Source organism: Geomicrobium sp. JCM 19038 (assembly GCF_000698125.1).
Classification (GTDB): domain Bacteria; phylum Bacillota; class Bacilli; order Bacillales; family Marinococcaceae; genus Geomicrobium_A.
On record NZ_BAXA01000006.1, the window covers coordinates 169,495 to 210,912 of the forward strand.

Sequence of the window (41,418 nt, forward strand, 5' to 3'; positions counted from 1 at the left end):
TTAATCGTACCGTGTTCATCAGCGAGCGCATCGCTCGATGCAATGAATGTACGACCTCGGTCGTCCTTCGTTGAGATTGCTATGCGAAAGAACTTATTCGCTTCTCCTGTCTCGATCTGTAACGAGAAACTCTCTGTAACTAACGTACTCTCTTCATGAATTTCAATTCTTATCTTCTGTTCAATCATTGTAATGAAACTCCCCACTTTCAAATGAACCGTTTACCATACGAGCAGAAACAAACCAAATCCAGAAAAACTAACACCAATGAAAATCACAAAGGCACGAATGAGTGCTGTTGGGAGGTTCTGAATCCACCTCGTCAACCACTCCACTTCAAAATACGGGCTACTAATTTTCCCTTTAGACTTCAAATCCGCTTCACTTAGCTTTTTTAGACCGAGTAGAATGACAACAATTCCCCAAAGAAAGAACAACACTCCGAAAAAGATGTTCATAAGCTAATCATCTCCTAAAAACATTGTCTAAGACTCTTCGTCTAATCGATGCAAAAAGCGTTTCATTTCTTCTGCAATTTGTTCAGGTTCATACACGTGAATATAGTGACTACGATCAATTTCTATAAATTCATTGATTGTAATTTCATGTAAGTACTCATTCAATGTTTCTCGCCAATCATCGATTCCCGTCCCTTGACCGTTCGAAGCAAAAAACAACATCGGCGTCTCCTTTGGAATATGCTTACTCACAACGGCAGCATTCTCATGCACTCGCTCGATTTCCTCACGCATATTCTTCGTCATCGTTCCACGATGAATGAAGGATTTATAAGCTTCAGTATCCTCTGTAGATAAGTACTCCGTCGAGAAAATATCCGCTTCTTTCACAAACAAAGGCAAAATGCGCAATCCGCCAAAGTCACTTAAGGCACCAGATCCAGCGATTTTTAAAGAACTCGGAACCTGCAATTGCTCATAGCTTTTCGGTACGGCAGGATCAAGACCGACAATCGCTTGCACTTCTTCAGGATATACGGATGCAAAATAAAGTGCTTCAAGTCCAGACATGGAGTGGGGTGCCAACACATAGGGCGGTGTATGGCCGGAAAGTCGAAGTGCTTCTCTCATCTCCGCCACCATATTTTCCACAGTCCGAGGACTGTCTGATTCTTCACTCCAACCGTATCCTGGCTTTTCCACCACAGCAATACGATACTCATCTGTAAGAAGCGACCATAATGGCTTGAAATCAATCGTAGGTGCTTGCGTTCCGCCACCACTCATAAAGACAATTGTGTTCTCGCCTTTTCCTTCGCTATACACGTGCATGTTAGCATCATTGATATGCACAACGTCACCTGGAGCAGGGAAACGTTCTCTTTCATTGTCACTCGCTACGAGGTGTAACAATCGAATTCCAACGATGATGACAATGAAACCTACCGTAACAATCATCGCAAAGATCTTTATCTTTCTCATAATCTCCTCATTCATTGAAAATTAATGATAATTAGAACTTTAGACCCCCTTTATTCTATCATAAGTTATGCTGAGCGATGATCTTCTTGTTCAAAAAATAGGGGATCTTTTTGCTTGTTCAAGATTGCAATGGAGAAGCCAATTGCACCGATTGCCATGATACTCACGAAAACGATTAATGTGGCTCGTAATGAAAACAAATCCGCAAACAACCCGAGCATAAAAATGAGCAAAATCTGGCTAGCACTTTGAATCAAATCATAAATGCTCGTCACCCTCCCCATCATCTCGACGGGTACATTGTTTTGATAAAACGTTGTCATCCCAGCATATAGAAATGCATTAAAAAATCCGAGAATCATAAAGCCTACAGTGATCGACAAGAACGACCACGACAACGCGTAAATACCGTACCCGCTAATCGTCAACAGGAGTCCCATAACAATCATTACCCGAATGGAGAGGTGTTTTGAAATCATCGTTAATACTAGACCACCAGCAATTGCACCAATGCCTGTTAAGCTAATTAATAGACTGTATTCAAATTCACTCAACCCAATGACTTGTTGTGTGAACACGACTTCTTGTGCATCCATCGCAAACGTAACTGTCATTAACAAAATAAAACTCATGTAAATGAGCGCCACATAACGTTGTTGTTTCATAAACGACTGTACGACTCGAAAATCTTGAATGACTTGCGCAATGGTTAGTGTAGGAATCTTCTCTTTCTCTCGCTTCTCTTTGTCTGGCATTAGCCAGAGAAGAAATGCAGCCATGAGGAAAAAAGAGACATTTATCCAAAACGTAAGTTGTACCGTCGTAAGCATAATTAACGCTCCACCAATTGCCGGTCCAATAATGCCTGCGCTTGATGTGAACAGAGATCGTAACGAGTTGAACGTTTTGCGTTTCTCTATAGGTACTGTCATCGTGACAAATGTCATTGAAGCAGGGTGATAAAACGCACGTGCAACACTAAGTAAAACCAAGATCAAATAAACGACAAAAAGATTAGGCGCTAGCGGAATACACGCCACAAAAACCGCTCGGCATACGTATGTAACCATCATCACTTTCCGTTTACTACGATCGTCAATAAAACTGCCCGTCCAGAACTTCGCAACCATATTCGTTAAAGGTCCGATTAACCAAAGCGTTGCAACAGACGCTGCAGAACCCGTTAGTTGAAAGACGAATAGATTAATTGCCACAAGGTAAATAAAGTCACCAACACTTGAAATGCCTAACGTAGATAGCAACAAAAAACGTGGTTTCCAGTCATCTCTTTGCAAAAACATCCCACCTTACCGTTTCAGTTGATACTTCTTTCCGTTAATGAATCCGAATGTCCTTGTCCAATTCGATAATTTCAATAAATTGTCAAAAAAATAAGCCTCGCAATTGCGAAGCTCCAGGTCATTCATGATGTAACTCATGCTCTTCAGATTCGGATCTTTTCCATTTGATGTACGTGTAGATTAATTGACTCGTGTAAACAACGATTAATAAAGAAATAATTAAACTATTAAATGCTGTACTCCAGTTCGAAAGCCAAAAAATAATCGCTCCAGCTATGAATAAAGCCGGTAACATCCATAGTGTCCGTTTAAACTTCCTTCGATACGATAACCGATAATACAACATCGTAAATCCTTGATCAACTTTCTCTTTGTCTTTAAAGATTATCGACATGATCGTCGCCACAACTAAACTAACCCCTATAACGATTGCAACACTGATCAATGTGAACACTCCTATGGAATCTTCTATCAAACTAAACTCCTGGCGGTTGTTTCTTCAATTCATGCTGGGCATCTCTCACGCCATGTTTCACTGCAATACGAATGACAAAGTAAGTAACAACTACACCAGCGGCAAAAAAAGCGATGTTCAACACGATTACAAACAAACCGATCCACTCGAATCCCATGCTAATTTCTGCTTTTGTACCTATACCCGTCATCAGCTTAACTTTAACTTAAAAGGTATTATCTGGAACACTTTATGGTCAGCATGCTAATCATCTTTGATTTATCAGCTCATGTTCAGAACATACTTCGATCCCATGCTTTTTCAAAAGAGCTGCAGTGACACCATTGCCTTGAATTTTCTCGCCGTTAAATGATCCGCTATAGATCGACCGACTCCCGCACGACGGGCTGTCTTCTTTTAGAACAACAAGGCTTGCATCTAGTTCTTGAATTCTTCTTAACGTTTTGTAAGCACCTGCTATAAATTGATCACTCACATCATTTCCTTTTCTGTCGATGACTTGTGCACATCCCTCGAGCACGTCATCCCCAGTACCACCTACGATTTCCGCAGGTTCCCTTGGCGTCTGTAATCCCCCAAGTAATTCCGGGCAAACCGGGATCGCTTTCTTCTCACTAAGCCACCGTTGAATCAACTTATGACCTTTATGTTGGCCATCATAGCGAACCGGCATCCCAGCTAAACAAGCACTCACAACAATCATTTCATCACCCCTCGTTCGTCTACACGCACAACTGAACCTCTGCAACCGAACAGATCGCAGAGGTCGTTGTCCCAGATCTTGTCTGCTTAACTCACCACGAATCCTTCGAAATCGTTTTGAATGACGTGATCACAGATCTGTTTGAACATCGGAAAGCCACCGACAAAAATCGGAAAGCGGCTTTTGCGGTTTTCAATATTCGTACCCGTATACCAAGAATCCGTTTTTACGTATAACGTGTAGTCCGCAATCGTCTTGCATTCTTTACTCCAATTCGACACCGCTGCTTGAACGACTTCAACATTCGTACTCCCTTTTTTCCTCGCATTCATAATCAAGTCCGTAATAAAGTCGACATGTTGCTCAATAGCAACCGGCATGTTCATAAGAACCGAAGGGCTTTGAGGTCCCGTAATCATGAAGAAATTAGGAAAATCATCCGTTGCGACTCCTAAATACGTTTGCACGGCCTCACCGTTTTGCCAATGCTCTTGAAGTGATTGACCGTTACGCCCGTGAATATTCATCTTAAACAAAGACCCTGTGATCCCGTCGTACCCTGTGGCAAACACAATCTTATCAAAGTCATAAAGCGTCTTTGTCGTCTGGATCCCCGTTTTTGTGAGCACTTCAATTGGTTCTTGCTTCACATCCACGAGCGAAACGTGTGGTTCATTAAACGTTTCATAATATCCACTATCAAAAATCGGCCGCTTTGCAGCGTAATAATACTCCGGACATAACTGCTCTGCGACATCTTCATCTCGAACAGTCGAGCGAATTTTTTTCCGAATAAAACTCGCTGCCGTTGCGTTGGATTCTTCGCTTATTAGTAAATCATTATACGCGGTTGGAAAAACAAACCCACCTTTATTCCATGCATGTTCATAGATTATTTCACGCTGTTCTTTTGTTTCATCAAGCGCGGACACTTCGCGCCGATCCGTAGGCATGCCAAGACGAGTCGAATACATCAATTCACGGATTGAACTTCTATCGTTCTTTACGCCATCGATATAGTCATGCTCATACACGTAATTGTTCGCTGGCACTGCATACTGCGGCGTACGTTGGAACACCGTCAACGATTTGGCCTCTTTTGCAATCACCGGAATCGCTTGTACACCGCTCGACCCCGTCCCAATGACTGCTACGTTTTGATCTTGAAAATCCACCTCTTCGACTGGCCAATCGCCGGTGTGATACCATTCTCCCTCAAATTGTTCAAACCCTGGAATCGGTGGAACATTCGCTTTGGATAAACATCCTGTTGCCGCAATGAAATACTTCGCTGTTACAATTTCACCGTCACTAAAATGAACTTTCCACAACTCGTTCTCATCTTCATAAAATGCAGCCACTACTTCTCGTTGAAACTGGAAATGCTTTTTTACGTCTAGTTCTTCTGCAACAAAGTGTAAGTAACGTAATATTTCTTTTTGAGAAGCAAACCGTGATGACCATGTCCACTTCTGATAGAGTTCTTCTGAAAATGTAAAATTGTAGTAGATGCTTTCGGAATCACATTTTGCTCCTGGGTAACGATTCCAATGCCACACCCCACCAACATCATCCGCTCGCTCAAACCCTTGTACTGTGAACCCAGCCTCGTGAAAACGATATACCGCATACAATCCTGAAAACCCTGCTCCTACAACAAGAACGTCATAATCTGTCTGACACGTTTGTTCTGACATCTTCGTAATCCTCCCAACTAGATTTCTATTCTTTAACTTATTATCCATTTATCTGTAATTTTCCTGTTTTTTACGGCGAATGAGCTGAACAACGACAAAAAGCCATGTGGATTCTCAATGCCCGTCCACACGACTTTTTTTAGATGAACTTATAATTCTATATCTAACGCATTTGCGATTCGTTTAGGTAAATCGGTATTGTCCATTAATCCACCGAATTGTTCACTGCCTGGTCCGAAACTGTAGACCGGAACATCAACACCTGTATGGTTCGTTGTGCTCCACACCGGGTTGTCATTGCCATCAAGTGCTAAACCACCCGTATCATGGTCACTCGCCATCACAACAAGCGTTTCTTCATCTTCTATCGCAAATTCAATTGCCTCGATATACGCCGCTTCAAATGCTTCTGTATCAGTCATCGCCCAATCATAATCGTTTGCATGACCTGCCCAGTCAATTTGGCTTCCTTCTACCATGAGGAAGAAGCCCTCGTCGTTCTGATCAAGCGCACTTAGCGCAGCCCCAGTCATCTCTTGAAGAGAAGGTTCATCCGTTTCATGACGATCCTGTTCAGGAGCCATTGCGTTGTTTGCGAACAACCCGACAATTCGATCACTATTCGCAGAATGTAACTGCTCTGCATTTCGAGCAATCTCATAACCGTCCCGTTCAAAACGTTTCATGTAATTCATTAAGTATTGGTGACCACCTTCACTTTTCGGCAAGAAATAGCTTTCTCCTCCACCGAGTAACACATCAATATCTTGATTGTAAAACTGATTGGCAATTTCCATTTCATTGTTTCGGTTTGAAACATGGGAGGCAAACGCGGCTGGTGTCGCATGTGTAATTGTCGATGTCGCCACTAGCCAGTAGACCTTCCAGAGTCTTTCGCCGCTTCAAGAACCGTCTGCACACGCTCTCCTTCTGGGTTCAAACCAATGACACCGTTGTTCGTTTTCACTCCACTTGCCATCGCTGTACCCGCTGCTGCAGAATCTGTGACACGGTTGTTCGCAGAATGTGTCATCATGTGGCCAACTTGGTGTTCATCCCAGGCTGGCAACCCATCTTCTTTAAATGCTCGGTACACGCTCGCATAGCCAGATGAGTACCCATCAGGAATCATAAAAATTACATTTTTCGCTTCGCCTTGTGCTTCGGCTTGCTCACTCACATCACCAAACCCTGCTAAAACAGCTGTTGCCACAACGGAACGAACGATCCACTTTTTCATCCCAATTCCTCCAATGTTTGTGTTGTCACCGTTAGCGTAACAAGCGAACGTTAATCACATATTGGAGAAAGATAAATATTCGGTGGACCATTTAAAATGAGACTTTCCTGACACTGCTCTTCCTTAACGATCAGTCGATTGCTATACATTTAAACGAAGTCAACTAGTACAATGGTCATCTCGAATGTTAATTATGTTAATGGGCAGTAAACAAAACGATGAAAAAAGACGAACCGAAATGGCCCGTCTTACTTGCTTGTCTTGACTTGTTCAGCAGTCGCCTCACTAACCTTCTCCAATCCACACCATGAACTTAATAAATTTGCATAAACCTTCGTCACTTGCTTCACACTCTCTAAATCAACCCATTCATTGATTTCGTGGAAGTTCGCTCCTTCTGGACCATAGCAAATCGCATCACTGTCGTAATACAACTGGAAGAAACGGGCATCAGTCGTCGAAGGCAGTGTACGTCGCTTCGGCTGTCCTCCGATTACTTCTTCATGAGCATGATCTAGCGCTTGGAACAACAGCGACTGATCATCACTTTCTGTCGGCTCAGCGTGAAAACCATAAAATTCAATATGCGGTAGATGATCTCGAAACCATTCATCAGATTGCAACGCTTCGCGTAAATAGGCACGCATTTGCTCTTTACGCTCTTTGACTGTTTCTCCTGGAACGAGACCAATTCGCCCTTCAATCGTTCCAACGACAGGTTCATTCGATTCAAAGTCTCCAGAATGAAATTTGCCGATGTTCATTTCAATGGGTTCCTCTTGATCTTTAAAAGCTGGATGAGTGACTTGTTCGTTTAAGTGTCGAACATACTGCTTTAAGGCATCAATGATTACTTGCCCTTTTTCAATCGCATTGCATTGAATATGCCATCTTGTGTATGCCGAACCGTATCATAGCGAACTCTGAACCATATACTCCCAACCTGAGCATAAGCCGCTTTTAAGCCAAATGGTTCAGGTATGAGTGCTGCTTTTCCTGTAAAACCCGCCTCTAAAGCAGCTAGCGCTCCATTACCTGTTCGTTCTTCATCCGGAACAAATTGTAGCATCACATTCGACTTCGGCTGATAGCCGGCTTTTTGGATGGCACGATACGCGAAGACCATCGCCGCTAACCCAGCTTTCATATCTGCCGCGCCACGTCCGTATAAACGACCGTCTTTCTCCGTCGGTTCATAAGGGTCTGTATTCCAGAGTGAAACCGGTTCAGGACTCACCACATCGGTATGTCCTTGGAAAATTAAGGCATTTTTCTCGCCTTCTGATCCATAGTGACTCCCTACGACAACATCACTATTCTCATAATCCCATTCCACCGGGGAAAAACCAGGATGCTTTGCAATTGCTTCGATGTCTGGTTGAAAACGATCCACATGCATGTATAAATGATTTTGCAAGTAATGGGCAATATATTGTTGAATCGGTCGTTCTTCACCACTTATTGATTTATATCGAATTAACTCTTTTAGAAACTCTAGTTGATCATGCCAACTGTTTTCAATTTCTTCATGAATTGCAGTTATGTCTGAATCCTTAGCTGTTATCATGATCTCACTCCCTAATAACTTTACTCACCTACAACATTCCCGCTAGTTCTACTCTAAAACTCCTATTTTTAAAGTGGAAAAAGACTAGATGTTTCACTAGGCAAACTCTAGGGAATGTGACGTTATATCACGAACTCAAAGGAGCCAATCACATGCTTTGGACAATTATTGGTATCATTTTAATTTTATGGTTACTTGGTTTTATCGGCGGTGTCGGTGGTGGACTCGTTCACCTCTTACTAGTCGTAGCATTGGTTATCGTTATTATTCAATTATTAACTGGAAGAAGATAACAGCACTCATATTATTTATTAGAACGAGCTAGATTGGGCTCGTTTTTTGTATGCATTGTTTATTCCCTGTAACGCTAAATGCGTTAAAGGCTAGGTATGACGTTACGAACAAAGAATTCGTAGCCTCTTCACATTTACACTATACGAACACATACATCAGGACATCGTCCGCATAATCATTCGGACCACGCTTCCATTCGTTTCGTTTGCGACCCTCTTCAATAAATCCGAACCGTTCATACAAGTGAATCGCCTGCTCATTAGACGAGAGTACCCCTAAACTGATTTTTTCTAGGTAAGGATTTTCTTTTGCCCAAGAAAGCAACTGCAGAATTAACAATTCACCGTACCCTTTTCCTCGATTTTCTTTGCTGATCATCATTTCGAATGATGCAGTATGCTGCAATCGAATCGGCTTTGGTGAATGACACCAAATATACCCAACCACAGCTTCATTTTCTACAGCTACAAACAACACTTCACGATCATTCATGATCGTCTGATTCATCTCTTTTTCCACATCGTCTGCTTGTTTTGCCCACTCTGCCGGACTCGTAATCAGACCAATGTCTTCTTTAATAACTGAAGTTTGAATAGAATAAATGGACATCGCATCAGATGACGTTGCCATTCGAATACTCATGACTGTATTCCTCCAATTTTCAGAAGATATGAAATCAGATACACTATAGGTAAGAGGTGAGAATTGATGAACTCTCAAACTACAACTAAAACAAGAGAGGGCGTATTCGGCCCAAGAAGCCACGCGTTCTTGTCAGTCCTGATCTACGGCATGCTCTTTGTCACTTTAATGGTTGCAACCGGTGGTTCAATCACCTTGGATAACTTACTACTTCCAATTGTAGCAATTTATGCCTCCGTAAGAATCATAGAATTCATCGTAAAGAGGCGACAAGAGAAAACACCGCAATGGCTCGTCGTAGGCTCCTTTGGAATCGGCGCTATAATGGCCGTCATGATGACTATTTTATCTTTGTCTACGTAGAATAAAAAGTGCAGCGATTGATCTTCACGAAACTTAACAGGGACTTTTCATATGAAAGGCTCAAATCGCAACACTCTTTAATTCACATCACCTAAGTCTAGCCATCTCTTAATCGACCAAACCTTGCCGAACATCTAAAAAGCCCTCGTACCAACTGGTACGAAAGCTTTTACTACAGATTCTCCTGTTTTAACGTTTCAATAATGTTGTTTTTCTTCACTTTGGACATGGAGTAGGCCATTGCCATAGCGACGATGATAAACACACCAATGATAACGACGCTAATTTCAATCCAAGGCAGCTCAAATGCGTAGGAGTAGGCATTTTGATTGGTGTAATAGATGCCATACATGATGATCCCGCTTATTGGCAATCCATACGCTAAAGCTTTTATGCCGTAAAAGATACTTTCAAAGTAGATCATTTTGTTAAATGACCGAGGGGTCATTCCCATTGATTTAAGCATGGCGAATTCGCGTTTGCGAAGTGCGATACTCGTTGAAATGGTGTTTAAGATATTCGCAATAGAAATTAACGTAATGAGCGTGATAAATCCATACAAAAAGATGGAAATAATCATGACCATTTGTTGATCTCGTTGTTGCGCTTCATGCATATTCATCACGGCTGAATCAGAAACCTGATCCAATTGATCAATCTGTTCTTGAACGCGCTCTGGATCATCCGACTGCAAATAGAGTCTGTAATGAAACGGATCTGTTACTTGTTCTGTTAACGTATCAAACACATCTGCTGAGACGATGAGCGTCATTGAACCGGGCCATTGTTCAATGTACCCTATAGGGTGTTCCGAAGTTAGTGCTCCAATTTCGATAGAGCCGACTTCGTCAAACGCCCATTCATTCGTGCTCTCTTCATACACTTCAATATCAACGGCAAACTCATCACCAACATCTGCTTTGATACTTTCAGCTTCAACAAACTTTCCAGCATCACCATCTTCGTATTGTAGATGATTAATGAGAATCGCTTGAGGATTATCTGTATCCAAGAAAGGCGCTTGATCGACACCGATGTCTGAAACATACTCCGATAAGCTTGAGTCAGACAGACCGAACACTCGCACATAGTACGGATAGCCACCGTCTTCTTTAAACTCAGGACTCATGTCATCCAATAATGCTTCGGGTAACTTCTCTTCCTCAACGATTGTTCGAAACATTTGAGCGCGATTCATGCTAAAACGCTCAACCTCATCTAAGCTCGTCAATTCTTGTACGAGATGTTCCTCTTCATTTTCATCTGACTCTAGCTGAACACTAATATCAAAGTTCTGTTGAGCAGTTGATAATTCCAAGGATTTTGTAAACGCTGAACCAAAGTAAGATACAGACAAGAACAAGATGATGCTTACGACTAATGAGAATACAGTGACCATGGAACGTTTCTTATTTCGTTTTTGATTTTTTAGTGCAATCTCACCTTCTACGCCAAAAAGAGAACGTACGAGGCGATTCGTCTTTACTTTACTTTTCGTTAATTTCACATCGTGTGATTGTCGAATTGCATCGATCGCCGTAATCCGTGATGCGCGCTTAGCTGGAATATACGTTGAAATAAAAATCGTAAGCGCAGCAATTACTGCTGAAATAATGAGTGCTTCCGGAGACACCACCATCAATAACTCTGTTTCAACACCCATGTCTTCCATGATTGAACCGATAATCGAAAGCGTTACACCAATTCCTAGTATCCCTGCAACCATTCCTAATGGGATCGCAAGTAAGCCAATAATAATGCCTTCAAAATAAACCGAATTACGCTTTTGTCGTTTCGTCGCTCCCACGCTTGATAACATTCCCAAATAACGAGAACGTTCCGAAACGGAAATCGCAAAGGAATTAAAGATTAGTGCAACAGAGCCGACAACGATGATCGCCATAATAATAGAGATCAATCCGTAAAGAACCGATTGCATTGAATCACTCGCAGTAATCCCACTCGCTCGTAATAGATCATCGTTAAAGAATGGTCGGTCAAGTCCGATTTCTTCCCCGAAGGTTGTTAGGTCGTCATAAACGCCTCGGTCCACGTTTGGCACTGACATGAACGCAGCAACATCGTTATGTGCATCATGAGTGTTGTCAGTGAGGAGGCGAATCATTGAGTATCCAGGTGACCATGATGATTCCCATAATGGCTTCTTCGTGACTCCAACAATTGTGTAGGTCTCATCTTGTACGTTCGTTAACGATTCTTCACGCTCGCCGTCAATCATTTGCAGTGAGTACGAGCTCGTTCGTGTTTCTTCACTTGCGATGTATTCACTCGTTCGATCACCAATTGCGACAGTTACAGTATCACCAATTGCGTAATTAAACTGATTCAATGCCCGAAGATCTTCAGAGATGACGACTTCATCAGGGGCATGTGGCAAGCGCCCATCGAGAAGTTCGATTTGCATCGTTTCAAAGGCCACTGGGTTTAAGTCTCGCACATATAAGTACGGTTTTGCTGAGTCGGGGCTTTCTTCAAACTCTGCATACCCATGCTCCCGCATTAACGCCACATCACCTAGCCAGTCACTTTCTTCAAGTGCTCGCAAATGTTCATGTTGAACTTCTTCAAAACCGACATGCCAATCCCCTGAGCTCGTCACAGCTTCTCGTTTCATAAGATCTAAAAACGTGGAACCTAACGTAGCAACCGCCATAATCATCGCTACAGAAATAATCGTACCGATTAACGTAATCAGCGTACGCTTTTTGTTTTCCTTCAAGTGACGGATCGTCACTTTGTTCACGATATTCATGGACGAATCACCTCATCGCTCGCCACTTTCCCATCTTCAATTGAAATGACGCGATCCGCTTGTAAAGCAATGCGGTCATCATGAGTAATGACAATGAGCGTCTGGTTATACGTCTTATTGAACATCTTTAGTAGGTCAATGATTTCTTTACTGTTCTTACTATCCAAGTTCCCTGTCGGCTCATCGGCAACATGATCGCAGGATTACTAATGAGTGCACGACCGATCGAGACACGTTGCTGTTGACCGCCTGACAATTGATTTGGCAAATGCGTTAAACGTTCTTTTAAGCCCAACAATTCGACCGTTTCATTAAAGTGTTTGTCATTTACTTTATGACCGTCTAACAAGACAGGTAAAGTTATATTCTCTTCGACGGAGAGAATCGGTAATAAATTATAAAATTGATAAATAAGTCCAATTTGCCTTCTTCTAAAAATAGCTAAGTTCGTTTCATTTAACTCATAAATATCGGTATTATCAACGAGTACTTTCCCACTACTCGGCTGATCAACGCCACCTAACAAATGAAGAAGCGTTGACTTACCTGAACCTGAAGGTCCAATAATTGCGATAAATTCCCCTTTTTTCACTGAAAATGAAACGTCATCTAACGCTTTTACCGCCGTGTCACCTTTGCCATACACTTTCGTTAGCTTATCAATCGTTACTATATCCATCGTTTCTACCCCCACTAGTTTCTTGCTACATTTAGTGTAAGCATCTAACATGACGGTTTCGTGACTCGTAGAATGACAGTTTAGTCACTTGCAGTAACGAGTCGTATGAGCTAGCTTTAGTCGCAACAACTTATACGACTCGTTTATAGAACTTAAGCGAAAACGTTGTTCCGACCCTTCTTCACTTGTTACCTCAATATCACCATGTTGTTTCGTTACAATGTTTTGAGCCATTGCGAGTCCGATGCCGACGCTATTCTCCCCAGCATTACGCCCTTTATAGAACCGTTTGAAAATGTAAGGTATATCTTTAGCGGAGATTCCCTCACCTGAATCTCGAATACGAAGCTCATGATAAATGGCGTTCTCATTGTATTGAATTGATACAATTCCTCCATCACCTGTATGTTCCACTGCATTTTTTAAAAGATTAATAAGTGCTTCTTTCGTCCAATTGTAGTCGGCAATAAGAACACGCTCTTCTACCCTTCAACGTCTAGTGTAATGCCCTTCACTTCAATTGGAATAAGTAGCGGATTTAAAGCATCAGTAATGATGCTTTTGACGGGAACTTTTTCACGTTTAAATTCAATTGTACCTGCATCAATTTTGGACAGTTTTAGTAAGGATGTGACGAGCCAGTCCATTCGTTCCAGCTGGTGTTGAATCGTTTTCGTAAACGTCACTCTCCGCTCGGGCGTTAATTCACTTCCTTGCAATAAATCTGCCATCACCGTCATTGACGTGATTGGTGTTTTCAATTGATGAGAGATATCTGAAATGGCCTCCGTCAACTTCTTGCGATCTCCTTCAAGTTCCACATTGTATTCTGCTAAACGAGACGTTACTTTATAGATATCATTTTTTAGAATGCTAAGTTCGCCTTCTTCATTGTCACGAACGTCTAAACGGTAAGATCCAGCATTTATTTCTTTTAAGTATGTTGATAGCTGCTCGATCTTACGATACCGCTTTGTTGTAAAAACAATAAAAGAAACGAGCATTACGATTACAAGTGCAATCACAATAAATAACGAAAAATTAGGCACTAGAAGACTTGCCCCAATTGCTATACTACCGATTACAATTTGCCAACTTATAAATAAGCGAAATTCGCGATTGCGATACATGTTAATCACCTGCCGATAACCTAACCCTCTTACGGTCTGAATAATAGTAGGCTTTTGCGGATCTTCTTCTAGCTTTTCACGTAGACGCTTAATGTAAACCGTCAGTGTGTTGTCATTCACGAAATCTCCAGCAACATCCCAAATCTGTTCTAACAGCTGCGCACGTGTTAACACTTGACCTTGATGTTGAGAGAAAATTAAAAGGAGGCGATATTCTAGAGCCGTTAACGAAACCTCATGCCCGGATTTCCAAACTTTCGCTTCTGCTGTTGAAATTGTAACCGTGCTAAATTCAATTCGTTCACTCACTTGACCATGCTGTTGTTTTTCGTAGCGACGAAGGACCGATTTAATTCTAGACATCAATTCCCGGATTCGAAATGGCTTCGTAATATAATCATCAGCACCCATATCTAAGCCCATCACAACGTTCACTTCATCATCAACAACTGTTAAGAAGATAACAGGAATGTCTTCTTTCTGTTTTACGAGCTTGCACAGCTCATAACCTGATCCATCTGGTAAATTCAAATCAAATACGCATAATTGAATGTCTTCAAGTGATGATTCAATGTATTCTTGAGCGGACACAAAATCAGCTTTATGCGTTGTCTTGTACCTTCTTGTTGCAATGAATAGTTCAACCCTAGAGCAATTGTCTTGTCATCTTCTACGATTAAAATTTGCAAACCATTTGCCCCCTTGTCACTTTCTTACGATTTATTTTACCACCATTCTCTTTCAGCACGAAAAATCCCATGTCACATGTTGAGATGGGAGGCTAACATTATTGGATTTACTTTTCAACTTGGCAGACGGTTATTTACTTCTACTAACGCTCGGATTAAACGCTCACGGTCCCAAAGCTCGACACTACATCGGCGAGCAAGCTCTTTCGCATTTTTCGAGAAATATTGATTCGTTATAACAATTGCTTGTTCTGCACCGTAATACGTTTTGGCACTGTTCACTTCTTGTACCGCTCGAACACCGATATTTTTTTTATAACGCTTAGCTTGAATAACGACGGTTCCACCATGATCGTTCTCTCCGACAAGGTCAGCTCCGTAGTCCCCCGTGTCTGAAGTCAACTGAACGTGCCAACCACAATATGAAAAATGGACCGCTAGTCGTCTTTCAAACTCCTTCCCGCTCATTTGATCAATCTGCTCAATGCCACTTCTTAAATACCGCTCTTCCAATGCTCGGTCTTGTTTTAATCGCCAAGCGATCAATGAAGCTACTGTTATGATTACAAGCAGCACAATTGCAATTGTAGTAACCGGATATGCAAGTACAAATGCCATGCAAAAACAGACAACAATAAAAAACACAGGTATCGATTGTGGGAGTAACTTAAGGATTGGAACTTGCTTACTTCTTGCCATGCGTACCTCCTTACGTATTTTTACCTAATTTATCCATCCTCACTAGATTTATACATCTTTAGGTCAAGTAGAACAATCATAAAAAGCATGGCTTCATATGAAACCATGCTCAGTGAGTACTCGCTGTGTCTCTTCAATTTCTTGGATTAGAATAGATAAATAAGTGCATTCATCTTGAAAGGTTTGACTGTCTCTGAATGTAATGAGGTCGTTAAGGTGCTTCTTAACGAGTACTGCCTCTTGATTCGTCATAGGCAACACCTTCAGTATTTTTTTGTGTACTACCCGATACCCTAAATACAAGATGCAAAAACAATTTTCAGTGAATTCATTACGAATGTCTTATTCTTACGCTTCTCAATCGTACGATCCTTAGTAGGCTCATGTGATCATCCAAACGCTTACATTATTGCCTTTTATCCGTAATTAGGCTTGAATCTAATTCGATTTTTGAATGGATTTGAATGAGCTGCTCTAAAAGTCCATCTCGATCTTTGGGAGAAATGATGACAGGCATCTCTCCATTTTTCCTCGACAATTCAATTCGACCGTAAGTGAAGCGGCAGGTGAACTTAACAGACTATTCGTCGGTTGAATCGTTGTGATGTCGTTAATTGGAATCGTCATTGCTCTGATCACAAACCCAAATCGAATGCGTAATGTATCATCGCAAACTTCGTAATGAATAATAAATAAAGGAACGATTGGTAAAATGATTGCTGTAATGACAATCGCTGCAACAAATTCAAAGTTAATCACTAAATGAATTAACGGCAAAAACACGGATATGCCTATAATACCCATCAAGACTAGGGAGTAAGACGTACGAGTACGAAACGTGACTGAACAACCTTTACTCATAGAGCTACACCTCGTCTAACGTTTCTATTAAAGAGTTTTTCATAAGCTGGTACCCGCTTTTGTTTTCTTGCTTCGCATAAAACCGAAGTCCATTCAATAATCGACTTAATAGACTTGCATAAAGTCTTTCTCGAAAATACGGAATATCGATGCTTTTCTCATTAAGGTGCCGTTTTACTTTTGTTGGAAATTCTAAGTTCGGTGACCATAAGTTAAGATTCGCTACATCATACATAAAGTCTCCATACATCGCCATCTCCCAATCTACAATACCAGTAACAATGGTACGATCCGCTAACACATTACCTAAATGAAAATCACCGTGTACGAGGAACGGTCGTTTCGGTGCATAACTTGCTAGTTCGAGCATCTGATCGTAACCTGCTTCAAATACTACTTTTTCTAGCATTCCTTCTGTGAACATCGTGCGCCAATGAGCAAAAAACCCTTCGCTCTCTTCTACGAAAAAACTTTCAAGCATGTCCTGCCACGTTTGATAACGCTTGTTTTCTCCTCGGTTCACCCAACCAAACGTGTCATTGTCGCGAATCGTAATCATTGATTCTATGGTCGTAACTAGATGAGAAGCAAGATCAGCTTGCGCAGGTTGTGGATAAGCAGACACTGGATCACCATCTACTTCTCACTAACCATCAAGTATGTTCCTTGATGTTCATGAATCGCAACAACTTTTGGGATCGGCAGCCTTGCTCCAAAACGATTGTACACGTCCCGCGCTGTGTAAAAACTCTCCGGATGTTCACGAATGTGAGCAACATAAGCCTTCTCTTTCGTCATAAATTGATCAACACGACTGAGCTCACCGATATCAATTCTCTTGAATTGTTCTGCGTCCGGATAATGTCCCTTTACAATTGCTCTCACCCATTGATCTGAAACATCCTTCTTAAACGACTTCATATCAATCACCCTCAATCCATCTATGTCATATCATACAAGCCTGATCCGTTCCAGTTCAACGTTAAGTCCTTTTGCGTTTTAGTTGGTTATATCTAGCATTCATGTTACTATAATATTCAAAAAAAGGGTGATTTGATGAGCGAAGAACAGTTACTAGAGCGAGGGTTCAAGCGATATTATGGTGAAGAAATCAACGTCTATTTCAACAAAGAACTTTGTGCACATGCAGCTGAATGTGTCGGCAATGCTCCGGAAGTGTTTGACACGAAGAAGAGACCTTGGATTACACCTGACGAAGCTTCTGCATTAAAGGTAGAACGTACCGTGAAATTATGCCTAGTGGTGCACTGCAATACCGTTACGACGATTAAACAGTCATGAACGACGTCGCTACGAACAGTAGCGACGTCGTTCATCGTTGGCCTTCATTTTAGGCTTTTCGTAAAGCCCACATTCGTTTCTTGAAACCCAGCGTTTTTATAAAATTCGTGAGCATTTGTTCTCTCTTCTTTCGCTCCACTATTTAACGCAATTGTCGTTACACCTATTCTGGTTGCCCATTCCTCCGACTTTTGCATAAGCCTCTGACCAACGCCTTGTCCTCGGTGTTTTTCATCAACGACAAATGCGACAATCCTTACGTACTGACCGTTTTTTTCATAGAAGTAACTCTTTATTGCACCAATCATGCCAACAACTTCTCCATTTATTACCGCTATCCAAGTCCGATAGTCACGATGCGATCTAATTTGTTCAAATCGCCCTTCCATTTGCTCCACTGACGTAGGATAACCAAGTTGAGTGAGCAATCGACTCATCGGTTTCCCGTCACTCTTCGTCGCCAGACGAATTTCCATAAATAGCCCCCATTTCTCAATCGTGCTTTCCCTTTATTTCAACAAATTGGCACTTTATTCCTTTTACATTTTCAATTGGACGTTCTATCTCTTACCTAAAGTCCTCTTTTATACGAAAACAGTTATTCCTTGTCGATATTCGGGAACACCCCACTATGCTCAGTTATCCAAAGGGGTGAACGTCGATGAGTGTCCGCAAATGGATGCCCAAAACGGGTCAACGTCTCCTTAGTATGTCACGAAGGCAGATTCGTTTTGAAACGCAAGCAAACGTATGGCTTATCAGTCTCTATTACGGACTGCTCGGGTTCTTAATTGTAGGAATCGCGTATGTATTGGACATGCGATTATTTATAGGGGAACACGCTTCTTTTTTTTCAAGTAGATTATGAATTAACGAGACAAATTATTAGCTCGCTCGTTGCCGGAATTATTACGTTAAACGCATTTACACTAAACTCGATCCTCGTCGTATTAACGAACTTCTCTGGGCAATTCACCCCGCGAATGCTACTTACGTTCATTGCGGACCGTAAAACCCAACACGCCGTCGGTATCTTTAATATGGTGTTTGTCTTTATTCTGTTTTCCTTTTTCATGATTAATGATGGAACAGCAGAATATTACGCCGCCTTTCCAACGCTTACCATTTTACTTATGTTCTTTGCACTCGCTACTTTCGTCTTCTTCATTAATCATGCTGTGAAATGGATGCAAGTACCTAACTTAACGTTCAATATGAAGAACGAGTCAGAAAAACAAATCCTTACTACACTCGTTGAAGACCTTGAACCTTATCGAACACAAGAGCCAAAGAAAGAAGAAATGGAGTTAAACGAAGATGAAGGCACTATTCTTTATGCCAAGGATTCTGGATTTATTCAAGTCATTGATTTCAAAAGCCTCTTTCAATATGCAGAGAAAAAAGGGCTTATCATTCGCTTAGAAAAACGAATTGGCGAATTTGTCTTAAAAGACATCCCCCTTCTCACGTATTGGAAACGAGAAGATTGTGATGTAAACGAGGCGTTTATTTGTAGCAAACTGTTCGTTGGACGAAAACAAACAGAAGTTCAGGACATTGAATTTGGCGTCAATAAATTGAAAGAAATAGCGATAAAATCCATCGGAAACGATGATCCGAATACGGTAAAAAATGCGATTCTACAACTCTCTGACTTATTACTATCCATTTCTGAAATCACACACTTCACGCCGTACCTTACCGACCAAGAAGGCAACCTTCGCCTAATTATTAACGAAGAGACGTTTGACTATTACCTGTACTCCTCGTTCTCACACATTAGTATTTATGCAAAAGAAGACCCAGTAATAACAAATGATATTTTGCATGCCGTAAGCTTATTAGCGAGCTCAACTTCTACTGCCAATCATAAAAGCGTATGGATGTTTGCGATGATGGTCGCAAGAGGATATCAAGCTCCCTTTGCCTTCGCTTACCACGAAAAAGACTTCTATACACACCTTGAGAAAATCTCTCACATGACTAGAAATTATGAAGGTTATACTCAACTAGAAAAAGAATTAAAAGAACGGTTAAACAACCCAACTTTCGCTTAATCAAGGAAAACGGCGGTCACGTATGACCGCCGCTTTCCATCTCTAAACATCTGAACCTTCTTCAGATGTATTCTTGTCATTTGATTGCTTAATGGTTCGTTGGATATTATGTAGTTGCAATAAAATAAGACCGAGCATAATAAAGGTTACAAATTCACCTGTCATTGAAGCGATGACTGCCAACACGATGATCACAATGACTTCGAGAGGTCTAGAGTTCGAAAACACAAAATCACCTCCCTAGTTAAGATAATAAAAAAGAAGAAGCATATGGATCTTCCTCCTATGCTTCACTTGTCTATGTTTGTGGCGTTAATGCAAATACGCCTCCACAATGGGAAAGCTGCGTATATTCGATCTGTTTATTGCCAGCTAACCTCTTCTTGATTTCTTCAAACACAAAATAATATTCATCGTAATCCCACACATCTTTGTATCGATCACGACAGCGGTTGTGATCTTCTTCAGTTTGAAACGAGACATCACCGATTAATAGTTTACCTTCCTTCTTTAAAGTAGGTAGCACCTGCTCCAATAACTGAACTTTGTACGCATCCGTAAAATGATGCAATGCATATGTACTGACAATATAATCATATTTTGCAGCAAGGATTTGGTCTGGGAACCCGTTCGTTAGATCCCATTGAATGAGCCTCGCATTCGGCATCTTCTCTTCGGCAATCTGAATCATCTTGTCCGAGAAGTCCAGACCTGTAATGTGGTGACCTGCATCATATAACTTCCCCGTTAGTACTCCTGTTCCAAATCCAATGTCTAGGATGTTGAGTGATTCCTTTGTCATCACTTCATTGTAAATTGCATTTAGAATTTGCTTATAACCCGCAAAAGGATAATGATCACTTTCTTCACTAACCTGTACCGACTGATCATACCCATCTGCCCATAAATCAAGCCGCTTTGATTTAACATTTCATTCCCCCTATAAATGATAGTAAGAACAAACACTTACCTCTGTTGCGTTTTTTGAACTTTTTCTTTGACAAACGGGATAAATGCGATAATAAAAACAATTAATCCCACAATTGCAACCAACGGTGTCACAAATAACAACACACCAACTCCGGCGATCACGGAGGCAATAATTACAACGACATAGCTAATCATCGGCGAGACGACGAAAACAATTAATAGTCCCCAAGACATCATCTTCGCTCGTTTTGTTTTAGACCGAAACACAAACACGAATAGCCCTAATGCGCCAATCATGTATAACGTAAATACTATGGCTTCCAAGTGAGAAACACCTTTCTTCTATAAGTATATATTTACTGCTATACCCTAGTATGACAGAATGTCTCGTTTTTTGAAGAAGGGGGCAACGTCCCTCTATACACAACTAACTTAAACAATTATACGAATGTTTCGAGCACTAATGATGTAGTCTTGCACTGTTAGACTACATTTTTTAGAACAATAAGTAAATAACTCCTTGCTAAACGTACTAGCTAGGAACTATTCATATCACCAACCGAGTGTTTCATAAAACCCTTGCGTATTTGTTTTATCGCACTCAATCAGCAAGTTCACTTTACAAAGCCAGCGGCCAAAACCGCAATCATTCATCAGAGTTTGACCACTTTTTGACCTCGGAATGGTGGATTGACCGCTAGATGGAAATGTCAAGTACCTATTTCTTTACTTATCTTTTTTAGTATCAAGTTGATCACTTTTAGTAGCGCGAGCTTGCTTTTCTTGATAATAAGCTTTCATTTCTTTGTACATATAATTGCCGATTTCTTCAGGAAAGTAATTATTAAAATCCGAGCTATGCTTTTCAAAAAAGCTATCGTCATCAATAACGCGGAATAGGAATTTTTCATTATCTGGAAATAACGAATCCATTCTCTCTAGCGTTTCATGGACTTTCTTTTTACTTGTAGCGTCATTCAGCTCAATTGAATCTTTAATCGCTTGAAATAACTCCCACGTTACTTGGTCCATAAGATCTTGAGTTTCTGGTTTATTATAGGACTTTATGTGTTGCATAAGCTGTTCATCCTCGTTAAAGTGCTGTTCAAATGCTTGCATTTGTTTCTTCTCCCGCATAAATAAATCGAGCATTATGAATGCAAATTGATCGAGTTCACCTTCAGACGGATCTTCAAAATTGTAGAGACGTTCCATTCTAGTTATAACGCCTTTCAACTCATGTAATTGCTCTTGCTTTTCTTCGATTAACGTCTTCTGGATTCGTAATAACTCACGATTACTCATCTTATGATCCGTCATTTGTTCTTTAATATCATTCAACGTTAATCCGAGATGTTTGTAGATGTTGATTTGTTGGTAAGACTCCCATTCTTTACGGGTGTACACTTTATTTCCATGGTCATTATGTTTTTTGGGACTTAACAAACCAATCTTATCGTAATAACGTAATGTTCGTACGGTTGTCCCTACGATTTTTGCAAATGAACCGATGGTTACTTCCATAGTAAAGACCTCCTCACTACATTTTATACTGTTACGTAACGTTATAGGCAATCCTTTTCACTTTTTGTTCACTAAAGATGAATTCCCCTAAAAAAAGTACTTGATTGTGACGTTACGTCACAATCTAATATAGGTCATAGATTCATTATGAAAGGAAGGATTGATTATGGAAGAACAGGAAAAACAACCACAATCATTACTAAAGAATCGTGCGTTTATATTCCTTTTTCTAGGTAGCTTTTTAGCAATTATCGGCTTCACGATGTTTTTTATGACAACCACCTGGTTTGTCATATCTGATTTAGGTTCAGCTAGTTCATTAGGCATTATACTCATTGCCATTACCGTACCACGTATACTAATGATGGCATTTGGCGGAGTTCTCGCTGATAAATTTAAAAAGACGACCATCATGTTCACCACGAGCTTAATTCAAGGGATTCTACTCGTCATTATTTTCTTATTAAATAATGCTGATCAATTAACGTTTGGATATTTAATTATTTTAGGTCTGCTTTTCGGAACGTTAGACGCTTTTTCTGGTCCTGCAGGAACGTCATTAATTCCGAAATTAGTAGAAAAAAGTCAAATTAAGCAAGCCAATGCAATGATTCAAGGATTGGGTCAAATTGGTTTTGTAATTGGTCCTGTCATTTCTGGAAGTGTGATGGAGTTCGCTGGGGTCACAACCGGTTACTTTGTCGCGGCAATCATTGTACTGCTATCAGCCTTCTTTATGTTCCCTCCATTCTTAAAAGAAGGTCCTGTAGACAATACAATTAAGCAAACACCACTTAAAGATTTGATTGAAGGATTTAACTATGTGAAAGCAAGTAAGTTCTTAATCACCGGAATTCTAATCTTGATCACACTAAACTTCTTTGCTTTCGGAGCCATTTCCATTGCCATTCCGATACTCGTAGAAACGTACGGTGGTTCTCCAATTAACTTGAGTTACATTGAAGCTGCGTTAGGAATTGGGATGTTAATAAGTACAGCCATTATCGGTACGGTAAAAATCCGCCGCAGAGGATTGACCTCAATTCTAGGTCTCATTGCAACTTTACTTGTCGCAATTGCATTTAGCCAAATCCCTAGTTTGTCGATCTTGACTGCACTTGCGTTTTTAATCGGATTTACGATGACTTTTGTTTCCATTCCATTCTTCACTTCAGCTCAAGAAGATACAGACCCCCGAATTATGGGTCGCGTCATGAGCATCGTTTTCTTAGCAATGAACGGATTCGACCCACTCGCTTATGCAGGTGTAACTTTACTAGTTGCCAGAGGCATCGATATTCAACTGGTCATCTTGTCCTTTTCACTGATTGGATTACTCATTGCGTTAATCACGTTATGGAGGGGAAAAACGTACAGAAACTACACGTCGAATTATTAAACTTAATAAGTTAAAGGAAAGACCACTTCTGTTGAGAAGTGGTCTTTTTATTACTTAAATTAAGCAATAGAAACTCCCCCAATCAGGCTTCACCTACGTCCATATGAAAATGTTTTGATGGAGCCAATAAAAAACAAACTGAAAAATACGAAAAGAAAAAGTAAGCTTTGGCCCCAAAGTGCGAAATCCATCGTGAACGCAGCTCGTATCCCACTTAGAAACCATTCAAACGGGTTTAGCACCTGAAGCCACTGAACAATAGCATGCGCATCACTTAAAGAATAAAATGCACTACTTCCTAGAATCATCGGCAACATAATAAGATTTGTTGTCATGCTTAAATGCCCCTCAGTTTTCACGATACTCGACACAATAAAACTTAGAAATAAATACATTACAGCAGATACAAATAAGACTGGGAGGGACAATACAATACCCATGATTGAATTGGAAACATCACTGATGAATAGACCAATCATCAAAACGAAACTACTTACAGCTACAGCAACTAACGCATTCGCAATCGAAATGCTAAGAATGTATTGATACAAAGGCATAGGCGTTGCATGGAGTAAATCATATACCCCTCTTCTTCGTTGCGACAATGCTGTGAATGAAAACGTGACAAAAGCATAAAACATCAAACTAACAGCAATAATTCCAGCAAGACTATAGCTTAAGTAATTAGGAAAGAAATGAGCAAGCGATAAAAGAGCCGTTATGGGGATTACGATTGACCAAATGACTAAATACAAGTCTTTCATCGATGATTTCGCTTGCAACAAAAATATAGTACTCACCTCTCGTCCCCCTCATGATGGTTTACCATATCATATAAGTCTTCCATGGTTTTTACTCCATAACGCTTATATAGTTCACATGGGGTTCCGTTCGCCACAAGTTCACCAGCATTTATGAACATTAATCGATCTGCAATGTGATTCACTTCAAGCATGTCATGTGAAGCAAATACTACTGTCACATTCTTTTCCTTTAAGTACTCAATTAATTTTCTGATTTTCTTTTGTCCTTTCGGGTCCAGTCCTGCTGATGGCTCATCTAAAAACACAAGTTTTGGATTGTGTAATGTGGCAAGGGCAATAGCCAAGCGCTTCTGTTGACCAATCGACAATTTAGAAGCAATCACCTTCTTCATTTCTTCTAATTGGTACGCTTCGAGCTGTTGTTGAATTTCCGGTTCAGACACTTTCACTCCGTAGATCGAGGCGAATAACTTAACATTTTCCAAAACCGTGTATCCTTCAAAAAAAGGAGTTGATTGTAATTGGATACCCGTTGCTTTCTTAAAGTCTGAACGCCAATACGTAATCTCACCAGCGTCTACGCGAATCGTATCAAGCAGCATTCCAATAATTGTAGATTTTCCTGCACCATTCGGTCCCATTAATGCGATAACCTCTCCTTCCTTAATTTCAAGTGTCACATCCTTCACGACTTGACGCTCTCGAAACGCTTTTCTTAAAACGGTAGCCTGAATAAGCACATTCAAATAAGTCACCTCTTTTGTTCAAATTTGTATATTCAACTTTGACTAAATGATTATAAAATTACTCCCTTAACTTGGGAGCAATTTCTACGACTCCTTTGATTTCAATAAATCAATCGCTTCTTGGACAAACGCTTGTTGTAACTCAATCGTTTTATACATGTGGTCAAAGACCAGTCGCGTTAACGGGGATAATGTCCCGCTTGCCGCCTCTTCTTTTGCGTTGAAGCCTATCGTAACGGCAGAATATTCTGCGTCCAAGTGTGCCTTCTGGTCATTAAGTGCATCTATCGCTTCGAGCTTATCAATACGATCAACAAACGAAAGACCAGAGTAAAGTTGTGTCGGATAAGAATTAAACGGCTTCTCTAAACTTTGTCTTATTAACTCTTTTTCATATTCTTGCCCGCGTTTCGTGATCGTATAAATTGCTTTTTGGCGATGACCCGTATGCTCAATCTTACTCACTTCAATGTAACCGTCCCGCTCCAGTTTATGGATCGCATTATAAATTGACCCAATTAAAATCCCACTCCAACGTTCGGCATCCGTTAACTTGAGCATTTCTTTAATGTCATAACCAGACATCGGTTTAATCCCTAACAGCGCAAGAACCATTAACTTTGTCGTCATATAATCACCTTTGAATAGTCAATGTTGAATATTAGCAGTATAGGCAACTTTATTATACATTGTCAATTGTTTTCTTAGTAATTCAACTTATTTTTCTGCCAACACTGAATAATTGCGATACCCACTATAAAAGCTGCTAGCAAATAAGATAGCTAGCATTACAGGAGACAACTTCACTAGTACAAATGGAGTTTCAAATAATAACGCATACCAAAATAATGCACCTTCCATATTCCAAAGCCCATCATGGTAGAAGCCAGAAAGGTCCTTGTAAACCATATAAGAAAGAGCGAAGCACAGCATCCCCATCCAAAATGAATAACCCATTAGTCGTTTATAATACTTACCCTTTGATTCACGATCTGAGAAGATTTCATTTTGAATACCTTCTTCTTTTTGCCAATACCGTATTCCACTAAGCCAAGATCCCTTTACATAGTTCCAACCGAAATCTTCGTATATTCCTTTGTATTCCTGCAATTTATCTTTTGGTAAATTATCTTGGTAATCAAGTCGCATAACATACTGCTTCTCAGTTTTGTCGAAAGTATATATGCCAAATCCGCTAACACCTGTACAGTGAAAGCCTTTTTGTAATTGTTCATTCAGCCATTGCTCTTCTTTTTCAATATTAAAGAACCATTTAACCTTCTTCATGTCATTCACTTCCTTCATACAAGGATAGAATATGCAATAGCCTTTGTTGTTCCAGTTTCAAAACGGTACTTCCTTCTGCAGTAATTTTATATACTTTTCTCCGACCTGAATTTCCTACTACTTCAATCCAACCATGTTTATTTAAATTTTCAATAGCACCATATAATGTACCCGCAGCTAAAATGACAGAACCATTGCTCATTTCTTCTATCTCCTGCATAACAGCATAACCGTGGAATGGTTCACGTAGAGCTAATAAAATATAGTGCATGGTTTCAGACAACGGTAATAATTTATGCTTCATACTCTTAACCTCTATTCAGTTCAACTATATAGTCTCACTTAGTAATAACATAATACAGTTGAACTGGATAGTCCACAACTTTTTCAGCTCAATTCAAAAAAGTCGATTTCCTTCACGCTCTGAAATCGACTTTTGTAACCTTCTAAGTCTCATTTGCAACTACACAAAATAAGTTAAGTAAAACGTTGCTCTAATTTTCTTTGATGTTCTAAAAATACTTTTTCCAATTCTATGTCATACTTATTAGCAATGACTGCGACGTTACCCATTAAATCTCCTAATTCTTCAACTAACGCTTGCTTATTCATTTCCGATGATTGTGCTTCTTCGTCTGGTCGATCTCTACCTATTTCTAGCGCCCTTACCGCCCTTGCAACTTCTCCAGTTTCTTCGGATAAGAAGCCGATTCGCATAAATATATCTAACTCCAGCCATCCTCTTCTTCCATAGAAGTTATCTACCCATTCTTGAAATGTATCTGCTTTCATACTCTTCGCCACCTATGTATAAATGATAAACACCATACTCACACAACATATCGTTTACTATTCACTTGCTATACTAAATGGAACAGTCCCAACCCATTTAAAAGAAGCAAAGCAGCTCGCAAGATACTTTTCTTCTTTTATTCCTTTAGATACACGACTGTATACATCCTCATTTCTTTTTTGATTTACCGAAAATGCCCAATGCAGTTAATAAGGCAACACCGATAGCAACCCAAACACCTATACTCATTTATTTCCGGCTCCTCGTTTTATTTCAACTTAAACTTCATACTTGAGGGATACAATGTAATCACCCATCGAACAGCGCAACATCATTTGAATTTTTCTTTATTTATAAACCGTTTAGCCATTTTCGAGCTCACTTTAAGCCTCTGGTTCTCATTGTTTTAGATCCGAAGTAACATGCCTTTAAATTCTTCTTCATTTATTAAAGATTTCCTTTTAGTAAATGCCATGTCAACATCCATATGAACATTAAAGTACAGCAATATGAAGTAGTTTTTGAGCCCAATACTTACTTGCTTGATGCAAAAAAGGCCTTATCATCGATAAGACCTTCGCTACCACATAGCCACCTCTACTCGCCATTTTATTTTCTACGAAGTTGGCGCCATCCATGTTGGCTCGAGCATATTTCCATCTGGGTCTTGGACTTCTAGACCATACATTTGATCTTCTGGAATTCCGTGATCTAAATGATAGTAATCGCCACCATGTTCTTTTGCCGTTTCAGCAAATTGCTTCACAGCTTCAACGCTCTCCATTTCAATGGCAATTAAGGTCCCACTTGTTGTTTGAGTGTCCGCAATGGTTTTATTCTTAAGAAATTGCTTGTAGAAGTCATGAGTTAAAATCATAATCCAAAAATGGTCATTCCACATCATCGCACTTGAATGTTCATTGGAGAACAACTCATTCTTTTTAAAGCCAAGTTGTTCATAAAAATGTGTTGATTTCTGCAAATCGCGAATTGGGAAATTAACAAACACCCTTGTCATCACAACACCTCACCTTTATAAGTAATAATAGCGTAACCCCTTGGTAATTGATTCATACTGCAAATGCTCACCGCTTAATTTTATACTATTAATTCAGACACCTATTATTATAGACTGTATTGCCATTTCGATCACAATCGATTGCGATTAATAAATGCAATCGTCTCCTTAAACGCTTCTTTCGCAGATGCTTTATCAAAATACTCAGAATAAGGATCACTAAATCCATGCGTTACTGGATATGTAATGGTGATGATTCCTTTTGCCTTTAGCTTGTCCACAAGTGCATCTACAGAAAATGACTTCTCCACATGTGGATAAAATAACAAACATTCTGCTTTAGGTATTTGATGAACATAATCGCGTATGCGTGAACCGTAATAACCTATGATTCCGATTACATTATCTTCTTTTCCACAAAGCCAAGCGACCGTTGCCCCTATGCTAAACCCAATAAGGATAACGTTTCGATTCTCGTCATGAAGATTTCTAATCCGTTTGTTTACAGTGTGCACAGCTTGTTGAAAACCGACATCTTCCATAAATGAACGATAGGCTTCATTTTCTTTTTCATAACGAAACGGATGGACTCTTTGCAGAAAATTGATGACTTCTACGTGAAACCCCTCATTACGTAATGCTTCACAGTAATCTTTACTATGTGCATTAACGCCATATATCTCATGCAAAATTAGAATGGTTGTTTTCATCTTTTCATCCGTTCTTTCATAATCCTCTATGTTTTTTCATCCATACGTGCGATTCATTAGCACTACTCTCCAACCATCGGGGTCCTCAATTGTCACTCCTTTTTCCTTCCAATACTCATTTTCTGGCGCCACTTCTGGGTAGCCCATTTCTACTAGCCGAGAAGCAACCTTTCTAACCTGTTCGTAGTCCTCTATATAAAAGACGAGTAGATTGTCTCGAGTTGGAGCAGGACACGGGCTTCCGTCACGATGACGGGTGAACTCTAAATGATAATCAGAACTCGGCAACCCGACGATGACACCTTCATATCCACGCTGACCTTTAAAACGTTCAATCTCGACGAGTCCTAAACCGTTCACATAGAAATCGATTACCCGCTCGAATTGATCAGTTGGCCTTGCAATTCGTACTTGTGCCGCAACAAAATCATTAAACTTCATATGATGTCCCTACTTTCTATCGTATCATTTGCACATTAAGTTTCCTACATATTGAAAGAATCAGCGATCGACATTTGTCTTTTCTTCTCTACTACGTTGGTCGTAAAGCATTGGATAAAGAGCAAAGGCTATGCTCACTGAACACGATTTTTGATTTCCTATTATTTCTAAGTTTGGAAACAACCTCATTTACACATGATACACGTAAGGAGGGTTCACAATTGAGCAAAGATCATCAAGTAGAAACTCTAAACAAATTGTTACAAGGCCAACATATGGGGTCGATGCTTACGAAAGTTACCTTGAGAAGCTGTCACCATCTTCACCACTAAAAGAACCATTTATCGCCATTCAATCTGATTTACGTGACCATGCAAATTTACTTAGCACACGCATTTTAGAACTTGAAGGCACACCAAAGAAAAGTGAAGGCATCGTTGGCAAGATGGAACTTTTTATGAGTGAACTGTTCGATCGTCCACACGACGAAAAAGAGATTGTCAAACATGCCATAAAAGGGGAGAACATTTATGGCAACAAAATGACCGAAAAAATTGCCAGTGAAGAATTAGATGAGCACAATCAACAACTCATCCACACCATTCTTTCCAAACAGCGTGAGCATGTGGACGAACTAAAAATGACTCTGAATAACATGAACTAAACGAGGAGTAGCATTTACTTCTCGTTTAGTTCGTTTAGGTACATCAACATCTTCTGATGTTCTTCTTCAAGGAAAGAGAATTGGTGTATTGCAGCAACATCTTGGGCTAATGCCTTGAACAGTTGACAAGCAGTGAACAACGCATCCCAAGAAGCTTCAAGATTTGCACTCGCATACGTCTTTTTATACTGCTCCCAATGTGCGATTGGAAGCAATTTATTATAATGTTTCCCGAACATTCCAGTTGAGACACGATACGAATGTTGACTGCCAACCCACCAGTCAATCATTTGGTGCAGATCCGCTCGAACAATCACTTCATACATTTGCTTTGCATACGAAAGCTCAGCCCGACAAAGACCTTTTGCGACGTTCTGGATACACCAAAGAAAATTGTTGCAGCAACTAACGTACTCAGCTTCTGAAGGTTCTTTTACCCAATAACTTTCATCGGATGCCAACGGGATCTCTCGAAATTGAAGGTCTTTATCAAGCAATGGAATCGTTAACGTATCATTCCCATATTGTTCGAGCATTTTAGCTACAGTAATGAGACGTAAATCAACGCGATTGCCATCCTCAAACAACATCAAATACGCATACGATTCAGTCACATCAAGGTCAATTCCAATCGAAAGGTCATTCTCTTCAGGCTGTTGAACCATAATTAGCTCTCCAAAAACACGAATCCATTCCTTGTCTTTGCGAAACGAATCAATGTCAGAAACAACATAGACAATGTCATAATCTTGTAAAGAGTCCGGTCTGACATTCGGATTCGTCCGCGATCCATTCATGTAGACCGCTCGAACACGCTCATCTCGTTTGGCTACAGATAAAATTAACTGCATCATTTCGTCACTTGATCGCATTGGGTTCTCCTTTTAGGGTGAGAATACATAGAAGAAAATATAATGGCACCTATTATAGCTTAAAGATAACTTTTACATGCGCATCTTTCTAAAATCTCTTCAACACATCCCCTCACTTCTCATATGTAAGACATTGATACACTTCACCAATCAAACCTTCCATTTGATGGACACCTAGTTCACCATTGGTCATAATGACTGCTGCGCGGTTGAATTCAGGATGTAAAAACCCCATACATTGATACCCCTTGCCCCAGCCCCATGTTACGATTTCTTTCCCTGCTTTAGAGTCTTCAATAAAAACACCGAATCCTGACCATGCTTTTCCAAACTGAGGAGCCAGCATTTCTTTGGCTAGTTTCTTTGAAAGACCGATTGTGCTCTTGCCGAGTCGGGCATCTAACAATTCTTGCAAGATCTTTGCAAGTGTTATTGAGCTCGCCCATAATCCAGAAGCTGCAGGATATGGATAAATCGTTTCCGTAAAGCATGTGGCTTGTCCTTGTTTGGAATGTCCCCTTGCCAAATCATCACTAATGTATGCAAGCGACGTTGGCGTCACATAACGAGCTTGTAACTGAAGAGGCGTAAATACATGGTTGTTTACTACCCGCTCAAATGTTTGTCGCGTTATATCCTCAATGAGAAGCTGAATAATGCAGTACCCCGCATCTGAATAGTGAAATTCATGTTCTGGCTCAACCTCCACTGTGATCGGCACTGAACAATATGCTGTTTTGCCATTTAAAATGTCAGGCATCGTAGGAACTCCAAAACGAGATTCATACGTTTGAAAGCTTTCTTTAGGATCAATGATACCTGCTTGGTGACTAAGCAAATGCCTTAATGTAACGGCTTTTTTGTTATTAGATGGAATTTTCCAACGAATAAGCTTGTCATTCACCGGTTGATCTAAGTGAAGCAATCCTTGCTCCACTAGTTTTAATACCGTAAGAGCTGTTACGAATTTACTCACTGAACATGCGTTAAATAATGTGTCTGTTTTTATCTTTCGATGACTACCTGCTTGAACCACTCCGTATTGTCGTGACAGTCGTTGATTTCCACCGTCAATTGCCGTTACACTCAAACCTTGGATATTGTACTGTTTCATACGTTCAACAATGTATTCATCGCTCAGATTCATTATTATCACCTACTCGATTTTATTTGTGAGAACGATGCAGTCTATAAAAATGAAAGAAACGCATACCTTGTCCTAAGATATACGTTCAATCGCTCAATTAAATTGCAGTTGATACGCTCTTCTTTTTTGCTCACTAACAGAAATGGTCATCAACGCACTCGTCAAACAAAGTACTGTACCGAAAATTGCCCAGCCACTGAGTAACGTTCCGTTTGAAAATGCCATCATCGTTAACGTCACGACGAAGAACGTAAAAAAACCAAAAAGTTGATAAATTCCTGACACAACTCGTAAAACCATCCGATTAGAGAACGCAAGTGCAATCGGCACCGCAAAGAACACACTCACATAAGCCATTGCTACAATCACTTCACCGATAGAAGTAAACGAAAGATGCATCACACTAAGCGACTGCGAAGCTACCATAATCACCATTATCATTGCAACTAACCAGCTCGCTACTGAAAAACCTAAACGAATATACACAAACATCAATCCAATCCTACCATTGTTGTTCTATATCTATTAGTCGTAAACGTCAATTATGATACATATTATGTGCTACACAATACACTGAATGTCCCAGTGCTTACGAATCTCATCAACAATTCTAGTACGAACAACCACTCTCAAGTCAAAGTGTTTAAACAATGGTTGACCATCTTCAATCACAACATCTACCGCTCGACTTACATTCTGATCTAGAAGAATAACCTTAACTTCGCCATTATGCTCGTCGACTTTAGTAATCTCACGAATCTTAATTTCTTCCATTTCAATCATCCTCCTCGGTTCTCTCTCTATACAAACACTTTACCACGTTAGTGCAAGATGAAAATATAGTTTATAGAATTGTTATGTTTATCTTTAATACGTGATAATTGCTTACAAAGTTTCAGTTTAGTGAGCATTTCGATTGAAAAAGTTGGAATAATTGCATGATCTAGTATGCCTTTTATCCGTTTATTCATTTGCTTGATTCTGAGATTTTCATTGCATTTTTTTTAATCCACACTGCTTTAACCACCCTATAGATCTGCCAAGCACCCCAGACATACCAAAAAACACGAAGGTCATCTCCCTTCATGTTCACGATTATTATTTATTAATAACTATTTAAGTAACAGGAGTCAATTGAGAATATTCATTAATGCTAATGCAACCATGTTGAACAAGTCTTCACTCATGACTATCTAAATTCTAATAGTTTAGCGCAGTGACCTTAATAATAAAGTTGTAAAACCTAAAATGAAACGATCATGACGATCGTTCCAAAGGGCAAATCTTACAATAGTCTAAGTCTTCTTTTTTATTCTCAATTCGATGGAATAGGCAGCATGTTTTTCTTGTGCACGCTGAGCCTAAAACGGCTTCTTCTTGCAAAAAGGGTTGTAATGGATTGGTATCCAATCCGAATAGTGAACCATCTGCTCGTTGTAAACATTGAAAGTCTGACAATAATTGTTCACGTTGTATCCACGATTCCGTTGATTGAAGAAGGCTTCGATAAACCGAATGAATGCGAATCGCGATATTCTCCCAAAGAATTCTCGTAGAAATTCTCACAGTTGAAATCGCGCGAATAAGCGGCGTCATATGTTCCGTAAAGAACGTCTGTAACGTGCGATCACGCCACTCAATCCGATTCTCGGCTGGACACGTATCCCATGGGCATTCCCGCTCTTGAATACATAGCTTTTTGCGTTCCTCATTAAAAACACAGCCAGTTAACGGCATCGAGAGTGCCTGATTGTAATTGCCTAAGCTATACAATAACGAGCCTACGGTCACACGAGCATAGTACTTAATAAACAATGATGCTGCGACTTTAATGTTCGGTGCTTCAATCTTTTCCATGTAACTCGTCAAGAAATCTCGACATTTCAATGGATCCAATAAGTGGTCCATACGGAATCCTGTTGTGTTCGATGTGTAACGCTCAATTCCAAATGAAGCTAAGCGTTCAATCGTTGCAGATTCTCGCATCTTACCTTCTCCTTTCAAGCTTCTATAATGCAAAGGCTCTCTTTTACACGACGAGCCGCTTTCTTGCTGTAAGGGATCGTCATCGGTGTTAATGTAATCGGGTCTTCAATCACTTCACAATCTAATGCAAAGACTTGCTTCATCATTTCGGTCGTGACGACTTCTTCCGGACTGCCTTGTGCATAGATCGTTTTGTTCTTAAGCGCAATCATGTGATGCGCGTAGCGGGCAGCTAAATTTAAATCGTGCAAGACGATGACAATCGTTTTACCTTCCACTTCATTTAACATATGGCAAAGATCTAAAATTTCAATTTGGTGAGCGACGTCTAAAAACGTCGTCGGTTCATCTAGAAGTAACGTTTCTGTACGTTGTGCTAACGTCATCGCAATCCACACTCGCTGACGTTGACCTCCAGATAAAGAAGTTACTGGGCGGTCTGCCATCTCAAACACACCCGTTGAAGTCATTGCTTCATTGACGATTTCCTCGTCTTCTACCGACCATTGTTTTAGTAGGGTTTGGTGTGGATAACGACCTTGTTTAACGAGTTGGGAGACGGTGAGGCCTTCTGGACTACTCGTACTTTGAGGGAGAACAGCGAGACGCTTTGCAATCTCCTTCGTTGAGAGCTGATCCATATCCAACCCATCTAATTCGATCGATCCACTTTTCGGTTTGAGCAACCGTGCAATCGAACGTAGTAACGTCGATTTTCCACACCCATTTGCCCCAACCAAAATCGTTACTTTTCCTTTTGGAATGTCTAAGTCTAGCTCATCAATGACAATTCGATCTTTAAATCCGAGTGTAAGTGAATTCGTCCGTAACATTTCATCCATCACTTTTTTCAACCCTTTCGATTGCGATACAACAAATATAAAAAGAACGGGGCACCAATTCCTGAAACGAGTACACCCACCGGAACATCAAGTGGCAAAAATGCCGTCCTTCCTATTACATCAGCGACAAACACCATCGTTCCACCGATAATCGCAGCCGTTGGAACGAGTAACGCAAAGGATCGACCGATTACGAAACGAGCAATATGCGGTGCCATTAATCCGACGAAACTAATACCTCCGGCGAACGCAACGGCGACGCCCGCTAAGATGACACTTACTGTAATCATGCCTAATCGTTGCCATTGAATGCGCGCACCTAGACTTTTTGCAACATCTTCTCCTAGTTGTTGCACATGCACAGCTCTTGCACAAAGAAGCGCCAAAATCATCGCACAACCAATCCACGGAAACATCTGTTGAACTGCACTCCAAGACGATCCATACACACTCCCAGTCATCCACACATAAGCCTGACTACTGCTATTAATGGGGCTAAAGATAATCATGAGTGTTGTTAAAGCACTCATCGCTGCATTAATCCCAATCCCAATTAGCACTAATCGTAGAGGTGAGATACCTTGTTTCCATGCTAAAGCGTAAATGAGTACAGAAACGATTGCTGATCCGAGCATTGCAGCTAACGGTAGGAGGCTCATCGGCAATACTCCGCTAAACGTTGTAATAAAGAAGACCGCTGCAACAGCCCCACCGCCTGTAATACCAATGATGTCTGGGGAGGCAAGTGGATTACGAACCATCTCTTGCAGAATCAATCCCGATACACCGAGCGCAGCTCCTGCGAGTAATGCCACTAACATTCTAGGTAACCGCAAGCTCTCAATGATAAATGTATTTGCACCTACATCAATGCCGATAAAATATTGCAGGATCGCCAATGGAGACACCCACGTACTTCCAAGAGACAAACCGACGATCATGAGCACAACCATCATGAGAAACAAGCACAATGTGAACACGATCGGAACGATCGGTAATTGAAGGGAAAATGCACCAGACTGGGGACGTAGTGTGAACACTTTTTTCATGATTGTTTAAACCCTTTTCTAGCAATGTAAATGAAAAACGGTGTACCGATTAAAGCCGTTACAACACCAATCGGAATTTCTCTAGGTTGTATAGCAATTCGTCCAACAACATCGGCATTCAACATCAGTATTGCCCCAATGAACACACAGTATAGAATTAACCAAAGGTGTTGATGACCGACGAAGAAACGAGCAATGTGAGGAACGATTAATCCGACAAATCCGATCATTCCCCCAACCGCTACCGCTCCACCCGCTAACATGACTGCCACGAGTATGATCAACATCTTTAAAGCAAGTACTCTCTGCCCAAGACCTTTCGCAATCTCATCTCCTGTATGCAACAAATCCATAGGTTTTGCAATTAAAGCCGCAATAATCAAAGCGACCATAACGATTGGAATGACAGGCAGCAAAACTTCAATTGGACGGTTAGCAACTGTACCTGCCATCCACAGCAATACGCGATCAAGATTCGCTTCATTTGTAACGAGCAACCCTTGCGTAAACGAAACGAACAATGCATTAATCGCCGTTCCAGCTAACACGACACGCACCGGAGAAAACCCTTCGTCACCAACAGTACCAAGAACGTAGACGAGCACCGCCGCAAGCAATGCCCCTGCAAATGCAAACCAAAACAGTGACGTTAATGCCTGAATTGAGAAGAATGAAATCGCAACAACGACAAAAAACAGTGCCCCCGCGTTAATTCCAAATACACCTGGGGACGCTAATGGGTTGCGCGTTAACGCCTGCAACATAGCACCTGAGACAGCAAGACTTAATCCAATTAAAATGGCTGACGCCGCGCGCGATAAGCGATGATACAAAACGACGTGATCAGCATTTGTAGGGTCATACTCCATTAGTGCGTCAAACATTACATACCAAGCAACCTGTTGTTGGCCTACTTGAATGCTCATGTAGAGAGATAGAATAAACAGTAGAATTAAGAGAATGAGGCCAATGATTTTTGACCTCGTCGTTAGTAGTCGCTCACGCATGACTTATTCCTTTTCGATACCATACATTTCGTATAAATCATCTAGCATTTCGTTGGCTGCGATATAACCCGCGCCCATGCTCCACGTCACTTCGTCGACCATCTCGACTTGATCATTCTCAACCGCATCTAATTCTTCCCATAGCGGATGCTCTGTCCAAAGATCCCAAGACTCATCCAATTCATCTTCATCTTGGTTGCCTTGAAGATAAATAAAGAACTGATCACTGTTAAGTTCAGGGATGCTCTCTGTATTCGTTAACTCAATAAATGCCTCTTCAGCATCATAGGCTTCTTGTTGATTCTCAGGCATCTCAAACCCTGCATCTTCAAGAATACTTCCAGGGAACCCACCTACAAATAGACGCAATGAATCCGATCTGAAATTAATAATCGAACGCGTCATAGGGTACTCTTCGACTTGTTCCATTTCTGATTTAAAATGTTCGATTCTTTCATCCCACGCCGTTAATAGCGATTCGGCTTCATCTTCAACAGCGAGCGCTTCGCCCATCATGTCTAACGTCATCTTAAAATCATTCAGTTCATCAACAACAACCGTTGGTGCAATGCCAGACAGTTGCTCATAGATTTCTTCGTGACGTGACTGGGTTGCAATGATGACGTCTGGTTCAAGCGCTGCGATTTCTTCTAGATTCGGTTGAATTTCGTCACCTACAACCGTACTTTCACCTAAATCTTCTCGTAAGTATTCATATACCGGTGGTTCTAACCATGACTCCACAATCCCCACCGGTTCATAACCAAGAGCTGCAGCTGTGTCGTTCGCTCCTTGGAATAACGTGACAACCTTCTCAGGAGGTTCTTCGAATTCAGCGACCCCTAAGCTATGTTCCACTGTATATGATTCTGTGTTCTCTTCTGTATCTTGACCCGCATCACTTGTCGTCGGTTCGTCACTACCACAACCAATTAATACAAGAATTGATGCAAGCGGAATTAAACGTATGATCTTCATGGCAACCTCCATTTGTTGATAATGATTCTCATTGTTGATTATATGCCTATTCGGACGTGACCAACATAGACAATAACGACATCAACCTTAAGATTTCAGACATTATTTAACAAAGAACTCTGATAGTTTATCTAATAAAAGATTATGCGAATAGGCATTATAGCTCGTATACAAATGATTCGTGTCATACAACCCGTACAATTGTTTGTTTTTCACCGCTTTTAATGATTGCCATCGATGATCTTGATTTAATTGCTGCAAATGCTGAGTAACCTTCTTCACACTCGGCAATCGCTTGTGACTTCTATATAACGTTAGGATGATGCGATCCGCATTGATTTCCATAATCTCTTCTAGCGTAACTTCTTTAATATGAGCGATATTCTGAATGCTCTTAGGTACTTCCATCCGCAAGTCATCATACATGACCGCTCCCATATTTCTCATACCATAAAGACAGTAGCCTATTTCTCCTATACCTACGACAATCACTGTCTCTTTCCCTATGTACTTTCTGAGGGAATCTCTTAAACTGCTAGCCTTTTGTTCATACTGTTCTAGCCATTGTTGTGCTTCTTTTTCGCGATCGATTACCGATGCAATTTGTGTGAAGTGTTCTCGCCACGTTCCGTCATATGCAAGATTCACAACGGGCGCAATCTGATTAATGATCGTTGACTTTATCTGTACTGCGTCACTCATCGGGGCCTTTTGAATGACTACATCCGGTTGAATTGTGAATAACTTATCCACATCTACACTTTCTTGCCCAATTTCTTCAACACCCGCTTCTTTCAAAGATAGAGGATACGAATGATTCATAATTGCTGAATGGGCAGATGATTTAGCGCATACAAATGACCAGTAACAAGATGATGTAATGAGGCTACTTTTATTGAAACGATCGAGCGCTTCACATAGCTCTGTGGTGAACGTCCCATCTGTCGTTTAAACTGGCGACTAAAATAAAACTCATCTTTGAAACCAACATCAAAAGCTACTTCACGTATCGTTTTGTTTTTGTTTAGTAGAAGGCTCTTGGCATGAGTAATACGTACACGATTTAAATAAGACATCGGACTTTCCTTATAGCGCGCTTTAAATGAACGAGAAAAGTAGTCAACGTTGACTCCTGCTCGCTGTGCTAAATCACTACGTGTTAGAGGCGCATTATAAAAATGATCCATGTACGTCTTTGTATCAGCTAAACGTGTATGCAATGAATCTTTCTTTTGATCTTGTAATACTTGCATAACAAGATCGAGAAATTCATAAAACCGGTACGTTAACGTAAACGAAGACGCTTCTGAATCTTGCGAATCAGAAACAAGTTGCTCTACTTTACGTGTAATAATTTCATTCATTGAGAATTCCACATACACGTTGTACATCGTTTCAAGAATGAGAACATTCTCGTCCTGATCTTTTTTGTATGCATTACAAACCAACTGAAACAAAACTTTCTCGTCGGCTAGACAATCTTTCGTTGCGATCACTTGTCTCTCATTCTTCTGTGCGATGTATAGACATTCCCCATCGATCGTATCGTTATCTCCTTCAATCGCTCGTACAAATTCAAACATTCGTTCATCCACATATTGAGTGAACGTACATTGGTTCATCGCCTCTCACCACCGATAATGATAATCATTATCATTATAATATCATGAACAACGTTCAAGACTACACAAAATCGACTAAAATGTAAGTAAATTCCTTCAAACCTCCTATTTTCACGTACAAAAAAGACCATAAACCGTTTCGTTAATGATCTTTTTCACCCTTTTTAGCTTAGCTATGGCAGTGTTACTACTCGAAACGCACTTGATTGTTTAGGCAAAGAGCCAATCTCAGTTTTCGTATCCATATCAATAATAGAAATTAATTGTCGATTTGAAAAACCAACATATGCTCGACGAGTATACGGGTTCAACCCAATCGTAACAGGGTTTGCGCCTGGATCAGCAACCGGAATTTCAGCAATGATCGCTGACGTTGTTTCGTCGATTACCGTAACGTACCCATCCCCATTAGTAACATATAGTTCATTAAATAAAGGGTCGATTTCAACACGGTTAGGACTACCGTTTACGACAATCGTGTTAACTAACGCCAACGTACTTCCGTCATAAACCGTCACTGTACCTCCACCATTATTCGTAACATAAACAAGGTTCGTTCGCTCATCAACAATCACATCGCTTGGGTCAACTAATCCCTCTGTAAACGGTCCGATAATTTCATTTGTCGCACCATTTACAACGTTCATTTCATTGGCGAGTAACCCACCGCTTACAATATAAATTAAATTAGTTAGTGAATTCACTGCAAGTGCATTTAACGCTGAAGGAAAGACTCCTTCACCAATAACAGCTTCCACGGTAAACGTTTCCCCGTCAACGACAAATAATCTGCCCGTTAGTGTTGCCACATAAAGTTTATTTGTTGTGAAGTTGATTTCAATGGCCTCTGGATTAGGTCCTGGAGTTGAAAGTCCAAATTGTGTGATTAGACTTTCATCTACTGCACTATATACATACACCGTTCCGGGCTCATTTGCAGCTGCAATATACACATAATTTCGGTAAGGATCAACAGCAATCGCAAACGCAAATGAGAGAGGAAAAGTTGGCAACGTACCAATTTGTTCATTTGTAAATCCATCAAAAACTGCTGTATTTCCTGGTAATGACTGTAGACCATATACCTTATTTAAACCTGTAGGTGCGGTCGGTGCTGGAGGAATTGTCGGTTGCGTTGGTGCCGTAGGAGCAGTCGGCGGAATAACATTAGCCGGACCGTTGATAAGGTTGTTATTAATTTCAATTCTTTTACAACAATCATCCATATAATCGCTCCTTTCTCTAGTATCTATATAGCTTATGTACAGGTACCTCTCGCCCGTGTTAGTCGGAGTAACTATTTTATAGCTGATTACAAAAGATGGGTGCAGATGTTCACAACTTAATGCATTCAATCACGAACCTTTTTGACCTTATGTTCGTACAGTAACGTTAAAGGAGAAATCTATAGGGGGAATAGAATTGGAGCATAAAAAAGATTCAGGACACAGCACTCCAACGAACATTAACTGTGCATGCGGACCAAAAGGTAAACACCACCTCGGACCAAACCGAAAGAAAAATTGCGGTTGCGGGCCGTGTTCAATCTATATTAATAATAATTTAATTAACGGTTCGACTTGGGCAACTTGTCCATCTTGCCCAACTGGACCTACGGGACCGGCTGGGGCTACTGGCGCTACTGGGGCGACAGGACCTGGGACCGGTGCGACAGGACCTGCTGGGGCTACTGGCGCTACTGGAGCGACAGGACCACCGGGGACCGGC

The 41,418-nt window shown here is 40.6% G+C and carries 51 protein-coding genes and 4 pseudogenes (1 of these 55 only partly in view); 7 read left to right on the forward strand and 48 right to left on the reverse strand.

Annotation, left to right across the window (positions count from 1 at the left end):
* From JCM19038_RS09855 to JCM19038_RS20730, 12 genes and pseudogenes are all read right to left on the reverse strand, one after another.
* Window positions 1-188 carry the beginning of an alpha/beta hydrolase gene (locus tag JCM19038_RS09855; protein WP_042417333.1) on the reverse strand. Its footprint begins 1,066 nt before the window's first position, so 188 of the gene's 1,254 nt are visible here — the first part of the coding sequence; it begins with the start codon at window positions 186-188; its stop codon lies beyond the left edge, outside the window.
* A gap of 33 nt (window positions 189-221) precedes the next feature.
* Window positions 222-458, reverse strand: a complete 237-nt coding sequence (locus JCM19038_RS09860) for a hypothetical protein (protein WP_042417336.1) — start codon at window positions 456-458, stop codon at window positions 222-224.
* A gap of 27 nt (window positions 459-485) precedes the next feature.
* Window positions 486-1,439, reverse strand: coding sequence for an alpha/beta fold hydrolase (locus tag JCM19038_RS09865; RefSeq protein WP_042417460.1), 954 nt, complete (start codon window positions 1,437-1,439; stop codon window positions 486-488).
* A gap of 65 nt (window positions 1,440-1,504) precedes the next feature.
* The gene (locus JCM19038_RS09870) at window positions 1,505-2,740 is read right to left on the reverse strand and encodes an MFS transporter (protein WP_042417339.1); all 1,236 of its coding nucleotides are present in this window, start codon (window positions 2,738-2,740) and stop codon (window positions 1,505-1,507) included.
* A gap of 118 nt (window positions 2,741-2,858) precedes the next feature.
* A complete protein-coding gene (locus tag JCM19038_RS09875) occupies window positions 2,859-3,185 on the reverse strand; it encodes a hypothetical protein (RefSeq protein ID WP_052361389.1) in 327 nt (108 codons plus the stop codon).
* A 31-nt stretch (window positions 3,186-3,216) separates the two neighbouring features.
* Window positions 3,217-3,372 carry a hypothetical protein gene (locus JCM19038_RS22825; RefSeq protein ID WP_193745103.1) on the reverse strand — a complete coding sequence of 52 codons (156 nt, stop codon included), beginning with the start codon at window positions 3,370-3,372 and terminating at the stop codon, window positions 3,217-3,219.
* Between the two features lie 90 nt (window positions 3,373-3,462).
* Complete coding sequence (locus JCM19038_RS09880) at window positions 3,463-3,918, reverse strand: DUF523 domain-containing protein (protein ID WP_042417342.1); 456 nt, start codon at window positions 3,916-3,918, stop codon at window positions 3,463-3,465.
* An 86-nt stretch (window positions 3,919-4,004) separates the two neighbouring features.
* Window positions 4,005-5,615 (reverse strand): NAD(P)/FAD-dependent oxidoreductase, encoded by a 1,611-nt coding sequence (locus tag JCM19038_RS09885; protein WP_042417344.1) that lies wholly within the window; start codon window positions 5,613-5,615, stop codon window positions 4,005-4,007.
* A gap of 149 nt (window positions 5,616-5,764) precedes the next feature.
* Window positions 5,765-5,902, reverse strand: coding sequence for an alkaline phosphatase (locus JCM19038_RS25470; RefSeq protein WP_373902786.1), 138 nt, complete (start codon window positions 5,900-5,902; stop codon window positions 5,765-5,767).
* Window positions 5,894-6,855, reverse strand: a pseudogene (locus JCM19038_RS09890) (alkaline phosphatase); the annotation flags it as partial. The pseudogene JCM19038_RS09890 and the gene JCM19038_RS25470, both read right to left, overlap by 9 nt.
* Before the next feature lie 248 nt (window positions 6,856-7,103).
* On the reverse strand, window positions 7,104-7,619 hold the full coding sequence (locus JCM19038_RS20725) for a M20/M25/M40 family metallo-hydrolase (RefSeq protein WP_052361395.1): 516 nt from the start codon (window positions 7,617-7,619) through the stop codon (window positions 7,104-7,106).
* A gap of 86 nt (window positions 7,620-7,705) precedes the next feature.
* The gene (locus tag JCM19038_RS20730; RefSeq protein WP_052361400.1) at window positions 7,706-8,422 is read right to left on the reverse strand and encodes a M20/M25/M40 family metallo-hydrolase; all 717 of its coding nucleotides are present in this window, start codon (window positions 8,420-8,422) and stop codon (window positions 7,706-7,708) included.
* A 152-nt stretch (window positions 8,423-8,574) separates the two neighbouring features.
* On the opposite strand from JCM19038_RS20730, the gene JCM19038_RS22275 reads away from it, so the two are divergent.
* Window positions 8,575-8,715, forward strand: coding sequence for a lmo0937 family membrane protein (locus tag JCM19038_RS22275; RefSeq protein WP_152549394.1), 141 nt, complete (start codon window positions 8,575-8,577; stop codon window positions 8,713-8,715).
* A gap of 139 nt (window positions 8,716-8,854) precedes the next feature.
* Here JCM19038_RS22275 and JCM19038_RS09900 read toward each other — a convergent pair whose 3' ends face one another.
* Window positions 8,855-9,358, reverse strand: a complete 504-nt coding sequence (locus JCM19038_RS09900) for a GNAT family N-acetyltransferase (protein WP_042417345.1) — start codon at window positions 9,356-9,358, stop codon at window positions 8,855-8,857.
* Window positions 9,359-9,424: 66 nt separating this feature from the next.
* Between JCM19038_RS09900 and JCM19038_RS09905 the strand changes: the two genes are divergently transcribed.
* Complete coding sequence (locus JCM19038_RS09905; protein WP_052361401.1) at window positions 9,425-9,721, forward strand: hypothetical protein; 297 nt, start codon at window positions 9,425-9,427, stop codon at window positions 9,719-9,721.
* Between the two features lie 172 nt (window positions 9,722-9,893).
* Here the strand turns inward: JCM19038_RS09905 and JCM19038_RS09910 are convergent, their stop codons facing one another.
* From JCM19038_RS09910 to JCM19038_RS09945, 9 genes and pseudogenes are all read right to left on the reverse strand, one after another.
* Window positions 9,894-12,494: an FtsX-like permease family protein gene (locus JCM19038_RS09910; protein ID WP_042417347.1), complete on the reverse strand. Its 2,601-nt coding sequence runs from the start codon at window positions 12,492-12,494 to the stop codon at window positions 9,894-9,896.
* Window positions 12,491-13,173, reverse strand: a pseudogene (locus JCM19038_RS09915) (ABC transporter ATP-binding protein). Before JCM19038_RS09915 ends, JCM19038_RS09910 begins: the two are co-directional and overlap by 4 nt.
* Window positions 13,174-13,303: 130 nt before the next feature.
* Window positions 13,304-14,303: pseudogene (locus JCM19038_RS25475) on the reverse strand (sensor histidine kinase).
* A gap of 12 nt (window positions 14,304-14,315) precedes the next feature.
* Window positions 14,316-14,992 (reverse strand): annotated as a pseudogene (locus tag JCM19038_RS23595) (response regulator transcription factor); the annotation flags it as partial.
* Between the two features lie 114 nt (window positions 14,993-15,106).
* The gene (locus JCM19038_RS09930) at window positions 15,107-15,691 is read right to left on the reverse strand and encodes a restriction endonuclease (RefSeq protein ID WP_052361402.1); all 585 of its coding nucleotides are present in this window, start codon (window positions 15,689-15,691) and stop codon (window positions 15,107-15,109) included.
* Window positions 15,692-15,784: 93 nt separating this feature from the next.
* Window positions 15,785-15,943, reverse strand: coding sequence for a hypothetical protein (locus tag JCM19038_RS22830; protein WP_193745104.1), 159 nt, complete (start codon window positions 15,941-15,943; stop codon window positions 15,785-15,787).
* Window positions 15,944-16,165: 222 nt separating this feature from the next.
* Window positions 16,166-16,552 (reverse strand): PH domain-containing protein, encoded by a 387-nt coding sequence (locus JCM19038_RS09935; RefSeq protein WP_042417349.1) that lies wholly within the window; start codon window positions 16,550-16,552, stop codon window positions 16,166-16,168.
* A 4-nt stretch (window positions 16,553-16,556) separates the two neighbouring features.
* Window positions 16,557-17,177 carry a phosphotransferase family protein gene (locus JCM19038_RS09940; RefSeq protein WP_042417351.1) on the reverse strand — a complete coding sequence of 207 codons (621 nt, stop codon included), beginning with the start codon at window positions 17,175-17,177 and terminating at the stop codon, window positions 16,557-16,559.
* 11 nt (window positions 17,178-17,188) lie between these two features.
* Window positions 17,189-17,473 carry a hypothetical protein gene (locus JCM19038_RS09945; RefSeq protein WP_042417353.1) on the reverse strand — a complete coding sequence of 95 codons (285 nt, stop codon included), beginning with the start codon at window positions 17,471-17,473 and terminating at the stop codon, window positions 17,189-17,191.
* A 135-nt stretch (window positions 17,474-17,608) separates the two neighbouring features.
* On the opposite strand from JCM19038_RS09945, the gene JCM19038_RS09950 reads away from it, so the two are divergent.
* Window positions 17,609-17,854 (forward strand): (4Fe-4S)-binding protein, encoded by a 246-nt coding sequence (locus JCM19038_RS09950; protein ID WP_042417356.1) that lies wholly within the window; start codon window positions 17,609-17,611, stop codon window positions 17,852-17,854.
* Window positions 17,855-17,898: 44 nt separating this feature from the next.
* Here JCM19038_RS09950 and JCM19038_RS09955 read toward each other — a convergent pair whose 3' ends face one another.
* Window positions 17,899-18,330 carry a GNAT family N-acetyltransferase gene (locus tag JCM19038_RS09955; protein ID WP_042417357.1) on the reverse strand — a complete coding sequence of 144 codons (432 nt, stop codon included), beginning with the start codon at window positions 18,328-18,330 and terminating at the stop codon, window positions 17,899-17,901.
* Window positions 18,331-18,762: 432 nt separating this feature from the next.
* On the opposite strand from JCM19038_RS09955, the gene JCM19038_RS09960 reads away from it, so the two are divergent.
* Window positions 18,763-19,911 carry a DUF2254 domain-containing protein gene (locus JCM19038_RS09960; protein WP_238554370.1) on the forward strand — a complete coding sequence of 383 codons (1,149 nt, stop codon included), beginning with the start codon at window positions 18,763-18,765 and terminating at the stop codon, window positions 19,909-19,911.
* A gap of 42 nt (window positions 19,912-19,953) precedes the next feature.
* On the opposite strand, the gene JCM19038_RS09965 is transcribed toward JCM19038_RS09960, so the two are convergent.
* The 4 genes from JCM19038_RS09965 to JCM19038_RS09980 form a co-directional block, all read right to left on the reverse strand.
* Entirely contained in the window at window positions 19,954-20,139 is a 186-nt protein-coding gene (locus JCM19038_RS09965; RefSeq protein WP_042417360.1) for a hypothetical protein, read from the reverse strand.
* A 70-nt stretch (window positions 20,140-20,209) separates the two neighbouring features.
* Window positions 20,210-20,713: a class I SAM-dependent methyltransferase gene (locus JCM19038_RS09970; protein WP_238554366.1), complete on the reverse strand. Its 504-nt coding sequence runs from the start codon at window positions 20,711-20,713 to the stop codon at window positions 20,210-20,212.
* Between the two features lie 164 nt (window positions 20,714-20,877).
* Window positions 20,878-21,165 (reverse strand): hypothetical protein, encoded by a 288-nt coding sequence (locus JCM19038_RS09975; protein WP_042417362.1) that lies wholly within the window; start codon window positions 21,163-21,165, stop codon window positions 20,878-20,880.
* 402 nt (window positions 21,166-21,567) lie between these two features.
* Entirely contained in the window at window positions 21,568-22,365 is a 798-nt protein-coding gene (locus JCM19038_RS09980) for a MerR family transcriptional regulator (RefSeq protein WP_042417364.1), read from the reverse strand.
* Window positions 22,366-22,531: 166 nt separating this feature from the next.
* Between JCM19038_RS09980 and JCM19038_RS09985 the strand changes: the two genes are divergently transcribed.
* Window positions 22,532-23,764: an MFS transporter gene (locus JCM19038_RS09985; protein ID WP_042417367.1), complete on the forward strand. Its 1,233-nt coding sequence runs from the start codon at window positions 22,532-22,534 to the stop codon at window positions 23,762-23,764.
* 89 nt (window positions 23,765-23,853) lie between these two features.
* On the opposite strand, the gene JCM19038_RS09990 is transcribed toward JCM19038_RS09985, so the two are convergent.
* From JCM19038_RS09990 to JCM19038_RS10030, 9 genes are all read right to left on the reverse strand, one after another.
* Complete coding sequence (locus JCM19038_RS09990) at window positions 23,854-24,564, reverse strand: ABC transporter permease (RefSeq protein WP_042417369.1); 711 nt, start codon at window positions 24,562-24,564, stop codon at window positions 23,854-23,856.
* On the reverse strand, window positions 24,561-25,268 hold the full coding sequence (locus JCM19038_RS09995; RefSeq protein WP_238554371.1) for an ABC transporter ATP-binding protein: 708 nt from the start codon (window positions 25,266-25,268) through the stop codon (window positions 24,561-24,563). Before JCM19038_RS09995 ends, JCM19038_RS09990 begins: the two co-directional genes overlap by 4 nt.
* Before the next feature lie 90 nt (window positions 25,269-25,358).
* The gene (locus tag JCM19038_RS10000) at window positions 25,359-25,904 is read right to left on the reverse strand and encodes a PadR family transcriptional regulator (RefSeq protein ID WP_042417374.1); all 546 of its coding nucleotides are present in this window, start codon (window positions 25,902-25,904) and stop codon (window positions 25,359-25,361) included.
* Between the two features lie 87 nt (window positions 25,905-25,991).
* The gene (locus JCM19038_RS10005) at window positions 25,992-26,561 is read right to left on the reverse strand and encodes a DUF2812 domain-containing protein (RefSeq protein WP_042417377.1); all 570 of its coding nucleotides are present in this window, start codon (window positions 26,559-26,561) and stop codon (window positions 25,992-25,994) included.
* Between the two features lies 1 nt (window position 26,562).
* Window positions 26,563-26,865, reverse strand: coding sequence for a PadR family transcriptional regulator (locus JCM19038_RS10010; RefSeq protein WP_042417379.1), 303 nt, complete (start codon window positions 26,863-26,865; stop codon window positions 26,563-26,565).
* A gap of 173 nt (window positions 26,866-27,038) precedes the next feature.
* Entirely contained in the window at window positions 27,039-27,353 is a 315-nt protein-coding gene (locus JCM19038_RS10015; RefSeq protein ID WP_042417381.1) for a MazG nucleotide pyrophosphohydrolase domain-containing protein, read from the reverse strand.
* A 617-nt stretch (window positions 27,354-27,970) separates the two neighbouring features.
* Entirely contained in the window at window positions 27,971-28,372 is a 402-nt protein-coding gene (locus tag JCM19038_RS10020; RefSeq protein ID WP_238554367.1) for a VOC family protein, read from the reverse strand.
* Between the two features lie 131 nt (window positions 28,373-28,503).
* Window positions 28,504-29,082, reverse strand: coding sequence for a dienelactone hydrolase family protein (locus tag JCM19038_RS10025; protein WP_042417387.1), 579 nt, complete (start codon window positions 29,080-29,082; stop codon window positions 28,504-28,506).
* Window positions 29,083-29,118: 36 nt separating this feature from the next.
* Complete coding sequence (locus tag JCM19038_RS10030; RefSeq protein ID WP_042417389.1) at window positions 29,119-29,523, reverse strand: VOC family protein; 405 nt, start codon at window positions 29,521-29,523, stop codon at window positions 29,119-29,121.
* Between the two features lie 349 nt (window positions 29,524-29,872).
* On the opposite strand from JCM19038_RS10030, the gene JCM19038_RS10035 reads away from it, so the two are divergent.
* Complete coding sequence (locus JCM19038_RS10035; protein WP_373902787.1) at window positions 29,873-30,187, forward strand: ferritin-like domain-containing protein; 315 nt, start codon at window positions 29,873-29,875, stop codon at window positions 30,185-30,187.
* A gap of 14 nt (window positions 30,188-30,201) precedes the next feature.
* On the opposite strand, the gene JCM19038_RS10040 is transcribed toward JCM19038_RS10035, so the two are convergent.
* The 12 genes from JCM19038_RS10040 to JCM19038_RS10090 all read right to left on the reverse strand — a co-directional run bounded on the left by JCM19038_RS10040 (window position 30,202) and on the right by JCM19038_RS10090 (window position 40,916).
* Window positions 30,202-31,059, reverse strand: coding sequence for an aminoglycoside 6-adenylyltransferase (locus tag JCM19038_RS10040; protein ID WP_042417392.1), 858 nt, complete (start codon window positions 31,057-31,059; stop codon window positions 30,202-30,204).
* A gap of 112 nt (window positions 31,060-31,171) precedes the next feature.
* Window positions 31,172-32,206: a serine hydrolase gene (locus tag JCM19038_RS10045; protein ID WP_042417394.1), complete on the reverse strand. Its 1,035-nt coding sequence runs from the start codon at window positions 32,204-32,206 to the stop codon at window positions 31,172-31,174.
* A gap of 93 nt (window positions 32,207-32,299) precedes the next feature.
* Window positions 32,300-32,692, reverse strand: a complete 393-nt coding sequence (locus JCM19038_RS10050) for a hypothetical protein (RefSeq protein ID WP_152549396.1) — start codon at window positions 32,690-32,692, stop codon at window positions 32,300-32,302.
* 75 nt (window positions 32,693-32,767) lie between these two features.
* Window positions 32,768-32,980 carry a hypothetical protein gene (locus tag JCM19038_RS10055; protein ID WP_042417398.1) on the reverse strand — a complete coding sequence of 71 codons (213 nt, stop codon included), beginning with the start codon at window positions 32,978-32,980 and terminating at the stop codon, window positions 32,768-32,770.
* A 483-nt stretch (window positions 32,981-33,463) separates the two neighbouring features.
* Window positions 33,464-34,192, reverse strand: a complete 729-nt coding sequence (locus tag JCM19038_RS10060) for an IucA/IucC family C-terminal-domain containing protein (protein WP_052361406.1) — start codon at window positions 34,190-34,192, stop codon at window positions 33,464-33,466.
* Window positions 34,193-34,206: 14 nt separating this feature from the next.
* Window positions 34,207-35,034 (reverse strand): ABC transporter ATP-binding protein, encoded by an 828-nt coding sequence (locus JCM19038_RS10065; RefSeq protein WP_042417401.1) that lies wholly within the window; start codon window positions 35,032-35,034, stop codon window positions 34,207-34,209.
* Window positions 35,035-35,042: 8 nt separating this feature from the next.
* Window positions 35,043-36,083, reverse strand: a complete 1,041-nt coding sequence (locus JCM19038_RS10070; RefSeq protein WP_042417404.1) for an iron ABC transporter permease — start codon at window positions 36,081-36,083, stop codon at window positions 35,043-35,045.
* Window positions 36,080-37,090 (reverse strand): iron ABC transporter permease, encoded by a 1,011-nt coding sequence (locus JCM19038_RS10075; RefSeq protein ID WP_042417406.1) that lies wholly within the window; start codon window positions 37,088-37,090, stop codon window positions 36,080-36,082. Before JCM19038_RS10075 ends, JCM19038_RS10070 begins: the two co-directional genes overlap by 4 nt.
* 3 nt (window positions 37,091-37,093) lie before the next feature.
* A complete protein-coding gene (locus JCM19038_RS10080) occupies window positions 37,094-38,068 on the reverse strand; it encodes an ABC transporter substrate-binding protein (RefSeq protein WP_042417408.1) in 975 nt (324 codons plus the stop codon).
* Between the two features lie 102 nt (window positions 38,069-38,170).
* A complete protein-coding gene (locus JCM19038_RS20745) occupies window positions 38,171-38,890 on the reverse strand; it encodes an ABC transporter substrate-binding protein (protein ID WP_052361408.1) in 720 nt (239 codons plus the stop codon).
* Complete coding sequence (locus JCM19038_RS20750) at window positions 38,887-39,690, reverse strand: helix-turn-helix transcriptional regulator (protein ID WP_052361410.1); 804 nt, start codon at window positions 39,688-39,690, stop codon at window positions 38,887-38,889. The genes JCM19038_RS20745 and JCM19038_RS20750 overlap by 4 nt, the downstream gene beginning before the upstream one ends.
* A 173-nt stretch (window positions 39,691-39,863) precedes the next feature.
* Entirely contained in the window at window positions 39,864-40,916 is a 1,053-nt protein-coding gene (locus tag JCM19038_RS10090; protein WP_042417412.1) for a YncE family protein, read from the reverse strand.
* 196 nt (window positions 40,917-41,112) lie between these two features.
* Here JCM19038_RS10090 and JCM19038_RS22285 point away from each other — a divergent pair.
* The coding region (locus JCM19038_RS22285; RefSeq protein ID WP_193745105.1) for a hypothetical protein at window positions 41,113-41,418 on the forward strand (306 nt) is incomplete at its 3' end.

Excerpts from the sequence above, each read along its gene's own strand:
- JCM19038_RS09860 (WP_042417336.1), bottom strand. The coding sequence starts at position 458 with ATGAACATCTTTTTCGGAGTGTTGTTCTTTCTTTGGGGAATTGTTGTC.
- JCM19038_RS09865 (WP_042417460.1), bottom strand. The coding sequence starts at position 1,439 with ATGAGAAAGATAAAGATCTTTGCGATGATTGTTACGGTAGGTTTCATT.
- JCM19038_RS09870 (WP_042417339.1), bottom strand. The coding sequence starts at position 2,740 with ATGTTTTTGCAAAGAGATGACTGGAAACCACGTTTTTTGTTGCTATCT.
- JCM19038_RS22825 (WP_193745103.1), bottom strand. The coding sequence starts at position 3,372 with ATGGGATTCGAGTGGATCGGTTTGTTTGTAATCGTGTTGAACATCGCT.
- JCM19038_RS09880 (WP_042417342.1), bottom strand. The coding sequence starts at position 3,918 with ATGATTGTTGTGAGTGCTTGTTTAGCTGGGATGCCGGTTCGCTATGAT.
- JCM19038_RS09885 (WP_042417344.1), bottom strand. The coding sequence starts at position 5,615 with ATGTCAGAACAAACGTGTCAGACAGATTATGACGTTCTTGTTGTAGGA.
- JCM19038_RS20725 (WP_052361395.1), bottom strand. The coding sequence starts at position 7,619 with ATGAACATCGGCAAATTTCATTCTGGAGACTTTGAATCGAATGAACCT.
- JCM19038_RS20730 (WP_052361400.1), bottom strand. The coding sequence starts at position 8,422 with ATGATAACAGCTAAGGATTCAGACATAACTGCAATTCATGAAGAAATT.
- JCM19038_RS22275 (WP_152549394.1), top strand. The coding sequence starts at position 8,575 with ATGCTTTGGACAATTATTGGTATCATTTTAATTTTATGGTTACTTGGT.
- JCM19038_RS09900 (WP_042417345.1), bottom strand. The coding sequence starts at position 9,358 with ATGAGTATTCGAATGGCAACGTCATCTGATGCGATGTCCATTTATTCT.
- JCM19038_RS09905 (WP_052361401.1), top strand. The coding sequence starts at position 9,425 with ATGAACTCTCAAACTACAACTAAAACAAGAGAGGGCGTATTCGGCCCA.
- JCM19038_RS09910 (WP_042417347.1), bottom strand. The coding sequence starts at position 12,494 with ATGAATATCGTGAACAAAGTGACGATCCGTCACTTGAAGGAAAACAAA.
- JCM19038_RS09930 (WP_052361402.1), bottom strand. The coding sequence starts at position 15,691 with ATGGCAAGAAGTAAGCAAGTTCCAATCCTTAAGTTACTCCCACAATCG.
- JCM19038_RS22830 (WP_193745104.1), bottom strand. The coding sequence starts at position 15,943 with ATGACGAATCAAGAGGCAGTACTCGTTAAGAAGCACCTTAACGACCTC.
- JCM19038_RS09935 (WP_042417349.1), bottom strand. The coding sequence starts at position 16,552 with ATGAGTAAAGGTTGTTCAGTCACGTTTCGTACTCGTACGTCTTACTCC.
- JCM19038_RS09945 (WP_042417353.1), bottom strand. The coding sequence starts at position 17,473 with ATGAAGTCGTTTAAGAAGGATGTTTCAGATCAATGGGTGAGAGCAATT.
- JCM19038_RS09950 (WP_042417356.1), top strand. The coding sequence starts at position 17,609 with ATGAGCGAAGAACAGTTACTAGAGCGAGGGTTCAAGCGATATTATGGT.
- JCM19038_RS09955 (WP_042417357.1), bottom strand. The coding sequence starts at position 18,330 with ATGGAAATTCGTCTGGCGACGAAGAGTGACGGGAAACCGATGAGTCGA.
- JCM19038_RS09970 (WP_238554366.1), bottom strand. The coding sequence starts at position 20,713 with ATGACAAAGGAATCACTCAACATCCTAGACATTGGATTTGGAACAGGA.
- JCM19038_RS09980 (WP_042417364.1), bottom strand. The coding sequence starts at position 22,365 with ATGGAAGTAACCATCGGTTCATTTGCAAAAATCGTAGGGACAACCGTA.
- JCM19038_RS09985 (WP_042417367.1), top strand. The coding sequence starts at position 22,532 with ATGGAAGAACAGGAAAAACAACCACAATCATTACTAAAGAATCGTGCG.
- JCM19038_RS10000 (WP_042417374.1), bottom strand. The coding sequence starts at position 25,904 with ATGACGACAAAGTTAATGGTTCTTGCGCTGTTAGGGATTAAACCGATG.
- JCM19038_RS10005 (WP_042417377.1), bottom strand. The coding sequence starts at position 26,561 with ATGAAGAAGGTTAAATGGTTCTTTAATATTGAAAAAGAAGAGCAATGG.
- JCM19038_RS10010 (WP_042417379.1), bottom strand. The coding sequence starts at position 26,865 with ATGAAGCATAAATTATTACCGTTGTCTGAAACCATGCACTATATTTTA.
- JCM19038_RS10015 (WP_042417381.1), bottom strand. The coding sequence starts at position 27,353 with ATGAAAGCAGATACATTTCAAGAATGGGTAGATAACTTCTATGGAAGA.
- JCM19038_RS10020 (WP_238554367.1), bottom strand. The coding sequence starts at position 28,372 with ATGACAAGGGTGTTTGTTAATTTCCCAATTCGCGATTTGCAGAAATCA.
- JCM19038_RS10025 (WP_042417387.1), bottom strand. The coding sequence starts at position 29,082 with ATGAAAACAACCATTCTAATTTTGCATGAGATATATGGCGTTAATGCA.
- JCM19038_RS10030 (WP_042417389.1), bottom strand. The coding sequence starts at position 29,523 with ATGAAGTTTAATGATTTTGTTGCGGCACAAGTACGAATTGCAAGGCCA.
- JCM19038_RS10040 (WP_042417392.1), bottom strand. The coding sequence starts at position 31,059 with ATGCGATCAAGTGACGAAATGATGCAGTTAATTTTATCTGTAGCCAAA.
- JCM19038_RS10045 (WP_042417394.1), bottom strand. The coding sequence starts at position 32,206 with ATGAATCTGAGCGATGAATACATTGTTGAACGTATGAAACAGTACAAT.
- JCM19038_RS10055 (WP_042417398.1), bottom strand. The coding sequence starts at position 32,980 with ATGGAAGAAATTAAGATTCGTGAGATTACTAAAGTCGACGAGCATAAT.
- JCM19038_RS10060 (WP_052361406.1), bottom strand. The coding sequence starts at position 34,192 with ATGCGAGAATCTGCAACGATTGAACGCTTAGCTTCATTTGGAATTGAG.
- JCM19038_RS10065 (WP_042417401.1), bottom strand. The coding sequence starts at position 35,034 with ATGGATGAAATGTTACGGACGAATTCACTTACACTCGGATTTAAAGAT.
- JCM19038_RS10070 (WP_042417404.1), bottom strand. The coding sequence starts at position 36,083 with ATGAAAAAAGTGTTCACACTACGTCCCCAGTCTGGTGCATTTTCCCTT.
- JCM19038_RS10075 (WP_042417406.1), bottom strand. The coding sequence starts at position 37,090 with ATGCGTGAGCGACTACTAACGACGAGGTCAAAAATCATTGGCCTCATT.
- JCM19038_RS10080 (WP_042417408.1), bottom strand. The coding sequence starts at position 38,068 with ATGAAGATCATACGTTTAATTCCGCTTGCATCAATTCTTGTATTAATT.
- JCM19038_RS20745 (WP_052361408.1), bottom strand. The coding sequence starts at position 38,890 with ATGAATCATTCGTATCCTCTATCTTTGAAAGAAGCGGGTGTTGAAGAA.
- JCM19038_RS20750 (WP_052361410.1), bottom strand. The coding sequence starts at position 39,690 with ATGAACCAATGTACGTTCACTCAATATGTGGATGAACGAATGTTTGAA.
- JCM19038_RS10090 (WP_042417412.1), bottom strand. The coding sequence starts at position 40,916 with ATGGATGATTGTTGTAAAAGAATTGAAATTAATAACAACCTTATCAAC.